42 protein-coding genes are annotated in these 53,289 nt (G+C 72.0%); 22 read left to right on the top strand and 20 right to left on the bottom strand.

Annotation, left to right across the window (positions count from 1 at the left end):
* Both ABFX81_RS41740 and ABFX81_RS41745 read right to left on the bottom strand, forming a co-directional pair.
* On the bottom strand, nucleotides 1-758 hold a 758-nt coding region (locus ABFX81_RS41740), incomplete at its 3' end, for a maltotransferase domain-containing protein (protein WP_346139684.1).
* A gap of 215 nt (nucleotides 759-973) precedes the next feature.
* On the bottom strand, nucleotides 974-2,176 hold the full coding sequence (locus ABFX81_RS41745; protein WP_086839166.1) for a S8 family serine peptidase: 1,203 nt from the start codon (nucleotides 2,174-2,176) through the stop codon (nucleotides 974-976).
* Between the two features lie 289 nt (nucleotides 2,177-2,465).
* Here ABFX81_RS41745 and ABFX81_RS41750 point away from each other — a divergent pair, with 289 nt between their 5' ends.
* Nucleotides 2,466-5,087 (top strand): alpha-glucan family phosphorylase, encoded by a 2,622-nt coding sequence (locus ABFX81_RS41750; RefSeq protein ID WP_086839168.1) that lies wholly within the window; start codon nucleotides 2,466-2,468, stop codon nucleotides 5,085-5,087.
* A 50-nt stretch (nucleotides 5,088-5,137) separates the two neighbouring features.
* Here the strand turns inward: ABFX81_RS41750 and ABFX81_RS41755 are convergent, their stop codons facing one another.
* The 7 genes from ABFX81_RS41755 to ABFX81_RS41785 form a co-directional block, all read right to left on the bottom strand.
* Nucleotides 5,138-5,659: a DUF1990 family protein gene (locus tag ABFX81_RS41755; RefSeq protein ID WP_086839194.1), complete on the bottom strand. Its 522-nt coding sequence runs from the start codon at nucleotides 5,657-5,659 to the stop codon at nucleotides 5,138-5,140.
* A 68-nt stretch (nucleotides 5,660-5,727) separates the two neighbouring features.
* Nucleotides 5,728-7,380: a M4 family metallopeptidase gene (locus ABFX81_RS41760; RefSeq protein WP_086839170.1), complete on the bottom strand. Its 1,653-nt coding sequence runs from the start codon at nucleotides 7,378-7,380 to the stop codon at nucleotides 5,728-5,730.
* 210 nt (nucleotides 7,381-7,590) lie between these two features.
* Nucleotides 7,591-9,651: a M4 family metallopeptidase gene (locus tag ABFX81_RS41765; RefSeq protein WP_086839172.1), complete on the bottom strand. Its 2,061-nt coding sequence runs from the start codon at nucleotides 9,649-9,651 to the stop codon at nucleotides 7,591-7,593.
* Between the two features lie 170 nt (nucleotides 9,652-9,821).
* The gene (locus ABFX81_RS41770) at nucleotides 9,822-11,594 is read right to left on the bottom strand and encodes an ABC transporter transmembrane domain-containing protein (RefSeq protein ID WP_086839174.1); all 1,773 of its coding nucleotides are present in this window, start codon (nucleotides 11,592-11,594) and stop codon (nucleotides 9,822-9,824) included.
* Complete coding sequence (locus tag ABFX81_RS41775; protein ID WP_086839176.1) at nucleotides 11,591-13,366, bottom strand: ABC transporter transmembrane domain-containing protein; 1,776 nt, start codon at nucleotides 13,364-13,366, stop codon at nucleotides 11,591-11,593. The genes ABFX81_RS41770 and ABFX81_RS41775 overlap by 4 nt, the downstream gene beginning before the upstream one ends.
* Before the next feature lie 32 nt (nucleotides 13,367-13,398).
* A complete protein-coding gene (locus tag ABFX81_RS41780) occupies nucleotides 13,399-15,294 on the bottom strand; it encodes an ATP-binding cassette domain-containing protein (protein ID WP_086839178.1) in 1,896 nt (631 codons plus the stop codon).
* Nucleotides 15,291-17,156, bottom strand: coding sequence for an ABC transporter transmembrane domain-containing protein (locus tag ABFX81_RS41785; protein ID WP_086839180.1), 1,866 nt, complete (start codon nucleotides 17,154-17,156; stop codon nucleotides 15,291-15,293). Before ABFX81_RS41785 ends, ABFX81_RS41780 begins: the two co-directional genes overlap by 4 nt.
* A gap of 183 nt (nucleotides 17,157-17,339) precedes the next feature.
* Here ABFX81_RS41785 and ABFX81_RS41790 point away from each other — a divergent pair, with 183 nt between their 5' ends.
* The 5 genes from ABFX81_RS41790 to ABFX81_RS41810 all read left to right on the top strand — a co-directional run bounded on the left by ABFX81_RS41790 (nucleotide 17,340) and on the right by ABFX81_RS41810 (nucleotide 22,033).
* Nucleotides 17,340-18,254, top strand: coding sequence for an ATP-binding cassette domain-containing protein (locus ABFX81_RS41790; protein WP_086839182.1), 915 nt, complete (start codon nucleotides 17,340-17,342; stop codon nucleotides 18,252-18,254).
* Nucleotides 18,251-19,000 carry an ABC transporter permease gene (locus ABFX81_RS41795; RefSeq protein ID WP_086839184.1) on the top strand — a complete coding sequence of 250 codons (750 nt, stop codon included), beginning with the start codon at nucleotides 18,251-18,253 and terminating at the stop codon, nucleotides 18,998-19,000. Before ABFX81_RS41790 ends, ABFX81_RS41795 begins: the two co-directional genes overlap by 4 nt.
* Nucleotides 19,001-19,025: 25 nt before the next feature.
* Nucleotides 19,026-20,276: an ATP-binding protein gene (locus ABFX81_RS41800; RefSeq protein ID WP_086839186.1), complete on the top strand. Its 1,251-nt coding sequence runs from the start codon at nucleotides 19,026-19,028 to the stop codon at nucleotides 20,274-20,276.
* Nucleotides 20,269-20,928, top strand: a complete 660-nt coding sequence (locus tag ABFX81_RS41805; protein WP_086839188.1) for a response regulator — start codon at nucleotides 20,269-20,271, stop codon at nucleotides 20,926-20,928. The genes ABFX81_RS41800 and ABFX81_RS41805 overlap by 8 nt, the downstream gene beginning before the upstream one ends.
* 106 nt (nucleotides 20,929-21,034) lie before the next feature.
* Nucleotides 21,035-22,033: a ScbA/BarX family gamma-butyrolactone biosynthesis protein gene (locus tag ABFX81_RS41810; protein WP_346139696.1), complete on the top strand. Its 999-nt coding sequence runs from the start codon at nucleotides 21,035-21,037 to the stop codon at nucleotides 22,031-22,033.
* 89 nt (nucleotides 22,034-22,122) lie between these two features.
* On the opposite strand, the gene ABFX81_RS41815 is transcribed toward ABFX81_RS41810, so the two are convergent.
* From ABFX81_RS41815 to ABFX81_RS41830, 4 genes are all read right to left on the bottom strand, one after another.
* Nucleotides 22,123-23,577, bottom strand: a complete 1,455-nt coding sequence (locus tag ABFX81_RS41815; protein ID WP_346139685.1) for an MFS transporter — start codon at nucleotides 23,575-23,577, stop codon at nucleotides 22,123-22,125.
* A 127-nt stretch (nucleotides 23,578-23,704) separates the two neighbouring features.
* A complete protein-coding gene (locus ABFX81_RS41820) occupies nucleotides 23,705-24,436 on the bottom strand; it encodes an HAD family hydrolase (protein ID WP_317924560.1) in 732 nt (243 codons plus the stop codon).
* 130 nt (nucleotides 24,437-24,566) lie between these two features.
* Nucleotides 24,567-25,265, bottom strand: coding sequence for an HAD family phosphatase (locus ABFX81_RS41825; RefSeq protein WP_307177581.1), 699 nt, complete (start codon nucleotides 25,263-25,265; stop codon nucleotides 24,567-24,569).
* Nucleotides 25,266-25,325: 60 nt separating this feature from the next.
* Nucleotides 25,326-26,318 carry an aldo/keto reductase gene (locus ABFX81_RS41830; RefSeq protein WP_346139686.1) on the bottom strand — a complete coding sequence of 331 codons (993 nt, stop codon included), beginning with the start codon at nucleotides 26,316-26,318 and terminating at the stop codon, nucleotides 25,326-25,328.
* A gap of 356 nt (nucleotides 26,319-26,674) precedes the next feature.
* On the opposite strand from ABFX81_RS41830, the gene ABFX81_RS41835 reads away from it, so the two are divergent.
* From ABFX81_RS41835 to ABFX81_RS41850, 4 genes are all read left to right on the top strand, one after another.
* Nucleotides 26,675-27,685, top strand: a complete 1,011-nt coding sequence (locus ABFX81_RS41835) for a beta-ketoacyl-ACP synthase 3 (RefSeq protein ID WP_086854051.1) — start codon at nucleotides 26,675-26,677, stop codon at nucleotides 27,683-27,685.
* 82 nt (nucleotides 27,686-27,767) lie between these two features.
* Nucleotides 27,768-28,007 carry an acyl carrier protein gene (locus ABFX81_RS41840; RefSeq protein ID WP_020272690.1) on the top strand — a complete coding sequence of 80 codons (240 nt, stop codon included), beginning with the start codon at nucleotides 27,768-27,770 and terminating at the stop codon, nucleotides 28,005-28,007.
* A complete protein-coding gene (locus ABFX81_RS41845) occupies nucleotides 28,007-29,239 on the top strand; it encodes a beta-ketoacyl-[acyl-carrier-protein] synthase family protein (RefSeq protein WP_346139687.1) in 1,233 nt (410 codons plus the stop codon). The genes ABFX81_RS41840 and ABFX81_RS41845 overlap by 1 nt, the downstream gene beginning before the upstream one ends.
* 127 nt (nucleotides 29,240-29,366) lie before the next feature.
* The gene (locus ABFX81_RS41850; protein ID WP_086851530.1) at nucleotides 29,367-30,146 is read left to right on the top strand and encodes an alpha/beta fold hydrolase; all 780 of its coding nucleotides are present in this window, start codon (nucleotides 29,367-29,369) and stop codon (nucleotides 30,144-30,146) included.
* Nucleotides 30,147-30,152: 6 nt separating this feature from the next.
* Here the strand turns inward: ABFX81_RS41850 and ABFX81_RS41855 are convergent, their stop codons facing one another.
* On the bottom strand, nucleotides 30,153-30,971 hold the full coding sequence (locus ABFX81_RS41855) for a BTAD domain-containing putative transcriptional regulator (protein ID WP_086851532.1): 819 nt from the start codon (nucleotides 30,969-30,971) through the stop codon (nucleotides 30,153-30,155).
* Between the two features lie 256 nt (nucleotides 30,972-31,227).
* On the opposite strand from ABFX81_RS41855, the gene ABFX81_RS41860 reads away from it, so the two are divergent.
* Both ABFX81_RS41860 and ABFX81_RS41865 read left to right on the top strand, forming a co-directional pair.
* On the top strand, nucleotides 31,228-35,151 hold the full coding sequence (locus tag ABFX81_RS41860) for a type I polyketide synthase (protein WP_346139688.1): 3,924 nt from the start codon (nucleotides 31,228-31,230) through the stop codon (nucleotides 35,149-35,151).
* A gap of 104 nt (nucleotides 35,152-35,255) precedes the next feature.
* Complete coding sequence (locus tag ABFX81_RS41865; protein WP_086849537.1) at nucleotides 35,256-35,939, top strand: TetR/AcrR family transcriptional regulator; 684 nt, start codon at nucleotides 35,256-35,258, stop codon at nucleotides 35,937-35,939.
* A gap of 79 nt (nucleotides 35,940-36,018) precedes the next feature.
* Here ABFX81_RS41865 and glgX read toward each other — a convergent pair whose 3' ends face one another.
* Nucleotides 36,019-38,295, bottom strand: a complete 2,277-nt coding sequence (gene glgX, locus ABFX81_RS41870) for a glycogen debranching protein GlgX (RefSeq protein ID WP_346139689.1) — start codon at nucleotides 38,293-38,295, stop codon at nucleotides 36,019-36,021.
* Nucleotides 38,296-38,483: 188 nt separating this feature from the next.
* Here glgX and ABFX81_RS41875 point away from each other — a divergent pair, with 188 nt between their 5' ends.
* The 6 genes from ABFX81_RS41875 to ABFX81_RS41900 all read left to right on the top strand — a co-directional run bounded on the left by ABFX81_RS41875 (nucleotide 38,484) and on the right by ABFX81_RS41900 (nucleotide 44,761).
* Nucleotides 38,484-39,728, top strand: coding sequence for an Ig-like domain-containing protein (locus tag ABFX81_RS41875; protein WP_086852998.1), 1,245 nt, complete (start codon nucleotides 38,484-38,486; stop codon nucleotides 39,726-39,728).
* Nucleotides 39,729-39,884: 156 nt separating this feature from the next.
* Entirely contained in the window at nucleotides 39,885-41,117 is a 1,233-nt protein-coding gene (locus ABFX81_RS41880) for a L,D-transpeptidase (protein ID WP_346139690.1), read from the top strand.
* An 81-nt stretch (nucleotides 41,118-41,198) separates the two neighbouring features.
* The gene (locus ABFX81_RS41885; RefSeq protein ID WP_086852996.1) at nucleotides 41,199-41,966 is read left to right on the top strand and encodes an enoyl-CoA hydratase-related protein; all 768 of its coding nucleotides are present in this window, start codon (nucleotides 41,199-41,201) and stop codon (nucleotides 41,964-41,966) included.
* A 168-nt stretch (nucleotides 41,967-42,134) separates the two neighbouring features.
* Nucleotides 42,135-42,743 (top strand): ATP-binding protein, encoded by a 609-nt coding sequence (locus tag ABFX81_RS41890; protein ID WP_346139691.1) that lies wholly within the window; start codon nucleotides 42,135-42,137, stop codon nucleotides 42,741-42,743.
* A gap of 110 nt (nucleotides 42,744-42,853) precedes the next feature.
* Nucleotides 42,854-44,032, top strand: coding sequence for a YVTN family beta-propeller repeat protein (locus ABFX81_RS41895; RefSeq protein ID WP_086852992.1), 1,179 nt, complete (start codon nucleotides 42,854-42,856; stop codon nucleotides 44,030-44,032).
* A 93-nt stretch (nucleotides 44,033-44,125) separates the two neighbouring features.
* Nucleotides 44,126-44,761: an ADP-ribosyltransferase gene (locus tag ABFX81_RS41900; RefSeq protein WP_086852990.1), complete on the top strand. Its 636-nt coding sequence runs from the start codon at nucleotides 44,126-44,128 to the stop codon at nucleotides 44,759-44,761.
* Here ABFX81_RS41900 and ABFX81_RS41905 read toward each other — a convergent pair.
* A complete protein-coding gene (locus tag ABFX81_RS41905) occupies nucleotides 44,715-45,386 on the bottom strand; it encodes a GNAT family N-acetyltransferase (protein WP_086852988.1) in 672 nt (223 codons plus the stop codon). The genes ABFX81_RS41900 and ABFX81_RS41905 overlap by 47 nt on opposite strands.
* Before the next feature lie 47 nt (nucleotides 45,387-45,433).
* On the opposite strand from ABFX81_RS41905, the gene ABFX81_RS41910 reads away from it, so the two are divergent.
* The 3 genes from ABFX81_RS41910 (at nucleotide 45,434) to ABFX81_RS41925 (ending at nucleotide 47,624) form a co-directional block, all read left to right on the top strand.
* Nucleotides 45,434-46,348 carry a MerR family transcriptional regulator gene (locus ABFX81_RS41910; RefSeq protein ID WP_086852985.1) on the top strand — a complete coding sequence of 305 codons (915 nt, stop codon included), beginning with the start codon at nucleotides 45,434-45,436 and terminating at the stop codon, nucleotides 46,346-46,348.
* A gap of 48 nt (nucleotides 46,349-46,396) precedes the next feature.
* On the top strand, nucleotides 46,397-46,609 hold the full coding sequence (locus ABFX81_RS41915) for an EF-hand domain-containing protein (protein WP_059422708.1): 213 nt from the start codon (nucleotides 46,397-46,399) through the stop codon (nucleotides 46,607-46,609).
* A gap of 352 nt (nucleotides 46,610-46,961) precedes the next feature.
* Nucleotides 46,962-47,624: an NADPH-dependent F420 reductase gene (locus ABFX81_RS41925; RefSeq protein ID WP_346139692.1), complete on the top strand. Its 663-nt coding sequence runs from the start codon at nucleotides 46,962-46,964 to the stop codon at nucleotides 47,622-47,624.
* A gap of 12 nt (nucleotides 47,625-47,636) precedes the next feature.
* On the opposite strand, the gene ABFX81_RS41930 is transcribed toward ABFX81_RS41925, so the two are convergent.
* The 3 genes from ABFX81_RS41930 to ABFX81_RS41940 form a co-directional block, all read right to left on the bottom strand.
* Nucleotides 47,637-48,194: a glycoside hydrolase family 25 protein gene (locus ABFX81_RS41930; RefSeq protein ID WP_346139693.1), complete on the bottom strand. Its 558-nt coding sequence runs from the start codon at nucleotides 48,192-48,194 to the stop codon at nucleotides 47,637-47,639.
* Nucleotides 48,195-48,278: 84 nt separating this feature from the next.
* Nucleotides 48,279-49,538, bottom strand: a complete 1,260-nt coding sequence (locus tag ABFX81_RS41935; protein ID WP_346139694.1) for an McrC family protein — start codon at nucleotides 49,536-49,538, stop codon at nucleotides 48,279-48,281.
* Nucleotides 49,535-51,727 carry an AAA family ATPase gene (locus tag ABFX81_RS41940; RefSeq protein WP_086849008.1) on the bottom strand — a complete coding sequence of 731 codons (2,193 nt, stop codon included), beginning with the start codon at nucleotides 51,725-51,727 and terminating at the stop codon, nucleotides 49,535-49,537. The genes ABFX81_RS41935 and ABFX81_RS41940 overlap by 4 nt, the downstream gene beginning before the upstream one ends.
* 109 nt (nucleotides 51,728-51,836) lie before the next feature.
* Between ABFX81_RS41940 and ABFX81_RS41945 the strand changes: the two genes are divergently transcribed.
* Entirely contained in the window at nucleotides 51,837-53,054 is a 1,218-nt protein-coding gene (locus ABFX81_RS41945) for an ATP-grasp domain-containing protein (RefSeq protein ID WP_346139695.1), read from the top strand.
* Nucleotides 53,055-53,172: 118 nt separating this feature from the next.
* On the opposite strand, the gene ABFX81_RS41950 is transcribed toward ABFX81_RS41945, so the two are convergent.
* Nucleotides 53,173-53,289: L-serine ammonia-lyase, iron-sulfur-dependent, subunit alpha (locus ABFX81_RS41950; protein WP_346139133.1), on the bottom strand; the 117-nt coding region annotated here is incomplete at its 5' end.

Consider the following 53,289-nt stretch of genomic DNA (forward strand, 5'->3'; position numbering starts at 1 on the left):
TCCGAGCGGGGGAAGAACTCGTACCAGGAGCCGTACAGGGCCCGCTCCCGCTCGACGAGCAGGGGCAGCGGCTCTGAGGTGGTGACCAGGTCCCGCAGCGGATGCCGGGCCAGCACCTCGTCCACCTCCGGCGTCAGCGCCGCCGCCAGCCGCGCCGCCGCAAGGCGGGTCTCGTCCCGCAGGGATTCGACGGCCGCGAGGATCACGGCACGTCGGCCCCCCTCCTCGGGCACACCGGCGGCCGCCCTCTCGTACAGGCGCGCGCCCTCCTCCAGGACGGTGTCCGTGTCCATGCCCGCCGGGATCTTGATCTGCGCGTGATGGCGCCAGGTGCTGACCGGATCGCCCCACGCCTCCACGGTGAACGTCCACAGGCCGGGCTCTCCGGCCGTGACCTCGGCGCCCCACCGGTCCGTCCCGGGGGCCAGCTCCCGCATCGGCGTCCACGGGCCTGGGCGGCCCCCGGGATCCTTCAGGACGACATTGGCGGCGACCGCGTCGTGCCCCTCCCGGAACACGGTCGCCGAGATCTCGAAGGTCTCACCGGTCACGGCCTTGGCCGGCCGGCGTCCGCGCTGGACGACCGGGCTGACATCGAGAACGGGTATGCGCCCGACGGCGGTCGCCTCGCCCACGGGGGGTGGTTCCGGGACATGCGGACCGGCGTCGGCCGGGCGCGCGGGACGTGGCTCACCGCCGGGCGCGCGCGCCCCGGTGCGGCGGGTGGGGGATGGTGACGAATGGTGCTTGGCGGGCATGACCGCTCCTGTCCGCGTCAACGTGGGTGGGCGGATGTCTGTGGGGAGGTGGGTCCTGCATGGTGCTCCTGAGAGGGGTACCCGGAGGAGCCTTCCCACCCTATTCGGGTGGGCAATCCGGCACTTTGTTAACTACTCACGCGTATGTCGACACACAAGACCGGCCTCGTCCGCCGCGGACGAGGCCGGCCCCTGCGCGTGGCTGCTCCATCGCCCTAGGTGTGCGGCACCCGCAGTAACTTGTCCGGCGAACCGGGACCGCGGCCGGAGATCCTTCCTATCGCCGCTCCGCTGGTCAGGGCCGTCCCGACCTGGGCCGGAGCCGCCCTCGGGTGGTCGGCCAGATACAGCGCGGCGGCGCCCGCGGCATGCGGCGCCGCCATCGAGGTACCCGAGGACGTGGCCCGCGCCGTGTCGCTCGCCGCGGACGCGGAGGTGATGTGCACGCCCGGAGCGAAGAGATCGAGGGCCGGACCGTGGTTGGAGAAGGCCGGTTTCACATCCCTCCGGTCGGTCGCGCCGACCGTGATCGCCTGTTTGACGCGCCCCGGGGAGTACAGAGCCGCCGGCCTGCCGTCGTTGCCCGCGGCGACCGTGTAGGTGACGCCGGAGGCGATGGAGGCGCGGACGGCGGCGTCCAGCCGGTCGTTGCCCGGGCCGCCCAGGCTGAGGTTGGCGACGGCGGGTTTCTTCGCGTGCCGGGTCACCCAGTCGATCCCGGCGATCACCCGGGCCGTGGTGCCCGCTCCCGCGGCGTCGAGGACGCGTACGGAGACGACGCGGGCCTTCTTGGCGACACCGTGGTTCTTCCCGGCGACCGTGCCGGCGACGTGCGTGCCGTGGCCGTTGGCGTCCGACGCGACCGCGTCGTTCCCGACGAAGTCCCAGCCGTGCCCCGCCCGGCCGCCGAAGTCCCGGTGCGTGGTCCGGACGCCGGTGTCGATCACGTACACGGTGACCCCGGCGCCCGCCGACTGCGGCCAGGTGTAGCTCCGGTCCAGCGGCAGGCCCGGCTGGTCGACGCGGTCCAGGCCCCAGGAGGGCGGCTCGTGCCGGGTGCGGTCCAGCCGGACCCGGGTGTCCTGCACGACCGACGCGACCCGGGGGTCGGCGGCGAGCCGCCCGGCCCGTCTCTCGTCCGTCCGGATCGCGTAGCCGTTCAGGACGGTGCCGTAGATGTGGCTGATGTTCACCCCGTACTTCTCGGCGAGGGCCCGTCCGGCAGCCGACGGAGCCCGTGTGCCCTCCTTCAATGTGACCAGGTAACTTCCGTGCACGGAGCCGGGTTGTCCGGCGCCGAGTATCCGCCCCTCCGGTACGGCGTGCGCGGGCAGGGTGATGGCCGAAAACGCCGCGGCACAGATCGCCGCCGCCAGGCCCCCCGTCCAGCGCAGACGCCGTGCGCGCGTCCGTGCCATGGTCCGAGTCCCCTCCTCGATTCGGCGTACGGCTGCCGCGCAGCACCGCGTGCGGCAGGCGCGGGCCGGTACGCCAGGGGCAGCCTCTCGTGGCGTGTGAAGCGCCACAAGGACGCCTATGGGGGCGGAATCGGCCATATCCGCGGATGGGGCGGTTCCGGACGATCGGGGATTGGGTGGCGGAGCTTCACCGGAGGCGGCACCGACGCCGGTACTGTCGTAGGTGACGTCGATGAAGCCCTGTGTCAGAACCCTGCGTCATCCTGCGAACGCGCCGAGGTGGAACCCCGTGAAGGCGATCCGTCGATTCACCGTCCGACCCGTTCTCCCCGAACCCCTCCGGCCGCTCAGTGATCTGGCCCGCAACCTGCGCTGGTCGTGGCACGCGGAGACCCGTGACCTGTTCCAGTCCGTCGACCCCGAGCGCTGGGCCGCCTCGGGCGGCGACCCGGTCCGGCTGCTGGGCAGCGTGCCGCCCGCGCGGCTCGCGGACCTGGCCGGAGACCGCCGCTTCCTGCGCCGCCTCGCCGCGGTCGCGGGCGATCTGAACGACTACATGACCGGCGAGCGCTGGTACCAGGCCCAGCCCGACGAACTCCCCGCCGCGATCGCCTACTTCTCACCCGAGTTCGGCATCACGGCCGCCCTTCCGCAGTACTCCGGCGGCCTCGGCATCCTGGCCGGCGACCACCTGAAGGCGGCCAGCGACCTCGGCGTCCCGCTGATCGGCGTCGGCCTGCTCTACCGGCACGGCTACTTCCGGCAGACCCTGTCCCGGGACGGCTGGCAGCAGGAGCACTACCCCGTGCTCGACCCCAACGAGCTGCCCGTGGTCCTCCTGGAGGAGGCCGACGGCACCCCCGCCCAGGTGGCCCTCGCCCTGCCCGGCGGCAAGCAGCTGCACGCCCGGATCTGGCTGGCGCAGGTCGGCCGGGTCCCGCTGCTGATGCTGGACTCGGACGTCGAGGAGAACGACCTCGGCGAGCGCGGCGTGACCGACCGGCTCTACGGCGGCGGCAGCGAGCACCGGCTGCTCCAGGAGATGCTGCTCGGCATAGGAGGGGTCAGGGCGGTGCGCACGTACTGCCGGCTGACCGGGCACCCCGAGCCGGAGGTGTTCCACACCAACGAGGGACACGCCGGGTTCCTCGGCCTGGAGCGGATCGCCGAGCTCTGCGCCGAGGGCCTGGACTTCGACTCGGCGCTGGAGTCGGTCCGCGCCGGGACCGTCTTCACCACCCACACGCCCGTCCCGGCCGGCATCGACCGCTTCGACCGCGAGCTGGTCGCCCGCCACTTCGGCCCCGACGCCGAGCTGCCCCGCATCGACGTCGAGCGCGTCCTCAGGCTCGGCATGGAGACCTACCCCGGCGGGGAGCCCAACCTGTTCAACATGGCCGTGATGGGCCTGCGCCTCGCCCAGCGCGCCAACGGCGTCTCCCTGCTGCACGGCAACGTCAGCCGCGAGATGTTCTCCGGCCTGTGGCCCGGGTTCGACGCCGACGAGGTGCCGATCACCTCCGTGACGAACGGTGTGCACGCGCCCACCTGGGTCGCCCCGGAGGTGTTCCGGCTCGGCGCCCGGCAGATCGGCGTCCACCGCGCGGAGGACGCGCTGACCGTCGGCGGCTCGGACCGCTGGGACGCGGTGGCGGACATCCCCGACCAGGAGATCTGGGAGCTGCGGCGGGGGCTGCGCGAGCAGCTCGTGACGGAGGTGCGGGAGCGGCTGCGGGCCTCCTGGCGGCAGCGCGGGGCCGGCACGGCCGAGCTGGGCTGGATCGACGGCGTGCTCGACCCGGACGTCCTCACCATCGGCTTCGCGCGGCGCGTCCCGTCGTACAAGCGCCTGACGCTGATGCTGCGCGACCGCGACCGGCTGATGGACCTGCTGCTGCATCCCGAGCGGCCGGTCCAGATCGTCGTGGCGGGCAAGGCGCATCCCGCGGACGACGGCGGGAAGCGGCTGGTGCAGGAGCTGGTGCGGTTCGCGGACGATCCGCGGGTACGGCACCGGATCGTGTTCCTGCCGGACTACGGCATGGGGATGGCGCAGAAGCTGTACCCGGGGTGCGACATCTGGCTGAACAACCCGCTTCGCCCGCTGGAGGCCTGCGGCACGTCCGGGATGAAGGCGGCGCTCAACGGCTGTCTCAATCTGTCCGTCCTGGACGGGTGGTGGGACGAGTGGTTCCAGCCCGACTTCGGCTGGGCCATTCCCACGGCCGACGGTGTGGGGACCGACGCGGACCACCGCGACGACATAGAGGCCGCGGCGCTGTACGACCTGCTGGAGCAGCGGGTGACGCCGCGCTTCTACGAGCGCGGCGGCCAGAGCGGGCTGCCCGACCGGTGGATCGAGATGGTCCGCCAGACGCTGAGCCTGCTCGGGCCGAAGGTGCTGGCCGGGCGGATGGTCCGCGAGTACGTGGAGCGGCTCTACGCGCCCGCTGCGCTCTCCCACCGGTCCATGGGCCCGGACGCGGCGCGCGATCTCGCCGAGTGGAAGACCAGGGTGCGGGCGGCCTGGCCGGGGGTCACCGTCGACCATGTGGAGACGTCGGCGTCGGAGGCGCTGGCGGAGCTGGGTACGACGCTGGGGCTTCGCGTGCGGGTCGGCCTCGGTGAGCTCGGGCCGGACGACGTGGAGGTGCAGGCCGTTTCGGGGCGGGTGGACGAGGAGGACCACATCGCTGACGCGGCGGTCGTTCCGTTGAAGCCGGTCGGGTCCCCCGGGCAGGACGGGCGCTGGGTTTATGAGGGGCCCTTGTCGCTGGATCGCACCGGGCCTTTTGGGTATACGGTGCGGATCCTGCCTGCGCATCGGCTGTTGGCTTCGAGTGCGGAGCTGGGGCTGGTGGCCGGGCCCTCTGAGGAGCTTGTCGAGGCTGCGGGGTTGTTGATGCGTTGAGTGTTGTCTGCGGGAGCTCGGGGGCTGGTCGCGCAGTTCCCCGCGCCCCTTCAGGCCTCCGCACCACCCTGCATTGCAAGGTTCCGCAGGACGGTACCGCAGCGGCGGGCATAGGCGTGCTGGAATCCCCTGGTCGCCGGGCCGCCGGCCCTCGCGTACCACTTGGCCGCCCGGCTGAACGCGTTCACCGTCAGCCAGACCGTGCCGTCGCCCGTGCGGGCCACGACGAAGGACTCCTCGCCGCACTCGGGGTGGCCGGTCAGGGTGCCGTAGGCCCAGCCGACGCGGCGGGGCTCCTCGACCGTCCACACCACACGGCAGGGGGCCTTGATCATTCCGGCGAGGGTGACGGTGACGTCGACGCCGGGGGCGGCCCGGTCCGCGCCGGCGTCTATGCCGACGCCCAGGGCCCGGTGCATCTCCCAGGTGAGCACCGCCTCCGAGGCCCGGCGGAAGACCTCCTCGCCTTCCCCGAGGCGGGTACGCACGTTCATGAGGTGGAAGCCCGGCGGGCAGAAGCCCTCGTCACGGGTGGCCCCGACGTCGGCATAGGTGAAGTCTTCCGAAGACATGGTCACCAAGAGTAGGACGGTACCCGGAGCTGCCGTCGCTCCGGGTACCGCCCTCGCCTGCGCTTCGGTCAGCCCACGTTGACGGCGGACCAGGCGGCCGCGACCGCCTTGTACTCGGTGCTCGACGCGCCGTAGAGCGCCGAGGCCGCGTTGAGGGTCGCCGTGCGGGCGGCCGCGTACTTGGTCGTCGACGTCATGTACGTCGTCAGCGCCTTGTACCAGATCTGAAGTGCCTTGGTGCGGCCGATGCCGGTGACCGTGGAGCCGTTGGACGTCGGCGAGTCGTAGGTCACGCCGTTGATGGTCTTCGCGCCGCTGCCCTCGGACAGCAGGTAGAAGAAGTGGTTGGCGGGACCGGAGGAGTAGTGGACGTCCAGGCCGCCCAGGCTGGACGACCAGGCGTCCTTGGAGTCGCCGTCCTTGCTGGGCTTGTCCATGTAGCGCAGCGGGGAGCCGTCGCCGTTGATGTCGATCTCCTCGCCGATGAGGTAGTCACCGGCGTCGGAGGAGTTGTTGGCGAAGAACTCCGCGCCCGCGCCGAAGATGTCGCTCGTCGCCTCGTTCAGACCGCCGGACTCGCCGCTGTAGTTGAGGCCGGCCGTGGCCGACGTCAGGCCGTGGCTCATCTCGTGCGCGGCCACGTCGAGCGAGGTCAGCGGGTGGGTGTTGCCCGAGCCGTCGCCGTAGGTCATGCAGAAGCAGCCGTCCGACCAGAAGGCGTTGACGTAGTTGTTGCCGTAGTGGACGCGCGAGTAGGCCGCCTTGCCGTCGTTGCGGATGCCGCTGCGGCCGAAGGTGTTCTTGTAGAAGTCCCAGGTCACCTGGGCGCCGTAGTGGGCGTCGGCGGCGGCGGTCTCCAGGTTGGAGGGGTTGCCGGTGCCCCAGACGTCGTCGGAGCCGGAGAAGAGGGTGCCGGTGCCGGAGGTGCCGCGGCCCAGGTTGTACGTCTTGTGGCCGCCGCGCGTGCCGTCCGTCAGGGTGTAGGACGACCCGGACTTCGTGGTGCCGATGGTGACTTTGCCGCTGTAGGTGGTGTTGCCGGTGCCGGTCTCGATGCCCTGGTACTCGTAGAGCTTCTTGCCGGTGGCGGCGTCCGTGATGACGTGCAGTTCGTTCGGGGTGCCGTCCTCCTGGAGGCCGCCGACGACCGTCTCGTAGGCGAGGGTGGGCTTGCCGGCGGCCGCCCAGATCACCTTGCGGGGCGTGGAGTTCGCCTCGGTCTTCTCCGAGCCGGCCGCCTCGGCGAGCGTCACGGCCTGCTTCTCGGCCTTGGCGGCGGGGACCGCCGGCTTGAGCGAGGCGACCTTGAGCGCGGCCTTCGTCGCTCTGGTGACGCCCTTGGTCTCACCCGACTTCGACTCGTGCACGACGAGGTCGCCGCCGAGGACCGGCAGGCCCGCGTAGGTGCGCTCGTAGCGGGTGTGGACGGTGCCGTCGGCGTCCTTCACGACGTCCTTGACGACCAGCTTCTCCTGGTCGCCGAGGCCTATCTCGTCGGCGGTCCCGGTGGCGTCCGCCTGCTGCTCCTTGATGAGGGCGGCGCGGGCCGGCGCGGTCAGCAGGACGGGTGCGGCCGCCAGGGCCGGCTTGCCGGCGGCGGAGGAGTCGGCGGCGACGCTGCTGCCGGAGGTCAGGCCGGTGGTGAGCAGGGCGCCGGCCGCGACGGCGGTGGCGATGGCCAGCGTGGTGCGCTTGTGACGCGCGTAGAGAGGGGAGGTCACACGAGCTCCTAGATGTGGGGGAAGTGCTGGGGTGCTGTGCGGCGGGTGGGGGAAGAGTGGCACTTGGGACGCGTACATGTCAGGAGCACCACGTGATGTTGGCCGGAAAACGACGGCGACGTGTCGCACCCGGGACGTGAAGCGGGCGCCGCCCCGGGGGAGTCGAACCCACCGGGGCGGCGCCCTGCCCTGGGCAGACCGCGAACGGGCCTACGGGAAGGTGAGCTTCCAGCTGTTGATGTAGCCGGTGTCGCGGGCCGCGTTGTCCTGGACCCGCAGCTGCCAGACGCCGTTGGCGGCCTCGGAGGAGGCGTTCACCGTGTAGGTGGTGGCGATGTTGTCCGCGCTGCCGCCGGTTCCGTAGCCCTTCAGCGTGTACGCCGTGCCGTCGGGGGCGACGAGCTGCACCTGGAGGTCACCGATGTAGGTGTGGACGATGTCCACGGCGACCTGGAGGTTGGACGGCGCGTTGCCCGTCCGGCCGGAGACGGTGACCGGCGACGTGACCGCCGCGCCCCGGTCCGGGATCGCCACGTCGGCGGTGTTCTCGAACGACGTACCGCCGCCGCCTCCACCACCGGAGCGGGCGCCGACGTTCACGCCCGCCCACGCGTCCTGGACCGCCTTGTACTCGGCGCTGTCGGTGCCGTAGAGCTCACCGGTCGCCGCGAGGGTGCCGGTGCGGGCGCCCGCGTAGTTGGTGGTCGAGGTGAACTTGGTGGTCAGCGCGCGGAACCAGATCTTCTCCGCCTTGTCCCGGCCGATGCCGGTGACCGGAAGGCCGTCCGAGGTGGGCGAGTCGTAGGTGACACCGTTGATGGTCTTGGTGCCGCTGCCCTCGCTCAGCAGGTAGAAGAAGTGGTTCGCCGGGCCCGAGGAGTAGTGCACGTCGATCGAGCCGATGCCCGAGTACCAGGCGTCCTTGGAGTCGCCGTCCTTGCTGGGCTTGTCCATGTAGCGCAGCGGCGTGCCGTCGCCGTTGATGTCGATCTCCTCGCCGATGAGGTAGTCACCGACGTCGGAGGTGTTCTTGGCGAAGAACTCGACGGTCGCGCCGAAGATGTCGGAGGTCGCCTCGTTCAGACCGCCGGACTCGCCGCTGTAGTTGAGGCCCGCGGTGTTCGAGGTGAGCCCGTGCGTCATCTCGTGCGCGGCCACGTCGATCGACGTCAGCGGGTTGGCGTTGCCCGAGCCGTCGCCGTACGTCATGCAGAAGCAGCTGTCCGACCAGAACGCGTTGACGTAGTTGTTGCCGTAGTGGACACGGGAGTACGCGCCCACGCCGTCGCCGCGGATGCCGCTGCGGCCGTGCACGTTCTTGTAGTAGTCCCACGTCAGCGCGGCGCCGTAGTGGGCGTCGGCGGCGGCCGACTCCAGGTTGGACGGGCTGCCGTCGCCCCAGACGTCGTCGGAGCCGGAGAAGAGGGTGCCGGTGCCGGAGGTGCCGCGGTTGAGGTTGTACGTCTTGTGGTTGCCGCGGGCGCCGTCGGTGAGGTTGTACGCCGAACCCGACTGCGTGGTCGTGAGGTCGACCGTGCCGGAGTACACCGTGTTGCCGGTGCCGTTCTCGATGGCCTCCCACTCGTACAGCTTCTCGCCGGTGGTGGCGTCGGTGACGACGTGCAGTTCCTGCGGGGTTCCGTCGTGCTGGAAGCCGCCGACGACCGTCTCGTACGCCACGACCGGCTTGCCGTTCGCGGCCCAGATCACCTTGCGGGGCTCCCGGTTGACGGCCGGGTTCCTGGCGTCCTCGGCCTTGCCCGCGGCCAGGGCCTGCTGCCGGGCCTTCGCGGCGGACACCGCGGTCTTCGTCGTGGCCGGCTTGATCGCGGCGCGGGTGGCCTTCACGACGGCGGCCGTGTCGTCCGCCTTCGTGCTCTCCACGACGAGGTCGCCGCCGAGGACCGGCAGACCGTCGTAGGTGCGCTCGTAGCGCGTGTGCAGGGTGCCGTCGCGGTCCTTGAGGACGTCGCGGACGACCAGCTTCTCCTTGGTGCCGAGGCCCAGGTCCTTCGCCGTCCCGGCCTTGTCCGCGTCGGCCTCGCGGATCAGGGCGGCGCGCTGGGCGGGGGAGAGCCGGACCGACTCCGAGCCGGGGTTCGCCTTGCTCGCGGCCGACGGTGCCATCGTAGGGGCTGCGGTGGCGGTGCCGCTCTGCACGGCGGCGGCGATCAGCGCGGCGACGCCGGCGAGGGCCACGGCCGCGGTGCGGCGGGGGGTGTGGGGAGTGCGTCTGTGAGAGGTGCTTCTTCGCGAGGAACTGCTTCTCAACACTGGCTCCTTCTGCGGGACCGGGGGTCGCCCGGCCTGGGGAGGTGGAGGTGTTGCCGTGGGGTTGCCGTGGAGCAGTCGTGGGAAGCGTGGCAGGGGAGCGCGCTTTCTGTCAGGGGCGCGTCAACACTATGGCCGGAAACGGTTCGTTGACCGGAAGTTCATGTTCGCTATGCGGACGGTTCACGGGCGTCGGGCAGGTCCCCGTGCCAGGAGTGCCACAGTGCCGCGTAGGCACCGCCGGCCGCGACCAGCTCGTCGTGCGTGCCGAGTTCGGTGAGCCGGCCGTCCTCCATCACGGCCACCCGGTCGGCGTCGTGCGCGGTGTGCAGCCGGTGGGCGACGGCGATGACGGTGCGCCCCTCCAGCACGGCGGCCAGGGCACGCTCGGTGTGCCGGGCGGTCGTCGGGTCGAGCAGCGCGGTCGCCTCGTCGAGGATCAGCGTGTGCGGGTCCGCCAGCACTACGCGGGCCAGGGCGAGTTGCTGGGCCTGTGAGCCGTCGGTGCGGTGACCGCCCTGGCCGAGGCGGGTGTCCAGGCCCTCCGGCAGCTCCCGCACCCACGCGTCGGCGCCGACCACCGACAGCGCCTGCCACAACTCCTCGTCCCCGGCGGACGGTTCGGCGATCCGCAGATTGTCGCGGACCGTGCCGAGGAACACGTGGTGCTCCTGGGTGACCAGGACGACCTGGCGGCGCAGCCGCTCCGGTCCGAGCCCGACGACGGGCACGCCGCCGACCGTCACGGAGCCGGCGGTCGGCGCGTCGATGCCCGCCATCAGCCGGCTCAGTGTGGTCTTGCCGGCGCCCGACGGCCCGACCATGGCCAGCCGCTCCCCGGGCGTCACCGTCAGGTCGACGCCGCGCAGCACCTCGACACCCCCGTCGTAGGCGTAGCGCACGCCGGTGACGTCGATACGGTCGCCGTCCGGATCCGGACCCACGCCCTCCCCGGCCGCCCGCGGAGCCCGGGCCAGCCCTTCCACCCGGGCGAAGGAGGCGCCGCTGCTCTGGAGTTGCTCGACCCGCACCAGGATCTCGTCCAGCGGGCCGCTCAACTGGTGCAGATACAGGGCCGCCGCCACGACTGCCCCGAGGCTCATCGAGCCCGAGGTGTGCAGCGCCCCGCCGATCACCAGCACGCCGGCGACCGGGAGGACGTACGACACCTCCACCGCCGGGAAGAACACCGTGCGCAGGAACAGCGTGTGGAAGCGCGTACGGCGGGACGTCTCCAGCGCCTCCCGGCTCGCGGCGGTGCGCTGCCCGCGGAGCCGGAACGCCTCCACCGTGCGCGCTCCGGCCGCGGTCGCCGCGAGGATCTCCGCGACGTCCGAGGTGGCAGCTCCCTCGGCGAGATACCCGTCCCGGGCCCGCCGCAGGTACCAGCGCAACGCCAGCCAGACCGGCGTCAGGCCGAGCACGCCGACGGCACCGAGCAGCGGGTCCAGCAGGAACACCGCGCCGACCAGGAACAGGCACTGCACGAGGTTGATGAGCAGTTCCGGACCGGCGTCCCGCAGCGTGTTGCCCACGGTGGTGACGTCCGAGGTGCCGCGGGCCGTCAGGTCGCCGGTGCCGGCGCGTTCCACGACCGAGGCGGGCAGGTCGAGGGCGCGGTCCACGAACCGTTCCCGTACGCGCGCGAGGGTGCGTTCGCCGAAGCGGTGGCCTACGTAGCGGGCCCAGCGGGCCAGGAACAGCTGGGCGAGGGCGCAGACCAGGAGTACGAGGGCCAGCCGGTCCACGGCCGCCACGCCCTGCCCGGCGCGGACGTCGTCGATCATCCGGCCCAGCAGCCAGGGCCCTGCCAGACCGGCCAGGGCGGCGAGGGCGTTGAGGCCGAGGACGGTGGTGAAGGCTCGGGTGTCGGCGCGTACGAGGTCCAGCAACGCCCGCCGGACGTCCGCCCGTTCGGCCACGGGCAGGTGTGCGGGGCTCATCGGACGGCCTCCTCGTTGTCCCTGGCCACGAGGGCGCGGTAGCCGGGGGTGGTGTCGAGCAGTTCGTGGTGGCCGCCCGAGGCCGCGACCTTGCCGTCGACCAGGTAGTGGACGGTGTCCGTGCGGTCCAGGACGAGGGGGGAGGTGGTGGTCACGACCGTGGTGCGGCCGTGCCGGGCCTCTCTGAGGCGGTCGGCGACGGTGGCTTCGGTGTGGGCGTCGAGGGCGGAGGTGGGCTCGACGGTGAGGAGGATCTCCGGGGCGGCGAGGAGGGCTCTGGCCAGGCGGATGCGTTGGCGTTGGCCGCCGGAGAGGTTGCGGGCCTGGGCGGCCATGTGGGTGTTCAGGCCGTGGGGGAGGGCTTGGACGATGTCTTCGGCTGCGGCGGTGTGGAGCGCCGTCTGAAGTGCCGTGTCGTGTTGAGTGGCGGCTGCGGGTTCGTTGTGGCTTGTCGCGCCCCGCGGCGGAGCCGCATACCGACACAGCCCCGCGCCCCCAAAAGACCTGATCATGTCCTGGAGGGTTCCTGCGAACAGGTCGGACTCGTGGTCGGTCAGCAGGATGTGTTCCCGGATCTGGGGGAGCGCGATGTCGTCCAGGCGTATCCCGCCCCAGGTCGCGTTCGAAGGGGCGTACCGGGCGAGGCGGTCCAGGATCGCCGTGGCGTCGGCCGGGTGTTCCGCGACCAGGGCAGTCAGACAGCCCGGCCGGACGCGCACGCCGGACTCGGGGTCGTACAGGGCCGACGGTTCGGACGGGGCGTCCCGGGTGCCGGTGTCCGGCATCGGCTCCAGGCGCAGGAACCGTACGACGCGACGCGCGCACACCAGGCCGCGGCTGATCTGGTAGCCGCACTCCACCCAGAAGGACACCGGGCCCACCAGCACCGCGACGTAGCCGTAGACCGACACCAACTGGCCCACGGTGATGTCCCCCTGGGCGGCCAGGCGGGCCGCCAGCCAGGTCACCACGGCGAGGAAGAGGGTGGGCAGGCCGATACCGAGGGCCTGGACCCAGCTGGTCACCGCGCCGACCCGGTACCCCTGCTCGCGCAGCCGCTGCGAGTCACGGCGGAAGGCGTCCGCGACCAGCGTCTTGCCGCCCAGCCCGGCGAGGACCCGCAGGCCGCCCGCCAGGTCGCCGATCCGCGCGGTGAGCACGCCCTGCCGCTCGCGGTACTCCGTCTCGGAACCCTGTAGCCGCCCGAGCAGCGGGCCGACGAGCAGGACGATCACCGGGATGCCGAGCAGGACGACCGTGGCGATGAGCGGCGATACCGAGAGCAGCAGGACGGCGACCGCCAGATAGGCCACGACCGCGCCGACTCCGGGGCCGACCACCGTCAGCGACTGGCTGATCGTCTGCACGTCGCCCACGCCGATCGTGACGACCTCCCCGGCTCCCATCTGCCGCGGCAGCCAGGCGCCGAGCCGCACCGCATGGCCGACGACGACCTTCACCGTGCGGAAGTTGGCGTCCATACGGACACGGGTCATGGTGCGGTGGCGCATGATGCTCAGCCAGGAGTTGAACGCCCCGACCGTGAACAGCGCGCCGCTCCAGATTGCCAGCGCGCCCATGTCGCCGGGCTCCAGACCGTCGTCGATCGCCCGGGACATCAGATACGGCGTCGCCGCCAGCAGCACCATCCACACACTGCCGAACATCGCCCCGGCCGCACACCGCCAGGGCTGCCGGGCGACCAGCCACCACAGGTAACGGCCGCCGCTCCGGGAGTCGGGTGTGCCGGGGTCCTCGTACGCGTCGATCATCCGCCCGCCTCCGCCGCCCTTCCGCCGCCGTCCTACGCCAGGCTGTCCCGCCAGGCCCGGTGCAGATCCGCGAACCTGCCCGTGCCCGCGACGAGTTCGGCGGGACCGCCGTCCTCGACGATCTTCCCGTGTTCCATCACCAGGACCCGGTCCGCGATCTCGACGGTCGACAGCCGGTGCGCGATGACCACGGCCGTACGGCCCTTCAGCACCGTCGACATCGCCCGCTGCACCGCACGCTCGCCCGGGATGTCCAGCGAGCTGGTCGCCTCGTCGAGGATCAGCACCGCCGGATCCGCCAGCAACGCTCGCGCGAACGCGACCAGTTGCCGCTGACCGGCCGAGATGCGACCGCCCCGCTTGCGTACGTCGGTGTCGTAGCCGTCGGGCAAGGAGCTGATGAAGTCGTGCGCGCCGAGCTCCTTCGCCGCCCGCTCGATCTCCTCGCGCGAGGCGTCGGGCCGGCCGATCGCGATGTTGTCGGCGACCGTGCCGGAGAACAGGAAGGCCTCCTGCGTCACCATGACCACCCCGCGCCGCAGTTCGGGCACGTCGAGGTCGCGCAGGTCGACGCCGTCCAGCAGCACCCGGCCGTCGGAGGGGTCGTAGAACCGGGCCAGCAGCTTGGCCAGGGTCGACTTGCCGGCGCCCGTGGAGCCGACGACCGCGACCGTCTGCCCGGCCGGGATCGTCAGGTCGAAACGGGGCAGGACCTCGCCGCCGGTGCGGTAGCCGAAGCGGACGCCGTCGAAGACGACCTCGCGGCCCGGCTGTTCGCTCTCCAGCGCGGGGAGCTGTCGGGGACTCGTCGGCTCGGGCACGGATGGCGTCTGTGCGAGCAGCCCGGCGATCTTCTCCAGCGACGCCGCCGCCGACTGGTAGGAGTTGAGGAACATGCCGAGCCGGTCGATCGGGTCGTAGAGCCGCCGCAGGTACAGCACGGCCGCCGCCAGCACACCGAGGGCCAGCGTGCCGTCCGCGACCCGGTAGGCGCCCCACAGCACGATCGCGGCGACCGCCGTGTTGGCGACCAGCCGTGAACCGGTGACGTACCGGGCCATCTCCAGCAGCGCGTCGCCGTTGGTCCGCTCGTGCCGCTGGTTGAGCGCGCCGAAGTCCGCGTCGTTGGCCGCCTCGCGGCGGAAGGCACGCACCGGGCGGATGCCGTTCATGGTCTCGACGAACTTGACGATGACGGCGGCGATGGCGGTCGACCGCGCCCGGTACACCCGCCCGGCGCGCCGCTGGTACAGCCGCACCAGGGCGTAGAGCGGCACCAGGGACGCCACCGCCACGCCCCCGAGGCCCAGGTCGAGCCAGAGCAGCATCGCCGAGATGTAGACGAAGGACAGGATGACCGTGACGAGTTCCTGAAGGCCCTCGTCCAGCAGCTCCCGCAGGGACTCCACGTCCGTGGTGGAGCGGGAGATGAGCCGGCCCGAGGTGTAGCGCTCGTGGAAGTCGACGCTCAGTGTCTGCGCGTGGCGGAAGATCCGGCCGCGCAGGTCGAGCAGGACGTCCTGGTTGACGCGGGCCGCGGCGGTGACGAACGCGAACTGGAGCCCGCCCGCGGCCAGCGCGCACGCCAGATAGCCGACGGCCACCGCGATCAGCGGCCCGTGGTCCTGCGCCCGGAACGCCGGGACGGCACGGTCGATGGCGTACGCCACGAGCAGCGGGCCCGCTTGCACGACCGCCTGCTGGAGCAGCAGCAGGAGCGAGGTGACCGTGACGCGGGCCTTCATGGGCGCGAGCAGGGAGCGCAGCAGGGCGGCGGTGGCGCCCGGGGGTGTGGGCAGGACGTCCCGGTCGAAGGGGTCGCCGGTGGCGGAGGTCCGAGCGTCGGGCTTCTCGGTGTCGGGCTTCTCGGTGTCGGGCTTGTCGTCGTCGGGTGTCCCGTCGGCCGGTGCGGTGGTGGCCGCCGTCATCGTGCGTCCTCCTTCTCGCCGGACTGCTCGGCGGAATGTTCGCCGGACTGCTCGCCGGAATGTTCGCCGGACTGCTCGCCCGGCTGTTCCCCTGACTGTTCGCCGGACATCAAGTGCGCGTACTCGGCGTTCGTGCGCAGCAGTTCGTGGTGGGTGCCGACCGCGGCGATCCGGCCGCCGGACAGCAGCGCGACACGGTCGGCGAGCAGCACCGTGGACGGGCGGTGCGCCACGATCAGGGCGGTGGTGTCCGCGAGGACCTGTCGCAGGGCGGCCTCGACGGCGGCCTCGGTGTGCACGTCCAGGGCCGACAGCGGGTCGTCCAGGACGAGGAACTCTGGCTGTCCGACGACAGCTCTGGCCAGGGCCAGGCGCTGCCGCTGCCCGCCGGAGAGGCTGAGGCCCTGCTCGCCCACCTGGGTGTCCGTCCCCTGCGGCAGGGCGTGCACGAAGTCGGCCTGGGCGACGGCCAGGGCGCGCTCCAGCTCCGCCGGGCCGGCCCTGTCGTCGGCCCCCATGAGAACGTTGTCGCCGACCGCGGCCGAGAACAGCGTGGGCTCCTCGAAGGCGACCGCGACCTTGGCGCGCAGCGCCTCTCTGGACAGGGTCGTGATGTCGACGCCGTCGAGGGTGATGCGGCCCGAGGCCACCTCGTAGAAGCGGGGGATGAGCGCCGTGAGGGTGGTCTTGCCGCTGCCGGTCGCTCCGACCAGGGCCATGGACTCGCCGGGGCGGATGTGGAGGTCCACCTTGTCCAGGACGGGAGGGGAGCCGGGCGGGGCGTCCGGGTAGCGGAAGGTCACGTCGTGGAACCGGAGACCGGACCCCGTCGCGGTCGGCGACGCGGGACCACCGTAAGCCCCCCGCTCCTCGGCGTCCTCGTCCATCACCTCGAAGTACCGCTCCGTCGCCGTCGCCGCCTCCTGGCTCATCGCCAGCAGGAACCCGATCGACTCCACCGGCCACCGCAGCGCCAGCGCCGTGGACAGGAACGCCACCAGCGTCCCCGCCGACAGCTCCCCGTCGGCCACCTGCACCACCCCCACCACCAGCGCCGCCCCGATCGCGACCTCCGGCAGCGTCACGATGACGCCCCAGATCGTCGCCAGCAGCCGCGCCTTGCGCAGCTCCGTGCCGCGCAGCGTCCCCGACAGGTCCCGGAACGCACGGGCCTGGCTCCGGTGCCGGCCGAAGCCCTTGATGATGCGGATGCCGAGCACGCTCTCCTCGACGACCGTCGTCAGGTCGCCGACCTGGTCCTGGGCGAGCCGGGCCACCTTGGCGTACCGCTTCTCGAAGATCACGCACGTGACCATCACGGGCACGGCGGGCCCGAGGATCACCAGCCCCAGGGTCCAGTCCTGGAGCAGCATGATGACCACGCCGACGAGGATCGTCACGCCGTTGACCAGCAGGAAGGTCAGCGGGAAGGCGAGGAACATGCGCAGCAGCATCAGGTCCGTCGTCCCCCGGGACAGCAACTGTCCCGAGGCCCACCGGTCGTGGAAGGCCACCGGCAGCCGCTGGAGGTGACGGTACAGATCCGCCCGCATGGACGCCTCGACGTGGGAGAGCGGACGCGCCACCAGCCACCGCCGCAGCCCGAACAGCAGGGCCTCGGCGAGGCCGAGCAGCAGCAGGTACAGCGCGCCGAGCCAGACCCCGCCCGGGTCCCGGTCCGCGATGGGCCCGTCCACCATCCACTTCAGGACGAGCGGGATCACCAGGGCCACGCAGGAGGCGAGTACCGCCACGAACGCGGCGGTGAACAGCCGCACCCGCACGGGCCGCACGTACGGCCACAGGCGCAGCAGCGTACGCACGGCGGAACGGTCCTGGGCGGGGGCGGGTGTCGTGGCCATCAGCAGCGAGCCTACGGATCGCCACTGACACTGCCCACCGGGTTTCCGCCGCACCCGGGCCGGCCGCCGGTCCTGCGACCTGGGCGTTCGAGGGGTCTTACGGTGGCATCAACCGATCGGATGATGCCCGTTCGAGCGCGACGGCCGATGCGCCGGTACCCACCGCGCCGCGACCCTCGTCCCATGCCGACCGCACCTGTCATCGAAGTCACCGAGTTGCGCAAGAGCTACGCCGGACGGCCCGCCGTCGACGGTGTCTCCTTCGCCGTGGAGGAGGGGGAGATCTTCGGGATCCTCGGGCCGAACGGCGCCGGGAAGACCACCACCGTGGAGTGCGTGGAGGGCCTGCGCGTGCCCGACTCCGGCCGGGTCCGCGTCACGGGCCTGGACCCCGTCACCGAGCACGAGGCCACCCGCCGCGTGCTCGGCGCGCAGCTCCAGGAGAGCGAGTTGCAGGCCAAGCTCACCGTCCGCGAGGCGCTGGAGCTGTACAGCGCCTTCTACCCGAGCCCGCTCGACTGGCGGCCCCTCGCCGAACGCCTCGGCCTCACGGCCAAGTTGACGACCCGGTTCGCCAGGCTCTCCGGCGGTCAGAAGCAGCGGCTGTTCATCGCGCTCGCGCTGGTGGGCAATCCGCGGGCCGTCGTCCTGGACGAGCTGACGACAGGCCTCGACCCGCGCGCCCGCCGGGACACCTGGGAACTGATCGAGGACATCCGCGCGAACGGCGTGACCGTCCTCCTCGTCACCCACTTCATGGAGGAGGCGCAGCGGCTGTGCGACCGCATCGCCGTGATCGACAAGGGCCGGGTGGCCGCCCTGGACACCCCGGCCGGGCTGATCCGCCGCTCGGCGGGCGCCACCGTCATCAGCTTCACGCCGTCCGCCCCCCTGGACGACCGTGACCTGAACGCCCTGCCCGCGCTCGCGTCGGTCGAGTACAAGGAGGGCCGCGTCACCCTGTCCGGCACCGACGAGACGGTCAACGCCGTCCTCACCCTCCTCGCCCGCGCCCGCGTCACGGCCCACCAGCTCCGGGTCACCGACGCCACGCTGGACGACGCGTTCCTCGACCTCACCAAGGAGGCAGCGGCATGAGCACGCACCTGGTCAACCCCGCCGTACTGAGGAGCGAGGTCCGCCTGTTCCGCCGGGAGCCCGGGAGCCTCTTCTGGATCCTGGTGTTCCCGACCCTGCTGCTGGCGATCCTCGGCTCGATCCCGTCCTTCCGCGAGGCCGACCCGTCCTTCGGCGGGCTGCGCCCGGTCGACGGCTACGTCCCGGTCAGCGTGCTGCTCGGCCTGATCATGGGCGGGATCCAGGCGATGCCGCAGACCCTGACCGGCTACCGCGAGCGGGGGATCCTGCGCCGGATGTCCACGACGCCGGTGCGGCCCGCCGCCCTGCTGTCCGCGCAGATGCTGCTGTACGGCGGGGCCGCCCTGGTGTCGGCGCTGCTCGTCCTCGCGGTCGGCCGGCTCGCCTTCGGCGTACGGCTGCCTCGGCAGGGCTTCGGATACGCCCTCGCCCTGCTCCTGGCCGTCCTGGTCGCCCTCGCGCTGGGCGCGGTGATCTCCGCGCTGTCCCGGTCGACGAAGATCGCCGGCGCCATCGGGTCGGCGGTGTTCTTCCCGGCGATGTTCTGCGCGGGCGTGTGGATGCCGGTGCAGACCATGCCGGACGTCCTCGCCCGGTGCGTCGGCTTCACACCGTTCGGGGCGGCGGCCGAGGCCTTGAACCAGGCCGCGGCGGGGGACTGGCCGGGCTGGGGCCACCTGGGAGTGCTCGTGGCCTGGACGGTGCTGCTGACGGCCGCTGCCTCGCGCTGGTTCCGCTGGGAGTAGGCGAACAGCCGTGCAGACTGGGGAGATGACCGCGGCGGACGAGAGAATCGAGCACCGTCAGAACCAGTTCCACACCTGGGGCGTCTACGGGCTGCTCGCCGCCTCCACCCTCCTCTCGGTCGCCGCGCACGAGCTGATGACGAGCCCCGCCGAGTGGTACGCGGGCGGTGCGCTGGTCGTCGCCGCGGTGCTGCTCCAGCTGTGGCACGGGCCCCGCCGCGGCCGCCGGACCCCGTCCCGGCGCGGGACCGTCTACTACGTCCTGCGCTGGGCGATCGCCTTCGCCCTCACATGGCTGAACCCGTTCTTCGGGTTCTACGCGTCCACCGGCTACTTCGACAGCGACGAGCTGATCCCCGGAAAGCGCCGGCAGTGGCTCGGTCTCCTGGCCACCGTCGTCGTGGTGGCGGGCTCGCAGTCCGGCGGGATGCCGTTCCGCAGCCCCATCCAGTGGCTGCTGTTCGCCGTGCTGCTGGTCGCGAACTACGGCCTGCTGACGGTGGTCGGCCACATCACGCAGCAGGAGGAACAGCGCTCCCGCGAGCGGGCCGTCACCATCACCGAACTCGAAAGCGCCAACGCCGCCCTGCAACGGGCCCTCGACGAGAACGCCGCCCTGCACGCCCAACTCCTCGTCCAGGCACGGGAAGCGGGCGTCGCCGACGAGCGCCGGCGACTGGCCGCCGAGATCCACGACACCATCGCCCAGGGGCTGACCGGCATCATCGCCCAGCTCCAGGTCGTCGCGAACGCCCCCGACCTGGCCGTGGCCCGCACGCACCTCGAACGCGCCTCGGACCTGGCCCGGCACAGTCTCGGCGAGGCCCGCCGCTCGGTGCACAACCTCGCCCCCGTGGCCCTGGCCGACGCCGGACTGCCGGAGGCCCTGAAGAGGACGGTCGCCGAGTGGGGCGAACGGACGGGTGTACCCGCCGAGTTCACGGTCACCGGCACGGCCGAGCAGCTCCACGAGGAACTCGCGGCCACCCTCCTGCGGATCGTCCAGGAGGCCCTGTCCAACAGCGCCCGGCACGCGGCGGCCGGCCGAGTCGGCGTCACGCTGTCGTTCCTCGGCGACGAGGTCATTCTCGACATCCGCGACGACGGCCGCGGCTTCGACCCGCTCGCCGTCCCCGCCCGCACCAGCACCGGCGGCTTCGGCCTGGACGGCATGCGTGCCCGCGCCGAACGCATCGCCGGCTCCCTCACCGTCGAGTCCGAGCCGGGCCAGGGTACGGCGGTCTCCGCTCGCGTACCGTTGGTCCGCCATGACTGAAGACGCCCCGGCGGGTGACGCCGCGATCACCCTGCTCATCGTCGACGACCACCCCGTCGTACGGGACGGCCTGCGCGGCATGTTCGAGTCCGCCCCGGGATTCACGGTCCTGGCGGAGGCGTCGAACGGCGTCGAGGCGGTCTCCCTCGCCACCGGCCTGGACCCGGACGTGGTCCTGATGGACCTGCGCATGCCCGGCGGCGGGGGAGTGGACGCCATCCGTGAACTGACGCGCACCGGCGCCCGCGCCAAGGTCCTCGTCCTCACCACCTACGACACCGACTCCGACACCCTCCCCGCGATCGAGGCGGGCGCCACGGGCTACCTGCTCAAGGACGCGCCCCGCGAGGAGCTGTTCACCGCCGTACGGGCGGCCGCAGAGGGCCGTACGGTCCTCTCCCCGGCCGTGGCCTCCCGCCTGGTCTCCGCGGTCCGGACTCCCAGGTCCCCCGGCAACGAGCCGCTCTCCGCGCGCGAACGCGAGGTGCTGGCCCTGGTCGCCAGGGGCACGTCCAACCGCGAGATCGCCCGTGAACTGTTCATCAGCGAGGCGACCGTGAAGACCCACCTCACCCACCTCTACGCCAAGCTCGGCGTCAAGGACCGCGCGGCGGCGGTGGCGGTGGCGTACGACCGCGGGATCCTCGGCTAGTCCTCTTCGCAGTGGCGTGATGGGCGCGTGAGGTGTGCGTGAGCCGTCGCTGGGAGCGTGGCCGTCGTCAAGGACAGTCTGGGAAAAGGGGATTCGCGTGACCGTGATGGCCGAGACGGACCGTGTGGGGGCCGCGCTGCGTGCGCTCACGTTCGAGCACACCGTGGCGAAAGGGCTCGTACACCGGCGGGCGCTGTCGGAGGTGTTCCTGACCGACAGCACGGCGGTCGACGACGACCACTTCGTGGCCGGAGCGCAACTGCCGCCGTCCCACGCCTACTACACCGACCACACGACCGGCTCCGCGGTCGATCCGCTGTTCCTGCTGGAGTGCTGCCGCCAGGCCGAGACGCACGCCGTGCACGCGCACTTCGGGGCGCCGGACGGCACCAAGTTCGTTCTCCAGCAGTGGTCGATGGAGCTGCCGGGCCTGACCGCCCTGGAGCGCGCCCACGGGCCGGCCGAGGTGACGATCGCGGCCACGACGCACGACGCGCAGTGGGTCGGCGGGTCGCTGCGCGGTCTGCGGTACCGCATGGCGATCAGCGTGTCCGGGCGGCCGGTGGGCGAGGTGACGATGCGGGTGAAGTACGTCGCCGACAGCGTGTACGGGATGCTCCGCGGCCGGCGGGACGGCGGGAGCACGCCGACGTCCGAGTCGTACCGCCGACCGGTCACCGAAGGCCTCGTGAGGCCCGGGCGCGTGGGCCGGGAGCGGCCGGAGAACGTGGTGCTGCTCGACCCGGTAACCGAGGGCCGGCAGGTCCGGGCACGGCTGCTGGTGGCCGGTGGTCACCCCAGCCTGTTCGACCACGCCCAGGACCACGTGCCCGGCATGGTGCTGATGGAGGCGGGACGGCAGACGGCCCTGCTGACCGCCGAGGAGCTCTTCGGGGCCCCGGCGGCCTCCTGGTCGCTCACCGGGCTGGAGGCCTCGTTCGGCGCCTACGCGGAACTCGACGAGCCCCTGACGGTGATCGGCGACGGCCACGAGCGGGCGGCCGACGCCGCCGGGGCCGTGTCGGTCCCCGTGACGTTCGAGCAGGGCGGGCGCGGTGTCGCCAGGGCCGTCTTCCGGCTGGAACGCGGCAGCGCGGGACGGTGACCACGAAAGACCGTCCGGACCCCAGGAGATGGGGTCCGGACGGTCTTCTCGTTCCGCAGGCGGCAGCCCAGAGGGCAGCGGGGAGGGGTTCACCCCTCCTGAGCGGTGGAGGACTGGTCCAGGTCACGGTCACGGACCATGGTGAAGATGGCGATCGCACCGGCGAGGGCCACGCAGGCCAGCACCACGTAGACGACGCCCCAGCCGTGCTGGAGACCCTGGACCGCCCGGTCCACCAAGTCCTCCCCGCCGCTCGCGCGTACGGAACCCAGCCGGCCCTGGACCACGTCGTCGGCCATCGCACCGTCGCCCGCGGACAGTTGCTGACGGGTCGAGGTGAGCAGCAGCCCGCCCACACACGCCACGCCGATCGTCTCGCCGGCGACGCGGAGGGTGTTGAACATGCCCGACGCCATACCGCTGCGCTCGGCCGGCACCACGCTGACCGCCGCGTTGTCCATGACGCCGAAGGCCAGACCGATACCGACACCGGCCAGCAGCAGCGCCGCGTACAGCCCGGTACGGGACGACACCGGGTCGGTGAACGTCATCAGCAACAGCGCGACGGCCAGCACCGCCGGTCCGAGCGCCAGCAGCATCCGCACGGACAGCAACCGCACCAGCGTGCCGGTGAACAGCGGCAGGACGAAGACCGGCAGCGTCAGCGGCAGCAGCATCGCTCCGGACATCGTCGAGCCCGCGCCGCCCGCGCCCTGGAAGTAGGGCGGCAGGTAGACGAGCAGGGCCGCGAACGCGAAGACGATGCTCACCGGCTGCCAGATGATGGCGACGAACGTGGGGCGCCGCAGCAGGCTCAGGTCGAACATCGGCTCGGCGACGCGCAGTTCGACCACGACGAACAGGGCGAGGAACAGCGCCGCACCCGCGAAGGAGCCGAGGGTGACGATGCCGCCCCATCCCTGTGAGGGCCCCTCGACGAAGCCGAGGGCGAGCAGCATGAGGGCCAGGGTGAAGGTCAGCACGCCGGGCAGGTCGATGCGCCGCGCACCCGGATTCTTCGACTCGGGCAGCGTGCGGGCCAGGACGAGCACGACCGCCCCGAGCACGACGTTGACCAGGAAGACCGCGTGCCAGGACGCGACACCCACCAGCAGGCCGGACACGAACGGGCCCATCGCCAGGCCGAAACCGATCGAGGCGCCGAAGATGCCGAAGGCCCTGGCCCGGGCGGCCCCGCTGAACGTGTGGGCGAGCAGCGCGGAACCACTGGTCAGCACCGCTGCCGCGCCCATGCCCTGGACGAAGCGCGCCAGGTCCACGAGCAGGATGGTGGGCGCGGTGCCGGCGACGAGGGAGGCCAGCGCGAAGACGGCCGTGCCGCTCCGGAACAGACGGCGGCGCCCGAAGAGGTCGGCCGCGGAACCGGCCGCGAGCATGAAGGCGGTGAACGCCACGTTGTAGGCGTTCAGTACCCACTGGGTGGAGGCGGCCGAGGCGTTCAGCGCGCCCGACATGTCGGCGAGGGCGACTCCCGGCCCCGTGACGGAGATGGGCAGCATCACGGCGGCCAGAGCGATGGCCACCAGCACACGCGTGGGATTGGGGCCGGTCTCCGCAGGGACGGCCCTGGGGGGTGACAGCTCGGAATCAGCAAGTGACTGGGACATCGAAACCTATCAATCCTGGGGGCAAACTGGGTCGGGTGCGCGGTCAGAGCCGGGAGGCCGGCAGCGGGGCCCGGCCGGCCGGCGGGCGTGCGGCGGGCGGGGCGTCCTGGGCGGCGAGGTGAGCGCCGAGCTCCGCGAACGAGGTCACCTGCGCGTCGATGAAGGACCCGAACGCCGACACGTCGTCGTCCGAGAAGACCGCGCCGCGCATCAGCACCGTACGCAGCCCCGCGATCTTGGCCGCGCGCAGAGCGAGCGGGGAGTCGTCCACCAGCAGCCACTGCCCCGGGTCCACCTCGCCCTCGGCCGCGAGCAGCGCCGCGTAGGTGTCCGGATCGGCCTTCGAGGCGTGGTCGAGCGCCACGTAGTCCTCGGGCCCGAACAGCCCGTCGAGCAGCGAGCGGCGCGCGGTGGCGCGGTCCATCGTGGAGAAGACCCGCAACCGCACGCCCCGCGCACGCTGCTGGGCGCAGAACGCCTCCACGCCCTCGCCGAGGGCCAGCGGCGTGCCCCGGACGGCGGTCAGCGACCTGAGCGCGTCGATCTCGGCGTTCAGGTGCTGCTCGATACCGAGACCCGCGAACAGCACGCGCAGGCTCTCCCGTTGGGGAAAGGTGCTGATGGCCTTGAACTGCGTGACGGTCGCCTCGATGGGCAACTCCGTGTGGCGGTTGATGCCTTCGTGCAGGGCGAGCAGCAGCAGGCTCGACGCGTTCAGGCTCAGCACTCCGTCGAAGTCCAGCAGCAGGGTCTGCGGGGAAGCGGCGCGGTCCAAGGCGTAACTCCTGGGTGTGTGAAGGGGGCGCGGCAGGAAGGGCCGGGACCGCGCGGGGAAGGGGAGGGGCGCCGGTGGCGCCGGACGGGCCGGGGGCGGCCGGTCCGGCGCCGCGGGGCGGCGCGTGGGCTCAGTCGCGCCAGACGGAGTGCGCGGCGGCCTCGGCGTCGAGGGTGCGCAGCAGCTCCTCGTCGATGGAGTGCAGTGAGTCGACGATGTGCCGGGCGCCGCTCTCGCGCATCAGCTGGGGCTGGAAGCTGTGCTCGAAGGAGCTGGGGTGGCCGATGAAGGGGATGTCGAGGGCCTTGGCGACCTCCGCCACCCGGGCCACGTCGTCGATGAACAGCACCTCGTCGTGCTTCAGGCCGAAGACCTCGGTGGTGATCTCGCGCAGGCCGGGGCGGAAGTCGTTGGTGCAGACGTAGCCGGGCTCGTCGAAGAGGTCGGCGTGCTCGCCCAGGAAGTGGTCGAAGTGCGACTTGTCGAGGCCGCCGTAGCTGACCGTCTTCAGTCCCAGCCCGCGCAGCCGGCGCAGCAGGTCGATCGCGCCGTCGAGCAGCTCGACCGGGTGGTCGCGGGTGTACTCCTCCCGCTCCTTGAAGTAGACGTCGATCGCCTCCTGGGCGGTCCACGGAACGCGTGCCGCGTTCGCCATGCCCTGGCCGCCGACCAGCTGCGGCTGGGAGAAGATGCTGCGCTCGACGTCGGCGGTGTACTCGCCGCCACGACTGACGATGAAGTTGTGGATGACCGGGCTGAAGGTGTCGTTCAGCAGGACGCCGTCGATGTTGACGGCGGCCAGCTTGAGCTGCTTGAGCTTGTCTGCCATGGGATTCCTCGTTAGCTGGTGAAGAGACTGAAGGGCGAAGGGAGTGAAGAGCGCAGGGAGTCAGTGGCCGACGGTCGCCATGCCCGCCGGGTCGTAGCGCTCGCCGGAGACGACGTCGTGGGGCACCGCGGCCGACACGGCGGCCAGTTGCTCGTCGGTGAGCCGCAGTTCCGCGGCGGCGACGTTCTCGCGCAGGTAGCCGATGCGGCGCGTGCCCGGGATGGGGACGATGTCGTCGCCCTGAGCCAGCAGCCAGGCCAGGGCGAGCTGCACGGGACTGCACCCGTAGAGCTCCGCGAGTTCGCGCAGCCGCTCGACCATCCGGATGTTGCGCGCCAGGTGCTCCTGCTGGAAGCGGGGGTGCGAGTGCCGGAAGTCGGTGGGGTCCAGGTCCTCGGGCCGGCTGATCGCGCCGGTCAGGAAACCCCGTCCGATCGGCGAGTACGCCACGAGTGACGTGCCCAGCTCCCGGGCCACCGGCAGGACTTCCGCCTCCACCTCGCGGGTCCACAGCGAGTACTCGGTCTGCAGGGCCGCGATGGGGTGGACGGCGTGCGCCCTGCGCAGGGTCTGCGCGGTCACCTCGGAAAGCCCCAGGTGCCCGACCTTGCCGGCCCGCACCAGCTCCGCCATGGCTCCGACCGTCTCCTCGACGGGGATGTCGGGGCTCTTGCGGTGGAGGTAGTAGAGGTCGATGTGGTCGACGCCCAGGCGCTTCAGCGAGGCGTCGACGGCCCGCCGGCAGTGCTCCGGGCTGGAGTCGATGTTCCGGCCCTGCCGCGGGTCGCTGTCGTCGCGACGGATGCCGAACTTGGTCGCGAGGACCACCTGGTCGCGGCGGCCCGCGATGGCCCGGCCCACCAGGCTCTCGTTGTGGCCCTTGCCGTACATGTCGGCGGTGTCGAGCAGCGTGACCCCGCTGTCCAGGGCCGCCTGGAGGGTCGCCAGGCTCTGGGCCTCGTCGGTCGGACCGTAGAACTCCGACATCCCCATGCAGCCGAGACCGATGGCGGAGACCACCGGGCCGTTCGTGCCAATCCTGCGTTGCTGCACTCAGTTCTCCTCGTGCGCGGTCGTGAGCGGGGTCGTGTGAAGGGGTGTCCGGAGCACGTTCGCCTGCACCGCGGCGCAAGGGCCGCCGCCGGACGCATTCCAGGCTGGCAGCGCGTACTTACGCACCACTCACGTGCCTCTCACGTCCGACGTGAGCGGCACGTGTCCCCTGCGTGGGCCGCTCGTGAGGGAAAGCGGAGCCCGCGTTGCCAGGGTGAGAACTCCGACGGCGCCACAGCACATCGGTGCACCACGACAGCAGCCAGGAGGAACGACGCAGTGACGGCTACGACAGCGACAAGGGCTGTGGCTGACAGCAGTACCTCGAAGACGTCCCACGGTGGCGGAGACGCCGGATGACCGGGCCGGACCGCGCGGCGGTCGTCGCCGGCCTGGGCAGCTGGGTCCCGCCCACGGTGGTCACCAACGACGACCTCGCCCGGCAACTGGACACCTCGGACGAGTGGATCAGCAGCCGGACCGGGATCCGCCGGCGGCACGTCGTCGACCCGGGCGGGTCGACCGGTGACCTGGCCGTCGAGGCCGGGCGCAGGGCCCTGAAGTCCGCGGGCGAGGAGCGGGCCGACGTCGTCGTGGTCGCCACCAGCACCCCGGACCGCCCCTGCCCGGCCACCGCGCCCGAGGTCGCCGACCGGCTGGGGCTCGGCGGGGTCGGCGCGTTCGACATCGCCGCCGTGTGCACGGGCTTCGTCTACGCGCTGGGGGCGGCGGCCGGTTTTGTCCAGGCGGGCTTCGCCCGTTCCGTCCTGGTCATCGGGGCGGACACCTTCTCCACCATCCTCAACCCGGCCGACCGTACGACCCGGGCCATTTTCGGGGACGGCGCCGGAGCGGTGTACCTGCGCGCCGGCGCGGCGACGGAGCCGGGCGCCCTGAAGGGGCTCCACCTCGGCAGCGACGGCGGCCAGAGCGACCTCATCCAGGTGGCGGCCGGCGGTTCACGGCAGCGCTCCACCGGCCGGCCGGCCGCACCGGAGGCCGGCTACTTCACCATGGAGGGCCGCCCGGTCTTCGCGGAGGCCGTGCGCCACATGGCGGCCTCCGTGACGACGACGGCCGACGCCGCGGGCTGGGCGGTCGAGGACATCGACAAGGTCGTCCTCCACCAGGCCAACGCGCGCATCCTGGCAGCGGTCGCCGAGCGCGTCGACCTACCGCCGGAACGGTTCCCCTCCAACATCGAGCGCGTCGGCAACACCGTCGCGGCCTCGATCCCGCTGGCCCTGGCCGACGCGTCGGCCGGCGGCGAACTGCTCCCCGGCCAGCGCGTCGTGCTCGGCGGGTTCGGCGGGGGACTCACCTGGGGGTCGGTGGCGCTCGTATGGCCCGACATCACGGCGGTCTGACGCCGGCCCCCACCGCATCACAGGCATCCCCACCTCTCACCTCTCACCCCTCATCACTCACCGCATCACAAGGAGAAACACCATGCAGGCGATCGCGGAGCGGGTCTCGGTCCTTCTCTCCGACCAGTTCAAGGTCAAGCCGGAGATCATCGCGTCCGAGGTGACGCTCGGCAAACTGTCCTTCGACTCCCTGGTCCTGATCGAGCTCGGCCTCGTCCTGGACAAGGAGTTCGGGGTCGAGATAGCGGACGGTGAGCTCACCGAGGAGCACACCCTGGACGACCTGGTCCAGCTGCTGTCGGCCAAGGGAGCGGCGGTCTGATGGCGGACGGTCCCGCACACGGCACGGCCGTCACCGGCCTGGGCCTGGTGACCCCGGCCGGAATCGGCGTGGCGGAGAACTGGGAGCGGGTGCTGTCAGGACGCTCCTGCGCCACGCGCGACCCCGCACTCACCGAGCTCTCGGTCGACTTCTCCTGCCGGGTACCGGGTTTCGACGCCGGTGAACTGCTGGGCGGCTTCGCGGGCTGGCAGCTGGAGCGCTTCGTCCAACTCGCCGTCGTGGCCTCCCGGATGGCCGTCGCGGACGCCGGATGGGACTCCACGACGTGGGACGGCACCCGGGTCGGGGTGGTGCTCGGCAACTCGCTCGGCGGCGCCGCCACCTTCGCGGAGCAGCACGACACGCTGCGCGAGCGCGGCGCCGGCAAGGTCTCGCCCCTGCTGGTGACGAAGTACATGCCGAACATGCTCGCCGGCTATGTGGCGATCGACGTCGGTGCCCGGGGGCCGAGTCTGGTCACCGCCACCGCGTGCGCCTCCGGGGCGACAGCCATCGGTACCGCCCGGGACCTGCTGCGCTCCGGCGCCTGCGACATCGTGCTGGCGGGCGCCAGCGAGTCCGCGCTCACCCCGACGGTGATGGCCGGGCTGTGCAAGATGGGCGCACTGTCCAAGTCGGGGGAGGCGCCCGAGCACGCCGGCAAACCCTTCGACGCGGAACGGGACGGCTTCGTGGCCGCCGAGGCGGCCGGCGTGCTGGTCCTGGAGCGGGAGGCGGACGCCCGCGCCAGGGGTGCGAGGATCCGCGCCGTCGTCAGCGGCTACGGATCCTCCTCCGACGCCCACCACGCCACCGCCCCGCACCCCGACGGGGAGGGCATCGAGCGGGCCCTGCGCGGCGCCCTGGCGGACGCGGGTGCCGGCCCCTCCGACGTCCGGCACGTCAACGCGCACGGCACCGCCACCGCGATGAACGACCTCGTCGAGGGCCGGATGCTGCGCCGCGTCCTGGGCGACACGCCGCTGGTCACGTCGACCAAGGGGGTCACCGGCCATGCGCTGGCCGCCGCGGGCGCCATCGAGGCGGCGTACACGGTGCTGGCCGTGCAGCACGGCACGGTGCCGCCGACGGCGAACCTGAAGAACCCGGACCCGGCCATCGACGTGGACGTGGTCAGCGGCGAACCCCGCACCACCCCCGTGGACGTCGCCGTCAGCACGTCGCTGGGATTCGGCGGCCACAACGCCGCGCTCGTCGTCACGTCGGCCTGAATCCGACGCCGCGAGGTCCGCGCCGGGCGGGGAGCACGCGCTCCCCGCCCGGCGCCGGCGCGGCGTCCTGCCCGCGCCCCCTGTCCCGTACGGCGCTCCCATGGCCCCGACCCACCAAGGAATGAGCATGGCTTCCCACGCCGAGGACTGGACACACGTGCTGCGGCCCTCCGCACAGCGCGGCAGCCGCGTCGTCGTCTTCCCCCACGCGGGCGCCGGCGCGCAGCGCTACGCGAGCGTCCTGGCCGGTCTGCCGGAGACGGTGGAGGTCGTGGGCGTCACACTGCCCGGGCGGGAGCGGCGTGCGAGCCTCGCACCACGTACGACGCTGACGACCGCCGTGCCGGGCATCCGCCGGGAGCTGAGCGCCCTCGACCCGGCCCCCACCGTCTTCTACGGCCACAGCCTGGGAGGACTGCTGGCGCTCGCCCTCGCCGACGCCGGCGGACACTGCGACGGCCTGGTCGTGAGCTGTTCGCAACCGGGCGCGCGCAGCAGGCCACGTCCGGAACACCCGGGTTCCGCCGCCGAACTGGCCGAGATCCTCGCCTCGCACCGCCTGCCCGCCGACGCCCTGCGCGACCTGTCGCTCAGCCCCGCGCGGCGGATCCTGGCCCATGACCTCGCGCTCGCGCGGGAAGCGCTGCACGCCGTGGAGCCGCTGCGGCTCGCCGTGCCGGTGACCGCGCTGGCCGGTACGGACGATCCCCTCGTCCCGCCGGGCGCGCTGCCCCTGTGGGCCCGCTTCACGTCGGGCCCGTTCCGCTGCCGGCTCGCCCAGGGCGGGCACTTCTTCCCCTTCACCCCGCAGGGTCAGGGGGTCGTGCTCGAAGAGCTCCTCGCGTCCCTGACGGCCGCTCGAGCGGGGGCACCCGCCGCCGCTCACGTGGGGGCACTCGCCCTTTGACGCCCGCTACGCCCCGACGAGATGGGGGGCGCGGTCGTCCAGGAACGTGTGCTCCAGCGCGTCGTCGCAGTTCAGGATCTGCTGCTGGAGGCGACGCAGGCGGTGCGAGGGTTCCAGGCCGATCCCGTCGGTCAAGGCGGTGCGAACGCCCTGGTAGGCCGCGAGCGCGTCGTTGCGGCGCCCGGAGAGGTACAGCGCCAGCATCAGGTACTCGTGCAGCACCTCGTCGTAGGGATTGAGCGCCACGAGGGCGTGCAGTTCGCCGATGACCTCGGCGTACCGGCGCAGCCGCAGGTCCAGGCCGACGCGCTGGCTCAGCACCGCCTTGCGGTCCTCCTCCAGCCGCAGCACGTGCGGGTGCAGCACGGGCCCGGCCGGCACATCGGCCAGGGGCGCGTCACGCCACAGCTTCAGCGCGTTGCCGAGCTGCGCCGATGCCTGTGACAGGTCCCCCCTGGCCTCCGCCTCTCCCGCCGCCGTCACGAGCCGGTGGTAGCCGACGATGTCGAACTGCTCGCCGGGGACTTCGAGCCGGTAACCGGTGGCCTCGGTGATCAGCGTCTCTTTGGGGAGACGGTCCGAGGGGCCGCCGTCGAGGGCGCGGCCGATGCTCTTGCGGATCTGCATGACGCAGTTCTGGATGCCCGTCGAGGCGCTCATGGGCACGTCCAGGCCCCACAGTTCGCGCTCGATGGCGGCCCGCTGCACCACGCGGCCCCGGTTCAGGATGAGCACGGCGAGGAGCTTTCTGGCCTTCAGCGCCGTGGGGACCACCGACACGCCGTTCATGGTCACGCGCAGGGGGCCCAGCACTCTGGCGATCATCCGTCCTCCTCGCTCAGGCAACCTGTGTAGCGGTTTATCAATGGACTGTAGCCCATCTTTTTACCGGTGTCGTTCGCGGACCTACCGCCCTATACAAGGAAACAGCAGGTCGCCCACCTTGCGAAGCTGGGAGAAATTCGCCTGTGACGCACTCTTCTTCTGCCGTTCATCGAGTCAACTGGAAGTCAAACTTGGTCTCTGGTTTACTTTTGGACCTCACGCCACAACCCAGGGGGGCTTCGTGCAGCAAGGCGGCATGCCTGACATCGCGATCGTCGGGATGGGATGCAGATTTCCGGGGGCGCGCGGGGTGCGGGCGTTCTGGCACCTGCTCGAGCACAACACCGACGCCGTCACACCCGTGCCGGAGGAGCGGTTCGACGTGCTGCGGTACCACTCGGCGCGGCCTGGCGAGCCGGGCACGACCGTCTCGCGGCACGGCGGGTTCATCGACGACCTGTACGGCTTCGACGCCGCCTTCTTCGGAATCGCCCCGCGCGAGGCGCTGGCCATGGATCCTCAGCAGCGGGTCCTCCTCCAGGTCGTCTGGGAAGCGCTGGAGGAAGCGCACATCCTCCCGTCCTCGCTGGCGGGCAGCCGCACCGGTGTCTTCGTGGGTCAGGCGACCGCCGAGTACGGAGACCTGGCGGAGTCCGACGGGCATCAGGACGTGCACGGGATGGCGGGCGGCCGGCTGCGGACGATGACCGCCGGGCGCCTCTCCTTCGCCCTCGACCTGCGGGGACCCAGCCTGATGGTCGACACCGCGTGCTCCTCCTCCCTGGTGGCCGTGCACCTGGCCCGGCAGAGTCTGCTGACCGGGGAGAGCGACCTGGCCGTCGCCGCGGGAGTCAACGCCGTGCTCTCGCCGTCCGACGCCATCACCTACTCCCAGGGCGGCATGCTCGCCCCCGACGGACGCTGCAAGTTCGCCGACGCCTCCGGTGACGGCTTCGTGCGCAGCGAGGGAGTGGGGGCCGTGTTACTCAAGCGGCTGCCCGACGCCCTGCGCGACGGCGACCAGGTCCTCGCCGTACTGCGGGGAAGCGCCGTCACCAACGACGGACAGGGCAGCGGAACACTGCTTCAGCCCGCCGTGTCCGGACAGACCGAGATGATCCGCTCCGCCTGCCGCAGCGCCGGCATCACCCCGGACCAGCTCGACTACGTGGAGGCACACGGCACCGGCACCCCCGTCGGGGACGACGTCGAACTGCGCGCACTGGCAGAGGCCGTGGGCGGCGAAGGACGGTCCCGGACCCGTCCGCTGCCCATCGGTTCCGTCAAGACGAACATCGGCCACGCCGAAGCCGCCGCCGGGATCGCGGGCCTGATCAAGACGGTGCTCATCGCCCGGCACCGCACCATCCCCGCGTCCCTGCACCTGCGCACGCCGCACCCCGTCCTGGCCGGGGACACCGCCACCCTCGCCTGCGTCACGCGCAACACCCCGCTCGTGCCCGGCGGCCGGGCCGCACTCATGGGTGTCAGTTCGTTCGGCCTCTCCGGCACCAACGCCCACGTGATCGTCGGCGAGTACGTGCCCGAGCCGCGCACGGAACAGCCCTCGCACGGCTCTTCCAACGCTCCCGAAGAGCCGCAACTGCTGCTGCTCAGTGCCCGCACCCCGGCCGCCCTGAGCCGGCTCGCCGCGCGCTACGCCGACTTCGTGGACGGCGACGAGGGGCGTGCGTTCACCCTGCGCGACATCTGTCACACCGCCGCCACGCGACGTGACGCCCACCCGTACCGCCTGTGGGCCGTCGGCCGCACCCACGACGAACTCGCCGCCGCACTGCGCGCCCTGGCCGAGGGGGAGGAGACCCCGGACGGAGGGACGGCCGACGCCGGGTTCACGGGCGACCGCCGGACCGCGTTCGTCTTTCCCGGGCAGGGCTCGCAATGGCTCGGTATGGGCCGCCGCCTGCTGGCCTCGGAAGCGGTGTTCCGCCGGACCCTGACGGAATGCGACGCGGCCGTCCGGGAGGAGCTGGGGTGGTCGGTCATCGGCCTGCTGACCGGCGACGGCGAGGACGCACCGCCGCGCGAACTCCCCGACGACGTCGCGGTGGTGCAGCCCCTGCTGTGGGCCATGCAGGTGTCACTCGCCGCGCTCCTGCGCGCCAAGGGAGTCGAACCCGACCTGTGCGTCGGGCACAGCATGGGCGAGGTGGCCACCGCCCAGGTCTGCGGGGCGCTGTCGCTGAAGGACGCCGCCTCCGTCATCTGCCGGCGCAGCTCGCTGATGCAGAGCCAGGCGGGGCGCGGCGCGATGCTCGCCGTCGAACTCGACGCGCCGGCCGCGGCGGCCGCTGCGGCGCCCTACGGCGACGCGGTGTGCGTCGCGGCGGAGAACGCCCCCGGCAGCACCGTCCTCGCCGGGGACGCGCGCGCTCTGCGCCTCATCGCCGAACGTCTCGAAGCCGAAGGGGTGTCCTGCCGGTACGTCAAGGTCAACGTGGCGTCCCACTCCCCGTACATGGCGGAGCTGCGGGACGACCTGGCCGGCGCCCTCGCCCACCTCACGCCGCTGCCCGCCCGGACCGCGATGCTCTCCACCACCCGCTGCGAGCCGGTCGACGGACCCGAACTGGACGCCGCCTACTGGGTGGACAACCTCCGCGAGCGGGTGCGCTTCGTGGACGCCGTGCGGACAGCCGCCAAGGAGGAGACGGTGTTCCTGGAGGTCAGCCCGCATCCGCTGCTCGTCCAGTCCGTCACGGCGGTCCTCGACGAACAGGGCGCCGCACCGGCCGCCGTGGCCACCCTCAAGCGCCACCAGGACGACGGCGAGAACATCACCCGGGCGCTCGGGCAGCTCTTCTCCCACGGCGCGCGCATCGACTGGAACCGCTACTTCCAGGGGACCGCGCCCCGCGTCCCGCTGCCGACGTACGCCTGGGACCAGGAGCAGTTCAGGAAGGAGCCGGCCCCCGCTCCGGCGCCCGCCGCTCCGGCCGAGCACGTACGGGAGGTCGGACTGCGCGAGCTGGGCCTGGACGACCTGGGGCAGAGCGTCCGCACCCGGGACGGCGCGGCGGTCGTACCGCCGGTGCTCTACGTCGAGGCCGTCCTGCGCGCGGCGGACGGCATCGGGCAACGCGCTGAAGGGGTGCTGGAGGACGTCGAGTTCGGGCCCCGGCCCTGGGAGCTGGCACACGCGCGCGATGCCGCCGTGCGCGTGTGCCTGACGCCCACCGCGGAACAGGGCTGTTTTGTCTTCACGGTCACCGCGCTGCGCACCGCGGACGGCACTCGGGACGGTGAGCTGTGCATGACCGGCAGGTTCCGCACGGCCGGCCCGGCCGCCGACGCGGGCGAGGACACCTCCGGCCGCAGCGTGACCGCCGAGCCGTACGGCCGGGAGCTGCTGGACGCCGGCCTGACCCGGTGCACCGCGTACGTGCCGGCGGCGGAGTTCTACCGCCGTGCCCAGGGCCGCGGCTACACCATCGACGCGGCGCTGCGCACCGTGGCGCAACTGTGGTGCTCCGAAGGGGAATCGGTGGCTCGCATGCGCCGCTCGCCCGGCGCGGGGACGGCGGCCGGGCTCGAAGCCGGCCTCCTGACGATGCTCGCCGTGTGGCCGCTCACCACGGGTGCAGCGGGGAGACCGGACGGCTACGTGCCGGTGTCCTTCGGCCGCGTCCTGGTCCGGGACGCGGCGGGAGTCGGCCGGGACCACTGGTGCGTCACCCGCTTCACGCCCTCGGACGGTACGGACGACGCACGCTGTGACGTGTGGCTGACGGCCGAGGACGGCCAAGTGATCGCGGAATTCCGTGACATACGGCTGCGACGCCGAGCGGTGGGCCCCGCCCACGCGACGCTCGACGCGGAAGGCCCGGTACCGGTTCCCGCGACGCTCGACGCGGAAGGCCCGGTGCCGGTTCCCGCGACGCTCGACGCGGAAGGCCCGGTGCCGGCTCCCGCGGCCACGATCCCCGGACGCGTCCCCACCCCCGACGACGTGCTCAAGCAGGCCGCCACCGTGCTCGGCCTCTCGGCGACCCGGCTCGACCCGCGCAGACCGCTGCGGACCCTGGGACTCGATTCCCTGCTGGCGACCGAGCTCAGGGTGCGTCTGCACCGCACGGCGGGTGTCGACATATCCGCCACACGGCTGCTGGGCCGCGAACCCATAGGCGTGATCGCCGCTTCCGTGGCGTCCCGGCCCTGACGTCACCTCAGGAAAACGAAGACCATGACTCATAGATGTACCGTGGTATAATTTTTTCATGGCCGGGGGAGCCCGCACAACGACGTGAGAAGGCGAGGAAGCACATGGCCTCTGAACCTGCCCGCCCCCTCGGGCGCAGAGAGCGCAGCAAGCAGCGGGTTCGGGACCGCATCTACACCTCTGCCCTGACCCTCTTCGCGGAGCAGGGTTACGACCGCACCACGATCGACCAGATCGCCGAGCACGCCGACGTGGCCCGGGGCACCTTCTTCAACTACTTCCAGCGCAAGGAAGACCTGGTCACCGCCTGGGCCGAGGCCCGGAAGCGGCGGCTGGAGCTGTGCATGGAAGAGTCGATGAAGTCCCGGAACGACGATGTGACGGTGCACCTGGAGAGGTGCATGGCGGCACTGGCGGAGTTCAACGAGTCCGAGCGGGAGATCACCGCCGCCATGCTCCAGGCCTGGGTGAAGGCCGGCCAGCCACTCCTCGAAGAGCCCTACGCGGGCCAGGTCTTCGCGAACATCATCGAAGCCGGGCGCCAGCGCGGGGAGGTCGCCTTCGACATCGATCCGATGCGGGTCGGCAACATCCTCCGTGATTCGTACCTGGGCCTGCTCTACCGCTGGTCGCAGAACCCGGGCGGGCGCGTACCGCTCCACATCGAACTGCGCGAGGTCCTCAGGATCGTCCTCACGGGCGTCCTGTCGTACTCCCAGCACGGGCGCGGCACTCCCGCGTCGCCGGCTCCCGCCGCGACCCCGCTCGCACCCGCGTCGCAGGCGTAGAACCCGGCCAGGGTTCGGACCGGCCCGCCGGCCGTCAGGTCGGCGGGCCGCTGTCGCCGGGGTCCGGCGAAACGATGCCTCACCCCGCGACCCGCAGCAGCAGCACCGCCCGCGCCGGCATCGTGATCTCCGTCCCCGCCCCGTGCTCCACCCCCGGCGCCTCCCCCTGCTCCTCCAGGCTCGTGTCGACGACGACCTCGTACCGCTCCGCCCAGGGCGGCCCCGGCAGCACGAAGCTCACCGGCCCCTCGCCCGCGTGCAGGACGGCCAGGAAGCTGTCGTCGAGGATCTGGTCGCCGCGCTCGTCCCGGCCCGGGATGTCCCGGCCGGAGAGGTACATGCCCAGGGTGGCGGCGGGCGCGTACCAGTCCTGCTCCGTCATCTCCGTGCCCCTGGACGTGAACCAGGCCAGGTCGCGCAGGCCGTCCGCGGTCTGGGCCCGGCCCGAGAAGAACGCCCGGCGCCGGAGCACCGGGTGCCGGTGGCGCAGCTCGATCAGCCGCGAGGTCAGCTCGGACAGCGCCTTCCAGCCCGGGTCCTGGAGCAGGCCCCAGTCCACCCAGCCGATCTCGTTGTCCTGGCAGTACGCGTTGTTGTTGCCGCCCTGCGTACGGCCCAGTTCGTCGCCCGCGAGCAGCATCGGCACACCCGTGGACAGCAGCAGCGTGGTCAGCAGGTTCCTGAGCTGCCGCCGCCTGAGCGCGGTGACGCCCTCGTCGTCCGTCTCGCCCTCGGCGCCGCAGTTCCAGGACCGGTTGTCGTCCGTGCCGTCGCGGTTGCCCTCGCCGTTGGCCTCGTTGTGCTTGCGCCCGTAACTCACCAGGTCGCGCAGGGTGAAACCGTCGTGCGCGGTGATGAAGTTGACGGACGCGTACGGCCTGCGCCCGCCCCAGGCGTACAGGTCGCTGGAGCCGGACAGGCGGTAGCCCATCTCCCGGACGTCGGGGAGCGCGTGCCGCCAGAAGTCCCGTACGGCGTTGCGGTACCGGTCGTTCCACTCCGTCCACAGCGGCGGGAACGCCCCCACCTGGTAGCCGCCCGACCCCACGTCCCACGGCTCGGCGATCAGCTTCACCCGGCGCAGCACCGGGTCCTGGGCGATCACCGCCAGGAAGGGGGAGAGCATGTCGACGTCGTGCATGGAGCGGGCCAGCGCCGCCGCCAGGTCGAAGCGGAAGCCGTCCACGCCCATCTCCGTCACCCAGTACCGCAGGGAGTCCGTGATGAGCCGCAGCACATGCGGCTGGACCACGTGGAGGGTGTTGCCGCAGCCGGTGTAGTCGGCGTAGCGGCGGGGGTCGTCCTGGAGGCGGTAGTAGCCGCGGTTGTCGATGCCCTTCAGCGACAGCGTCGGCCCCAGCTCGCCCGCCTCCGCCGTGTGGTTGTAGACCACGTCGAGGATGACCTCGATCCCGGCGGCGTGCAGGGCGCGCACCATGCGCTTGAACTCGCCGACCTGCTGGCCCGTCGTCCCGGAGGCCGCGTAGGCCGCGTGCGGGGCGAAGTAGCCGATCGAGTTGTAGCCCCAGTAGTTCCGCAGGCCTCTGCGCAGCAGATGGTCCTCGTGCGCGAACTGGTGCACCGGCAGCAGCTCCACCGCCGTCACGCCCAGCTTCACCAGGTGCTCGATCGCCGCCGGGTGCGCGAGGCCGGCGTAGGTGCCGCGCAGCTCCTCGGGGATGCCCGGGTGCAGCTTGGTGAAGCCCTTGACGTGCAGCTCGTAGATGACCGAGTCCGCCCACGGCGTCTTCGGGCGGCGGTCGTACGTCCATTCGTCGTCGGTTCCGCCATCGTGGACGACCACGCCCTTGGGGACGTACGGCGCCGAGTCGCGGTCGTCGCGCACGGTGTCGGCGACGTGCTGCTGCGGCCAGTCGCGGACGTGCCCGTACACCTCCGGGGGCAGGATGCCGTAGTCGTTTCCCGGACCCGCGTCGACCGCCCGCGCGTACGGGTCGAGGAGCAGCTTCGCCGGGTTCCAGCGGGCGCCGGTCCACGGGTCCCAGCGGCCGTGCACCCGGTAGCCGTAGCGTTGCCCGGGCAGCACGCCCGGGACGAAGCCGTGCCAGATCTCGTGGGTCAGCTCGGCGAGCCGGACCCGCGACTGGTTGCCCGCCTCGTCGAAGAGGCACAGCTCGACCCCTTCGGCCCCGCCCGCCCACAGGGCGAAGTTGGTCCCGGCCACGCCGTCCGGGCCGACCCGGAACCGGGCGCCGAGCGGCGTCGGCGCGCCCGGCCGGGCGGCCACCGTGGGCGGCGGCGCGGCCCGCCGTGCGCCGTTCACGGCGTCGGCCTGGCGCCCGTTCCCGGTGGCCTGATGGCCGGCCACCGCCTCCTGCTCGGCTGCGCTGGACACCTGTCAGCCTCCCGCGGCTCGTGGAACGACGGGGGACAGAGGGGTGCGGTCCTGTGCTCCGGCCCGGGTCGCGGCTCCCCTGCGCGTCGTCCTCCCCACTGTTCTGCCCAGAGGGTGGGTCGCACTCACGTTTCCCCGGGGGCGGGCATGGTCGTTTCCCGGGGCCGCGGCCGGTCGTTGGGCACCTCGTGAGGCACGTACAAGGGCGCGCGCGGCGCGCGAGGGCCGCGCTGGCCGCCGTAGTGACATGGGCAGGGCTCCTGACCGGGGCCACCGGCTGTACCTCGGACGACGCGGGCGGGATCGCCGGGGCGTTCGGCGCGCCCCCGGCGCCCGACGACGTCATCCGGGTCTCGCCCGACGACGGCAGCAGGGGTGTGCGCCCCGGGAGGAAGCTGCGGGTGCACGTGCCCGACGGCAGGCTGGAGTCGGTGAAGGTCGTCCGGTCGCAGGACGCGCAGGAGTCCCCGGTGCCCGGGCACCTCTCCGACGGCGGACTGACCTGGGAACCCGACGACGAGCGGCTCGCGCTGGCCGCCAGGTACACGATCGACGCGGTGGCCGTGGACGGCGACGGACGCCGCTCCGCCCGGCACACCACCTTCACCACGTACGTCCCGGAGGAACGCTTCATCGGCTACGTCAGCCCGGAGAACCGGGCCACGGTCGGCACCGGCATGATCGTCTCACTGGAGTTCAACCGGAAGATCGCCCACCGCGCCGCCGTCGAACGCGCGGTGAAGGTCACCGCCCGCCCGGCCGTCGAGATCCGCCCGCACTGGTTCGGCCGGACCCGCCTCGACTTCCGCCCCGAGCACTACTGGAAACCCGGCACCCAGGTCACCGTCGCCCTGAGCCTGCGGGACGTCGAGGGGGCGCCCGGGGTCTACGGCCTCCAGCACAAGACGTTCTCCTTCACCGTCGGCCGCAGCCAGGTCTCCGTGGTCGACGCCGCCCGGCACACCATGGAGGTGCGGCGCGACGGCGACGTGCTCGCCACCGTGCCGGTCACGGCCGGCGCCCCGAAGACCACCACGTACAACGGCAAGATGGTGGTGACCGAGATGCTCGACGTCACCCGGATGAACGGCGCCACGGTCGGCTTCAAGAAGCGCAACGGCAAGGGCGAGTACGACATCCCGGATGTCCCGCACGCCATGCGCCTGACCGACTCCGGCACCTTCCTGCACGGCAACTACTGGGCGCACCACTCCGTCTTCGGGCGTGCCAACGTCAGCCACGGCTGCGTCGGACTGCGCGATGTGAAGGGCGGCGGCTCGGACACCCCGGCCGGCTGGTTCTTCGACCGCAGCCTCATCGGCGATGTCGTCGAGGTCGTCCACAGCAATGACAAAAAGGTCGCTCCCGACAACGGGCTTGGAGGATGGAATATGGGCTGGAATGCATGGAAGGCGGGCAGTGCGGTGAAGTAGCAGGACAGGGGGGTGGGTTGGCCGGCGTTCCGTTGGGACCGAACAGTGACAATCGGGGGCCGCCGGTGCCGTCCGACCTGTGGTTACTATTCGCCGGTGCGCGGGGGACACGCGCAGGGGTGCGGGCCTGACCAGGCCCGGGGAGGGGAGAACAACTTGAACGGGCGACCGATATCGGGGGCGTCGGTTGGCGGCAGGCACGGACTGCTCGCGCTGATACTGGGCGTGCTGCTGCTCGCCGTCACGGCGTGCGGCGGCGGGGGGACCGGCTCCGGTTCCGGTGCGGGCGCCGGCAAGGGCAAGGGCGCGGACGCCGCGCAGAGCAAGCAGTCCGAGGCCGTCGTCGGCATCACCCCCGAGGACGGCGCCAAGTCCGTCGACACCAGCGGGGCGCTGAAGGTCACCGCCGCCAAGGGCAAGCTGACCGAGGTCGAGGTCAAGGACGCCAAGGGCAAGAAGGTCGACGGCGAGATATCCGGGGACGGCGCCACCTGGACGCCGTCCACCCACCTGGCCGCCGCCACCAAGTACACGGTCCACGCGGTCGCCAAGGACTCCGAGGGCCGCACGGCCGCGGAGGACGCGGGCTTCACGACCCTGACGCCGAAGAACACCTTCATCGGCACCTTCACCCCCGAGGACGGCTCCAAGGTCGGCGTGGGCATGCCGTTCTCCATCCGCTTCAGCCGGGGCATCACCAACCCCGACGACGTCGAGAAGGCCATCCGCATCAAGACGGAACCGGCCGTGGACGTCGAGGGCCACTGGTTCGGCAACGACCGTCTCGACTTCCGCCCCGAGAAGTACTGGAAGCCCGGCACCAAGGTGACCGTCGACCTCGGCCTCGACGGCGTCGAGGGCCGCCCGGGCGTGTACGGCGAGCAGGACAAGAAGGTCGAGTTCACCATCGGCCGCAACCAGGTCTCCGTCGTCGACGCCAAGAAGCTCACCATGAAGGTCATGCGCGACGGCAAGGTCTTCAAGACCATCCCGGTCACCACCGGCAAGCCCGGCATGGAGACCTGGAACGGCCAGATGGTCATCAGCGAGATGCTCACGGTGACCCGGATGAACGGCGACACGGTCGGCTACGGCGGCGAGTACGACATCAAGGACGTCCCGCACGCCGTGCGTCTCACCACCTCCGGCACCTTCCTGCACGGCAACTACTGGGCGGGCGGCGCCTTCGGCAACTACAACGCCAGCCACGGCTGCATCGGCCTGCGCGACGTGCGCGGCGGCTGGGACAAGAAGGTGCCGGCCGCGTGGTTCTTCAACCACTCGATGGTCGGCGACGTGGTGATCGTCAAGAACTCCGAGGACCGCATCGTCGACCCGGACAACGGGCTCAACGGCTGGAACATGTCGTGGGAGAAGTGGAAGAAGTAACTCTTCGCTGCTGACAAGAGGGCCCCGGTGTGACGGACCGCACCGGGGCCTTCGTCGTTAGTGGACGTTAACCTGCTGCCCATGACCGTCTCTCTCGAAGTCGCTGAAGGCGTCGGCACGCTCCGTCTCGACCGCCCGCCCATGAACGCGCTGGACATCGCCACACAGGACCGGCTGAAGGATCTCGCCGAGGAGGCCGGGCGCCGCGAGGACGTGCGGGCCGTGGTGATCTACGGCGGCGAGAAGGTGTTCGCGGCCGGCGCGGACATCAAGGAGATGCAGGCGATGGACCACACCGCGATGGTCCTGCGCGCCCGCGCCCTCCAGGACTCGTTCACGGCGGTGGCCCGGATCCCCAAGCCGGTCGTCGCGGCCGTGACCGGCTACGCGCTCGGCGGCGGCTGCGAACTCGCGCTGTGCGCGGACTTCCGCATCGCCGGCGAGAACGCCAAGCTCGGCCAGCCGGAGATCCTGCTCGGCCTGATCCCCGGCGCGGGCGGCACCCAGCGCCTGACCCGCCTGGTCGGCCCCTCCAAGGCCAAGGACCTGATCTTCACCGGCCGGATGGTGAAGGCCGACGAGGCGAAGGAGATCGGGCTGGTGGACCGGGTCGTGCCCGCCGACGAGGTGTACGCGCAGGCGCACGCCTGGGCGGCGAAGCTGGCACAGGGCCCGGCCCTCGCCCTGCGCGCCGCCAAGGAGTCGATCGACACGGGCCTGGAGACGGACCTCGACACGGGCCTGGCGATCGAGCGGAACTGGTTCGCGGGCCTGTTCGCCACCGAGGACCGCGAGCGCGGCATGCGCAGCTTCGTGGAGGAGGGGCCGGGCAAGGCCAAGTTCCTCTGAAGTACCCCTCCCAGGGCTTGCCATTGACGCGGTGTCTGATCCGGGTCCCTCGATGGGGCGGTTTGCGGCAGCTTGAGGCACCTTTGAGCGTGTCCGGTCGAGGGTGGCCGCCGGTTGCCCCGAATCGGGCCGTCATCGCAGGTCGGACGGGCCGCGGGCGATTCCGAAGTGCCGCTGGCACATGCCGTCGGCTCGCCGGTCCGCCTCCCGTCCCCGGGGGCGTATTCCCCGGGAACGGCCCCCAAGGGCGCTCCGGGCGGCCATGATGGGGGCATGGCGGGGCTGGAGGGTATGGAACAGCCGCGGGGACACGCACATGCGGCCGCGGCGCGCTGGTCGCCGACCGTCGAGGACGAACACGCGCTGAAGGCGCTGGAGTTGTACGGCAACCCGACGGAGGCGGAGGTGCCGCTGCCGTCCCGCCCCGAGTCCGCGGCCACCGCCAGACGGCTGACCCAGGTCGTCGTCCTGCGCCACTGGGGTCTCACCCCCAAGACCACCGAGGACGCGGTCTTACTCGTCTCCGAGCTGGTGGGCAACGCCGTACGCCATACCGGCGCCCGTGTCTTCGGGCTGCGCCTGCACCGGCGCCGCGGCTGGATCCGCGTCGAGGTCCGTGATCCGTCCCGGGGGCTGCCCTGTCTGATGCCGGTCCAGCCGATGGACATCAGCGGCCGGGGCCTGTTCCTCGTCGACAAGCTGGCCGACCGCTGGGGGGTCGATCTGCTGCCCCGCGGGAAGACCACGTGGTTCGAGATGCGGGTCACCGACCGCTGAGTCCGCCTCCGGCGACCGTGCCCGACGAGGGGCGTGACCTGCGACAGCTCGCCTGGCCGCCGATCGGGCGAATCACCGGTTTCCCCGCGAAGCGGACCTTAAATGGTGCAATGCACCGCCACCTTGTCAAGAGCGCCCTCGCCGTGGGCGCCGCCCTCGCCTGCCTCGCCGCCTGCGGCACGCAGGGCGGGGAACGCACCTCCGAGGCACGCGGCACCAAGGCCGCCGTGCCCGCGCCGCGCGAGAAGAAGCCCGTTCAGGGGCTGCCCGGGATGCCGCCCGTCCTGGACCCCGAGGACGTGTACGCGGCCGACCGCCCGAACAAACTGTCACCCGTGGTCAAGGACTTCCCGTCCCGGGTCTACGTCCCCAACACCGAGTCCGACACCGTCTCCGTCATCGACCCGAAGACGTACGAGATCATCGAGACGATCCCCGTCGGCCGGCAGCCCCAGCACGTCGTCCCCTCCTGGGACCTGAAGACGCTCTGGGTCAACAACAACCGCGGCCACACCCTCACCCCCATCGACCCGAAGACCGGCAAGGCGGGCAAGGAGGTCGAGGTCCACGACCCGTACAACCTCTACTTCACGCCGCACGGCAAGTACGCCGTCGTCATGGCGTCCCTCGACCGCGAACTGGTCTTCCGCGACCCGCACACCATGGAGCCCAAGAAGACGGTCCCGGTCTCCTGCTACGGCGTCAACCACGCCGACTTCTCCCTCGACGGCCGCTACTTCATCGTCTCCTGCGAGTTCAGCGGCGAACTGCTCAAGGTCGACACCGAGAAGATGAAGGTCGTCGGACAGCAGCGGCTGCCGTTCGAGGGCGCCATGCCGCAGGACGTGAAGGTCTCGCCCGACGGCAAGAAGTTCTACATCGCCGACATGATGGCCCACGGCATGTGGGTCCTGGACGGAGACAAGTTCACCGAGCCCACCCTGATGCCCACCGGCAAGGGCTGCCACGGCCTGTACGTCAGCCGCGACTCCCGCGAGATGTACGTGTCCAACCGCGGCGAGGGCACGATCTCCGTCTTCGACTTCACACAGGGCAAGCTGACCAAGAAGTGGCAGCTGCCCGACGGCGGCAGCCCCGACATGGGCGGTGTCTCCGCCGACGGCAAGGTGCTGTGGCTGTCCGGCCGTTACGACGCCGAGGTGTACGCCATCGACACCCGCACCGGCACCCAGCTCGCCCGCATCCCCGTCGGCAGCGGCCCGCACGGCCTCGCCGTCTACCCGCAGCCCGGCCGCTACTCGCTCGGCCACACGGGCATCTTCCGGTGAGCGCCATTCGCCGTCCACCGAGGGGCAGTTGACACGCCCCTGATCGGGTGACGGTCCCCGGCCCGGCACCGCGGACCCGCGATCGTTCTCCTCGTGATCACCACCAGCCTGCGGCGGCGCACCGCTGCCGCCGCCCTCTCCCTCGCGGCCGTCCTCACCACCACGGCCGCCACGCCCGGCCAGGCCCCCACGGCCTCCGCGGCTTCCGTGACGGCGGCAGCCAAGCCCGCCGCCCCCGGACCGGCCGCCTGCCCCGTCCAGTTCGACGACAAGGTCAAGGCCGCCGCCGACCGCCGGGTCCAGGTCGACCGCATCACCCCCGACCCGTCCTGGCGGACCAGCTGCGGCACCCTCTACCGCGCCGACGGCCGAGGCCCGTCCGTGGTCTTCGAGGAGGGCTTCCGCCCCCGGGACGTCGTCAACGGCCAGTACGACCTGGAGAAGTACGTCCTGGTCAACCAGCCGTCCCCGTATGTGTCCACCACGTACGACCACGACCTGTTCAAGAAGTGGAAGTCCGCCTTCAACTACTACGTCGACGCCCCCGGCGGAGTCGACGTCAACAAGACCATCGGCGACACCCACAAGTGGGCCGACCAGCAGGAGGTCGCCTTCCCCGGCGGCATCGCCCGCGAGTACGTCATCGGCGTCTGCCCGGTCGACAAGCAGACCAGGACCGAGATCATGAGCGAGTGCGAGAGCAACCCGCACTACGAGCCCTGGCACTGAGCAGCACCTCCGAGCCCACGGGCCGGTAGCCGGCCGCCTGGAACGCCCGCAGACTGCGGGCGTTCCCCGCCGACACCTGGGCCCACACCGGCGCGCCTCCGGCCAGCTGCCGTGCCGCCGCCGCCAGCCGCCGCCCCAGCCCCCGGTGCCGTGCCCCCTCGTCCACCTCGACCGCGACCTCCCACCGCCCGGCCACGCCACGGCCCAGCACGAGCACGCCGCCGTCCGCCGCCCACACCCGCACGTCGTCACGCCGCCGGCGTGCGGACGCCACCCGCGGATGGCCGGGATCGTCGATCTCCGTCAGCGCGAGCGGAGGCTCCCCGGGCAGCGCCGCACCGGTCAGCAGCACGTCGACCGTGTCGGACGCACGGCCCGTCCGGTCCATCAGCGCCGCCAGGAAGCGGACGTTCATCGTGGCCGCGAGCCGGTCGCAGTCGGTCCCGGCCAGCGTCCGGCGCACCCAGTCGGGATCCTCGTCCGTGAAGACGACCGAGTGAGCGGTGAAGGCGATGACCCCGGCGTCCCGGGCTGAGGGCTGGTTCACGATCGTCGTCCCGCCGTCCGCGGGCGGGAAGACGCCCCGCTCCGCCGCGTCGAGAATGTCCCGCAGAGTCTCCGCCACCGAACCTCCTTGAGTCTCCACCCACTGGAAGGCCCAGACTCCCAGACATGATCGACGACGGCACCGGACTGCTCACCATCGGCGAACTGGCCCGGGTCACCGGACTGACCGTGCGCACCATCCGGTACTGGTCCGACGAGGGCGCACTGCCCCCGGTGGCCCGGTCCGCGGGCGGTTACCGGCTGTACGACGCCGCGTCCGTGGCGCGTCTGGAGCTGATCCGGACCCTGCGCGAACTCGGCCTCGGGCTGGCGGACGTCCGCCGGGTGCTGGCCGGTGAGACGACGGTCGCGCAGGTCGCGGCCGCGCACGTGGTCGCGCTGGACGCGCGGATCCGGTCGCTCAAGGTGACCCGTGCGGTGCTGTCGACAGTGGCGAAACGTGGTTCCGGCGCGGAGGAGACGACACTCATGAACAGACTGGCCCGGCTGTCGGCAGCCGAGCGGCGGCGCATCATGGAGGAGTTCGTGGACGAGGTGTTCCACGGGCTGGACACGGCGGACCCGGTGATCCGTGAACGCATGCGGAACACCGCCGCCGACCTGCCCGAGGAACCGACACCCGAACAGGTGGACGCCTGGCTGGAGCTGGCCGAGATGCTCCAGGACCCGGACTTCAGGGCCGAGATGCGCAAGGCCGCCGAGTTCAACGCGGCGGACCACGGTCATGACACCCCCGCCGGGGCGTCCCTGTGGTTCTCCCGGCGGCTCGTACAACTGGGAGCCCGGGCCCGCGAGCGCGGCATCGCCCCCGGCTCCCCGGAGGCCGCTCAGGTGCTGCGCGAGCTGCTGGGCGAGGCCGACCCCGCCACCGTGCTGGAACGGCTGCGCTCGCACGCCACCAACCGGGTCGCCCGCTACCGCGAGTTGCTGGCCGTCGTGAAGGGAACCGGGCCCGAGGCGGCGTACCGCGAGGAGTTCGCGTGGGTGGTCGCCGCACTGGAGGCGCATACGGACAGCTAATCTGACCTGCGTCAGCAAGACGCGGAACACGAGAGTAGGGGCGGATCGGTGGCGGACATCGAGGAAGCACGCAAGCAGTTCGAACAGATCGACACGGATGGTGACGGCTTCATCACCGCTGCCGAGTTCAAGTCCGCCCTGGCCCGGTCCGGCGACTGGAACGTCACCGAGTCGGTCGCCGAGGTCGTCATCAAGACCCGCGACCTCGACGGCGACAAGAAGCTGAGCTTCGACGAGTTCTGGGGCTACCTGAACAAGTGACGCCGGCGCTCCGGCGCTGCGAGGAGCGGGGCCCGGTCCGTCCGCGGACGGACCGGGCCCCTCGTCATGCCCGCCGTACCGTGCGTACGCTCCACCGGCCGTCGTGCCGTTCCAGCGCCAGCGGCAGGTCGAAGCACTTGCCGAGCCGGTCGGCGGTCAGCACCCCGGCCACCGGGCCGCCCGCGAGCGGACGCCCCTCGCGCAGCAGCAGGGCGTGCGTGGTGTGGTCCGGCAGCTCCGAGGACCCGTTCGCGCCTCCACGGAAGCCGGAATAGCTCCTCTGCCCCGCGGGTTGACCCTGATCACAAGCTGGCCAGGAACTCCTGACCCCCTGGAAGGGCGAGGCGAGGACATGAAGATCGGCATCATCGGAGCGGGCAACATCGGCGGCAATCTGACCCGGCGGCTCACCGCCCTCGGTCACGACGTGTTCGTCGCCAACTCCCGGGGCCCGCACACGCTCACGGCCCTGGCGGAGGAGACCGGCGCGACGCCCGTGACGGTCGAGGAGGCACCGCGGGGCGCCGAGATCGTCGTCGTCACCATCCCGCTGAAGGCGGTCCCGGACCTGCCGTCCGGCCTGTTCGACGAGGCGGCGGACGGCGTCGCGGTGATCGACACCGGCAACTACTACCCCCGGCAGCGGGACGGCAGGATCGCCGCGATCGAGGACGAGGGCCTCACCGAGAGCCGCTGGACGGAACGCCGGATCGGCCACCCCGTGATCAAGGCCTTCAACGGCACGTACGCCCAGGACATCCTGGACCGCCCGCTCCCGGCCGGCGACCCCGGCCGCATCGCCCTCCCGGTGGCCGGCGACGACGAGGCGGCCAAGCGCAAGGTGCGGGACCTGATCGACGAACTCGGCTTCGACTCCGTCGACGCGGGCGGCATCGACGACTCCTGGCGCCAGCAGCCCGACACTCCCGTCTACGGCCTGCGCGGTGGCGTCGACGCGGTCACGAAGGCCCTGGCGGAGGCGTCACCGGAACGCAAGCCGGAGTTCAGCGGCTGAGCCCCTGGGCACTCAGGCGTCCTCGGCCCACCTCCGCAGCGCCGCCCTGCTCTCGAAGTCGGCCACGTTCTTGTCCAGCGGGTCGTCGGTGTACTGGTGGAAGCGCCACCTGGCCTTGATGCGGGGCTTGCCCGCGCTGACGTAGTCGGCGATCCACAGGGCGTCGCCCGCGTAGGACGTCGTGTCGTGGTTGAGCCAGAAGTTCCGGTTGCAGTAGAGCACCACCTGGTTGTTCGGCCGGAGGTCCTTCAGTTTCCGGATGAACAGGTCCTTCTCCGCGTTGCTCGCGTGCGTCCCGTCGCTGGTCGTCTCCCAGTCGACGGCGAGGATGTCGCCCGGCCGGTCCGGGGCCTTGGAGACGAAGTACTCGGCCTGGGCGGTGAGGTTGCCGGGCCACAGGAAGTGGTAGAAGCCGACGACCAGCCCGGCGTCGCGGCCCCGCTTCGTCTGGGCGGCGAGTCTGGGGTTGACGTAGGAACGCCCCTCGGTCGCCTTGATGAAGACGAAGGAGAGGCCGTCGGTGTCGTAGGAGGAGGACTGGTAGGCGCTCACGTCGATGCCGCGCAGCATGGGGGCTCCCTGAAGTGCTGGTGGGGGAGGGGAGTTGATGCATACCCACCATGGCACGGCCTGCTGTGGACCGACGTGGAAATGTCAACTTAAGTCGGACGCGGGGTGAAGGCCGGCCGCCGTGGCGGTGATCCGGTCGGCCAACTCGCCGACGGACGCCAGCAGTTCGGCGGGCGGGCGGGCGAGGTCCAGGGCGTGGGCCGTGACCGTGATGCCGGAGCGGCGGATGACGTGGTCGGCCGGGCCGTCCTGGGAGGTGGCGGCGTAGACGAGGTGGCCGTGCGGCAGGCCGAGCGCGGTGCAGTAGCCGAGCAGCTGGCCGAGGTGGTCGGTGGAGGGGGCGGGCCTGTCGAGGAAGACGTACTTCGCGTCGACGACGGAGACGGGGCGGCCCGCCCGGTACAGCACGATGTCCGGACGCAGACGCACCCTGCGGGCCTCGTCCAGGCGGTGGTGTCCCTCCTGGCCGGCGCACCGGATCCCCTGGCGGGCGAGGACGTCGCCGAGCGCCACGGTGAGGAACCGTTCGAAGACGTCCGGCATGTCGAGCAGGAAGCCGTCCGCCGCGGTGGGTGTCCCGCCGGACGGCTGGACGGAGCGGGCGGACAGCACCAGTTCGGCCAGCCGCAGGACCCGCGTGTAGCGGGAGTTGAGGCGGTTCGGCGTCCAGCGGGGCAGGGGCGCGCCGGGGTGGAGGGGGCGGACGCCCGTGAGGTGGCCGGCCAGGTGGCGCAGGGTCATGGCCGTGCGCCGGGGGACTCCGGGGAGCCGGGCGGCCAGGTGCAGGGCCGTGAGCAGGACGCGGTTCTCGGCGATGTCCGGGGTGTGGTCGTCGTAGCGCACGGCGACCGGCAGCGGCAGGCCGACGCGGCGCAGCTGGTCCGCCGTGCGGATCCGGCCGCGGATCAGGGGCAGGTCCTCCTCGACCGTGCGGTAGCCGTGCAGCACTCCCGCGTCGAGCGTGCGGCGGGCGGTGCGGGCGAGCAGGTCGGCGACGGCGGGCAGCAGGTCGTCCGACTCGGCGGCGGTGACCGGCTCGGGCCGCCAGGGGTCGCCGGGGGAGTAGGAGAGCAGGAACAGCAGGTCACGGACCGGGAGTTTGGGACGCAGGCGCAGCTGGACGGCCCCGCCGGACGGTGTGCGCAGCCGCACCAGGCCGACCTTCTGGTTGCCCCTCACCCGCCAGCGTCCGCCCGCCGCCGGGGTGAGCCGGACCAGGTCCGGCACGGAGAGCAGCCCGGCGAGCTGGTCGCCGGTCAGCTCCCGCACGGTGCCGGGGCCGGTCTCCCGCACGGTGAGGTCGAGGCCGGTCGGGCCGGGACCGGTGGGGCGGGGGGCGGTCACGCCTCCTCCGGGTCCTGCCCGAGCGCCGCCCGCAGGGCGGGCAGGCCGTACTCCTCCTCCACGTCGACACCGGTGCCGTAGAACTGGTCCTCCAGCAGGGGCAGGATCTGGGTGCGCCAGACGAGGTCGAGTCCCTCCGGCCGGGCCGCGGCGGGCTTCATCAGGTACGACGGCCCGATCGCCCGGTCGGCGTCGCCGAGCCGGGCGTTGAGCGCGTCCAGCAGCCGGGCCGCGGTGTCCGGCAGCCCGCGCTCACGCAGCCAGCGGTCCAGCAGGCCCTGGACCGGCGGCTTCTCGGGGGAGAGGCGGCGGAAGGCGAAGCGCCGGCGCATCGCCGCGTCGACGAGGGCGATCGAGCGGTCGGCGGTGTTCATCGTGCCGATGAGGAACAGGTTGTCCGGCAGGGTGAACGGGGCGTGCGGGCTGTACTGGGTGGTGACGGGCTCCTCGCGGTACTCCAGCAGGAAGTACAGCTCGCCGAAGACCTTCGCCAGATTGGCCCGGTTGATCTCGTCGACGATCAGCACGTACGGATTGGCCGGGTCCTTCGCGGCGCGCTCGGCGAGCAGCCGGAACGGCCCGGGCACGACGTCGAACACCACCGAGCCGCCCTCGCCCCGGACGGGACGGAACCCCTCGAAGAAGTCCTCGTAGGTGTACGAGGGGTGGAACTGCACCAGCTCCACCCGGTCGGGCCCGGCGAGATGCCGGGCGAGGGCGCGGGCGAGGTAGGTCTTCCCGGTGCCGGGCGGACCGTGGAAGACGAGCTGGCCCTGCTCCTGGAGCTGTTCGGCCGTCTCCCGCAGCCACTGAAGCGGCATCAGCAGCCGCGCGGCCAGCTCCTCGGTGACCGGCGGCAGTTCCAGCGCCTTGGTGACGTCGACGTCGACGAGCTCCTCGGCGACCACGTCCTCCAGCCCCGCCCGCTCGGCGAGTTCGGCAGCGACGCTGCTGATGTCGTAGACCGTCGGCGGCAGCGGCAGCCGGGCCTGCACGCGCTCGGGCAGCTCCGCGCGGACGAGCGGCCGCTCGGCGGTGGCCCAGCGCACCGGCCGGCGCCGGGCGTTGTCCGGACCGTCCGAGGCGTCGTACGCGGCCGGGCCCTGGACGGTGCCGACGTGCACCTCGTCCGGAGTGACGGTGACGACCAGGTCGCCCGGCTGCATGAGGGTGAGGAAGGCGTGCAGCTGGTACGCGGCCTGCCCGCGCAACTGGGCACTGGCCTCCTGCATCGCCTCGGCGACGGCCCGCTGCACGTCCTGCTTGGCGGCGCCGGCGGGGATCTCCGGGATCTCCCGCCAGGACATCGAGCAGTAGCCGCGCCGCAGCCAGTCGGGGATGAAGTTGCGCCCGTCCACGTTGTATCCGCGCACCAGCCAGCCGCGCTGCTCGTGCTCGACGGCGCCCCTGCGCCACCTGCCCACCCACGGCTCGTCGTAGAAGTCGACTGCTTGCCCGGTCTGTTCCTCCAGCGTCCGGCACAGTTCCAGCAGGTCGCGGTCGTCGTCGCCGGTGGGCTCGGGGAGTTCGTCCGCGAAGGCCTTGACGATCTCCTGCTTGTGGTAGGCGCTGGCGATCGGCTGGTAGAAGTCGGGGAAGAGCAGGAACAGCAGGACGTGGATCTGCGCCCGCCCCTTCTTGTGCCCGACCGACTCCTGGATGCCCAGGCACAAGGCCTTGAACCCCAGGGGATCCGTCAGCACCGCCTCCCGCTCCGCACCGGTCGTCCCGGCGAGCCGCTCCACCAGCAGGACCAGGATCTGGAACTGCGCCCAGCGGTAGTTCAGGAAGCCCTGGCCGCCGTTGATGAAGCCCTTCAGGCCAGGTTCCAGATCCTCCGGAACGGCCACCGGGCGACCGGTCCAGGACAGCACCTCGCCGAGGATCTGGCGCTTCTTGGCCAGCCCGATCTGCTCGGGCACCAGCGGTGCCATGTTCACGAACAGCAGCTCGGCCGCCAGCACGACCGTCGCCTCGGGCGCGCCGTCGAGCTGCCGCCGCAGCTTGACCAGGAAGGTGTCCGAGGACTCGTCCGGCCGGTCCACGAACCGCGCGCGCAGATCGGCGGCCGTGGCCTCGCTCCAGGCCGGCACCTCCCGCGCGAACGCGGACTTCCCGCTCAGCAGCCCGTCGCGGAAAACCCGCCGCACCGCCGCCACGACCTCGACGCTGTCCGCCCGCCTCGTCACTGCGCCCCACCCCCTGGTGCTCGAAGGGCCCAGACTAGGCGGACAGCGGCACGAAGGCCTCCAACGGGGGCGCAACCCACGACGGCGAACGAGAACGGTGTCCGACCAGATGACGACAGCACACACCCCCGCGGTGACCCCGACGGCAGCGGACGACGGCGGCGAGGCCGGGAGCGGCACCGTGCTCTACCTCGGCCTGCGGCGCTCCCCCCTGGAATGGCGCGCCGAACTCGAGGCCGCCGCCGCACGGGGACTGACCGTCCACGTCGCGTCCGACGCCGACGTCTCCCACACCGGGCTGCCCGGCCACCGGACCGGCTCCTTCGACCGCGGCTCCTCGCTCGCGGAGCAGGCCGCTCAGGCCTCCCCGGACCGGGCCCCCGCCGCTGTCGTCTGCTGGGGCGACAAGTACGTCGGCCTCACCGCGCTGCTCGCCGAGCGGTTCGGGGTGCGCGGGATCGGTACCGACGCCGCGGCCGTCACCACCGACAAGGCCGCCCAGCGCCGGTCCATGGAGCCGTACGGGCTCAACCCGCCCTGGCGGGCGGGCCGGACGCTCGACGACCTGCGGGCCGCCGTGTCGGAGCTCGGCACCACGGGCCGTCCCCTGGTGTTCAAGCCCGCCCACTGCTCCGGCGGCCGCGGCATGGCGCTGATCACCCAGGACACCGGCCTGGACGAGGTGTTCGCGCTCACGGCCGCCAACTACTCGGGGACCGGCGACTTCCTCGTCGAGGAGTACGTCGACGGCTCCGAGCACTCCGTCTCGGGTGTCGTCTCCGACGGCACGGTGCGGATCCTGGGCGTCACCGACAAGAGCGTCGACGGGCCCCTGTCCCCGTCGTGGGCCACGACTGTCCCCTCCGCCCTGACGGACACGCAGGTCAAGGACCTGATGCGGGCCGCCGAGCAGGCCGTGCTCGCCGTCGGTCTCGGGACCGGGGGGTTCCACGTCGACCTGCGGCTCGGCTCCGCGGGCCCCGTCGTCCTGGAGGTCGGCGGACGGCTCGGCGGCGACCTGATCAACTCCCACCTCATCCCGTACGCGCACCAGGGGGCCGTCCGGCCGTACGAGGCGCTGCTCGCCCTGCTCACCGGCGGAGAGCTGCCCGGCGAGACCCCCGAGCCCAGCCGCGGCGCGGCCATGGTGCTGCTGCCCGAGGACGGGCGCCCGGCGGGCGACGTGGCCGTGGCCGCGCTCGCGCGCCCGCGGGTCGTCCTCGCCGAGGACTGGCCCGGCACGGACACCGTCGTGGCGGTCGTCGTCACCGAGGACCCGGCCGACCTGCCCGCGGCCGTCGCGGAGGTCCGCGAGGCGGCCCGGTGACCGCAGGTCCCCCGGCCTGCGCCCCGCCTTCGACGAGCTGACGCGCCTCACCGGCAGGGGCGGCGACAGCGGCTTCCGCCACGACCGCGGTGGCTGCCGCCCGCCGCGCGGGCCTCGCTCAGCACTCGATGATGTTGACGGCGAGTCCGCCCCGTGCGGTTTCCTTGTACTTGACCGACATGTCGGCGCCGGTGTCCTTCATGGTCTTGATGACCTTGTCCAGGGACACCTTGTG

Origin of the sequence: Streptomyces coeruleofuscus, assembly GCF_039532725.1 — a bacterium.
In the GTDB taxonomy this organism is placed as follows: Bacteria; Actinomycetota; Actinomycetes; order Streptomycetales; family Streptomycetaceae; genus Streptomyces; species Streptomyces coeruleofuscus.

Bases quoted from the DNA above. Each gene is read 5' to 3' on its own strand.
- ABFX81_RS41745 (WP_086839166.1), bottom strand. From the start codon at position 2,176: ATGGCACGGACGCGCGCACGGCGTCTGCGCTGGACGGGGGGCCTGGCG.
- ABFX81_RS41755 (WP_086839194.1), bottom strand. From the start codon at position 5,659: ATGTCTTCGGAAGACTTCACCTATGCCGACGTCGGGGCCACCCGTGAC.
- ABFX81_RS41770 (WP_086839174.1), bottom strand. From the start codon at position 11,594: ATGAGCCCCGCACACCTGCCCGTGGCCGAACGGGCGGACGTCCGGCGG.
- ABFX81_RS41775 (WP_086839176.1), bottom strand. From the start codon at position 13,366: ATGATCGACGCGTACGAGGACCCCGGCACACCCGACTCCCGGAGCGGC.
- ABFX81_RS41780 (WP_086839178.1), bottom strand. From the start codon at position 15,294: ATGACGGCGGCCACCACCGCACCGGCCGACGGGACACCCGACGACGAC.
- ABFX81_RS41785 (WP_086839180.1), bottom strand. From the start codon at position 17,156: ATGGCCACGACACCCGCCCCCGCCCAGGACCGTTCCGCCGTGCGTACG.
- ABFX81_RS41790 (WP_086839182.1), top strand. From the start codon at position 17,340: ATGCCGACCGCACCTGTCATCGAAGTCACCGAGTTGCGCAAGAGCTAC.
- ABFX81_RS41795 (WP_086839184.1), top strand. From the start codon at position 18,251: ATGAGCACGCACCTGGTCAACCCCGCCGTACTGAGGAGCGAGGTCCGC.
- ABFX81_RS41800 (WP_086839186.1), top strand. From the start codon at position 19,026: ATGACCGCGGCGGACGAGAGAATCGAGCACCGTCAGAACCAGTTCCAC.
- ABFX81_RS41805 (WP_086839188.1), top strand. From the start codon at position 20,269: ATGACTGAAGACGCCCCGGCGGGTGACGCCGCGATCACCCTGCTCATC.
- ABFX81_RS41810 (WP_346139696.1), top strand. From the start codon at position 21,035: ATGGCCGAGACGGACCGTGTGGGGGCCGCGCTGCGTGCGCTCACGTTC.
- ABFX81_RS41825 (WP_307177581.1), bottom strand. From the start codon at position 25,265: ATGGCAGACAAGCTCAAGCAGCTCAAGCTGGCCGCCGTCAACATCGAC.
- ABFX81_RS41835 (WP_086854051.1), top strand. From the start codon at position 26,675: ATGACCGGGCCGGACCGCGCGGCGGTCGTCGCCGGCCTGGGCAGCTGG.
- ABFX81_RS41840 (WP_020272690.1), top strand. From the start codon at position 27,768: ATGCAGGCGATCGCGGAGCGGGTCTCGGTCCTTCTCTCCGACCAGTTC.
- ABFX81_RS41845 (WP_346139687.1), top strand. From the start codon at position 28,007: ATGGCGGACGGTCCCGCACACGGCACGGCCGTCACCGGCCTGGGCCTG.
- ABFX81_RS41850 (WP_086851530.1), top strand. From the start codon at position 29,367: ATGGCTTCCCACGCCGAGGACTGGACACACGTGCTGCGGCCCTCCGCA.
- ABFX81_RS41855 (WP_086851532.1), bottom strand. From the start codon at position 30,971: ATGATCGCCAGAGTGCTGGGCCCCCTGCGCGTGACCATGAACGGCGTG.
- ABFX81_RS41860 (WP_346139688.1), top strand. From the start codon at position 31,228: ATGCCTGACATCGCGATCGTCGGGATGGGATGCAGATTTCCGGGGGCG.
- ABFX81_RS41865 (WP_086849537.1), top strand. From the start codon at position 35,256: ATGGCCTCTGAACCTGCCCGCCCCCTCGGGCGCAGAGAGCGCAGCAAG.
- ABFX81_RS41885 (WP_086852996.1), top strand. From the start codon at position 41,199: ATGACCGTCTCTCTCGAAGTCGCTGAAGGCGTCGGCACGCTCCGTCTC.
- ABFX81_RS41895 (WP_086852992.1), top strand. From the start codon at position 42,854: ATGCACCGCCACCTTGTCAAGAGCGCCCTCGCCGTGGGCGCCGCCCTC.
- ABFX81_RS41910 (WP_086852985.1), top strand. From the start codon at position 45,434: ATGATCGACGACGGCACCGGACTGCTCACCATCGGCGAACTGGCCCGG.
- ABFX81_RS41925 (WP_346139692.1), top strand. From the start codon at position 46,962: ATGAAGATCGGCATCATCGGAGCGGGCAACATCGGCGGCAATCTGACC.
- ABFX81_RS41930 (WP_346139693.1), bottom strand. From the start codon at position 48,194: ATGCTGCGCGGCATCGACGTGAGCGCCTACCAGTCCTCCTCCTACGAC.
- ABFX81_RS41945 (WP_346139695.1), top strand. From the start codon at position 51,837: ATGACGACAGCACACACCCCCGCGGTGACCCCGACGGCAGCGGACGAC.